The sequence below is a fragment of the Microcoleus sp. N9_A2 genome (assembly GCF_036701775.1).
GTDB lineage: Bacteria > Cyanobacteriota > Cyanobacteriia > Cyanobacteriales > Microcoleaceae > Microcoleus.
The window spans coordinates 1-57,671 of record NZ_JAUBRH010000034.1; the positions used below are offsets into that span (position 1 = coordinate 1).

Below are 57,671 nucleotides of genomic sequence, written 5' to 3' on the forward strand. Positions count from 1 at the left end.
GAAAAATCTTCTCTTCATCCCTTGGGTTTGTCTTGGCAATTAGAATAACTCCTTCCCCTACTTATTGAGCCGATACCTATTGCTGTTGTGTTAACCGAGCGCTCACTTTGACTTGGAAGACAGCTAACTGCACCCACTGTCCTCCATATCTTTCAGCACCTTTCAAAAAGAGCGTTGCATATTTGCGGGATGATTTTGAATTTTATCAAAGCTGAAAACCCTTATTTTTTCGGCGGGTTCTTCAGTCCACCCTACAAGATTCATCCCAAAATGATGCAATGCCTTTTTTTGAGGCTGTATCCTTTCCAGGTCTCTATCATCGCTCTCCTCCCCTGCCCCTGTCAGTCGGAAAAGTCGGATCGTAAAGTCGGAAAAGTCGGACGCCCTGGTTTTACTATCTATCTTTAGATGGAGCAGATCGACAGCATGACTGGTACTGTTCTCTGTCTTTTGGTGGATGCTATTAATAGTATGCTTGGAATATCGGCATAAAGCAAGTCGGAAAAGTCGGATCGTAAAGTCGGAAAAGTCGGATCTTTGCCTAATTGGCATATTTCTGAGTGAGGTTTTCATATCACGCGCTAAAATACATCAGTGATAATACTGAAAATTAATCGAATTGTCGGCGCTAATCGGCGGATGTTTTTACTTGACCATATAAAAACTAATCAAGGCTTGTCTTTTGGATCAAGACAAGCCTTGATACTGAGTTATACGGTTGTCCGCTAGGTAGCGAACTCAGATTTATGAAAAATGAACCAGTTTTTCAGATTTTTTAAGAGTTTTATATATGTCAAAGAGTCGATGTCGTAGGCGTCGAGGGGGTGACAAGCAACTTAAAAGCCTTGTAGTGACAAGGGTTTAAGCCGATCGCCCTCAAAAAGAATTAGGCTGCCGCGATCCCCTTTTTCGGGTTGCGACAAGGTAAAATGAGGATCGGGGGCGATCGTCCCGGAGCGTAATTGTCAATAAGTCTGTCATAATAGCTATTAGGAATTTCTCCACCAACTTAGTACGGTGTATAACTCAAAGCTAGGGTGCAAAACTGGCAAAACCTTACCCGATGAGATTGATTTGTATATGACTTTTGAAGAAGCCCTAGAATTTATCGAATCAGCCTTAGAGTCCAAGACAAGTAAACCCTTAAGTTTGCTTGAAAAAGAAATCTTAAAAGCTGCTTGGCAAAACGCAACTTATAGTGTAATTGCTGACAGCTTGTACCTGAGCATAGGACATATCAAAGATTTAGCAGCCATCCTGTGGCAGCGCCTTTCAGACGTAATGGGAGAAAAAGTTACTAAAAATAACTTCCGCTCTCTACTAGAGAAGCAAAACACCACAACTGCGAGATCCGATACAAAAGTCAAAGACGAACCTATGACGATGACTGCGGCCGGAGGAAGTGACATCGATCAATTAGAAAATTGCAAAGGCAACATTTTAATTGTGGATGATCTCCCAGAAAATCTGCGTTTTCTAACAGAAATTCTTACAAAAAATGGGTATAAAGTTCGCTGCGTTACCAATGGTACGATGGCTTTGAGGACAGTTCGCAATCATCTCCCCGATGCTATATTGCTGGATATTAAAATGCCAGACATGGACGGCTATCAAGTCTGCGAAGCCCTCAAAAATGATGAAAAAACCTCAGAAATTCCGATTATTTTCTTAAGCGCACTTGACCAAGTAATTGATAAAGTTAAAGCTTTTAAGGTAGGGGGAGTTGACTACATCTCTAAACCTTTTCAGTTGGAAGAAGTGCTAGTTCGCCTCGAAACTCAGGTCACTATCGGGCACCAAAAACGGCAGCTTAAAGAAGCAATCGAGCGACACCAGCAAACCGCTGAAATTGCCTACCAATCTCGCACCCTGCTGGCAAATTTGCTAAACTCATCTCTGGATGGAATAGCCGCAGTGGAGGCGGTGAGGGCAGATATGGCTGGAGAAATTGAAGATTTTCGCTGCTTGGTAGTTAACCCTGTCTTTGCCAGACTCCTAGGGAAAAAACGAACAGAACTCGCGGGCGCACCCGTTTTGAAAAAACTGCTTAATCAATTGAGTCCAGGATTGTTTGATTTATTAGTAGAGGTTGTTGAGACTGGAGAATCGCTTGAAGGAGAGGTTTATCTAGAAAGTGATTACCTTGGCCAAGGCTATTATTTCACTGCTGTGACATTGGGAGACGGTTGCTCAATTACCATCCGCGATATTACAGACTTAAAACAGTCGCCGTTAAAGTCAATGATGGAACTGAATCAACCGCGTGCTAGCATCAAATAGCAGAAACAGGACTTACGCAATCTGACCCATGAAACCGGGTTTATGAAGTGCAGTAGGGACACGGCACCATGCCCATTCGTGTCAACTTTCCACGTACAACCAATAGTCCGGCAGGGGTTGAAACCCCTGCCTCAAAGCGAAAGTCCTCTTAAGAGGACTAATGAGTTCTTCAGTCCTCACCATGCCCATTCGTGTCAACTTTCCACGTACAACCAATAGTCCGGCAGGGGTTGAAACCCCTGCCTCAAAGAGAAAGTCCTCTTAAGAGGACTAATGAGTTCTTCAGTCCTCTTAAGAGGACTTTCGCTATTAGACAGGGAATTCATTCCCTGGCGGACTTAGGCTCAGCCGTTTCCCTACGGCGATAGATCGCGCGGTATACTTCATAAACCTGCAATCTGCTGTATCATCATTCACCAACCAACGGTTCAGTTAAATCGAGAATCTTCTCAAACTGAAACTTATTCACCCAACCCCTGAGAGTTTGAAGTTCTAGAGCCTGGAATTCAGGAACTTCCTCAAGGAGTTGAAAAACCAATTCCGAATCCGCGTCAAGAGCAGCTTCATGCAATTTTACAATCCATTCTTTTGACATCGCTGCTAATAAATCAGTGAAATTTAACGGTTCTCCAGTCACATTAGAAGGGGGAGATGATAGCTCTTGTTCCTGATAAATATAAAGGACTCCCAAATGTTTAGCCATCATGTCAAAGATGACTTCTGTGTGGAACGGTTTTCGCACAAAATCATCACAACCAGCGGATAAAATCACTGCCTTGTCTTCTTCCCACACGCTGGCTGTCAAAGCAATAACAGCAGTAGCTTGACCTTTGATGGTGCCTTTAATGCGTTTCGTGGCTTCATAACCATCCATAACGGGCATTCTCATGTCCATCCAGATCAGATGGGGTGAGTATGAATCCCAAATTTCAAGCGCTTCAATACCGTTAGTCGCTTCTTGAACTTCAAAACCAACAGGTTTAAGGAGTTTAACTAACAGTTGCCGATTGTAATCTCGATCGTCCACTACTAGGATGCGATATGGGGGTTGGTTAGGCGCTAAGGCAACGACGCGACGATTGTAGGGTTGGTTGTGAATTGCGCTGGCATCAGCGATGCCCACAGGAATGTCAAATTTAAATGTTGTACCCGTCGTGTCTTCTAAAAATTCCTTGAGAGGCATTCCAGGGGTGAAAGCTTTACCGTGACTAATGACTGTTATTTCACCTCCCATCAAGCGGACAAATTGACGGCTAATCGTCAGTCCTAATCCGGTTCCTTGCTGCACTTTTTGACCGGATGCTGTTTGCACGAAGGGTTGGAATAGTTTCTCCAGTTCGTCTGCCGCAATGCCAACTCCCGTATCTTTGACTTCAAAGGTAATGGTTGTTTGTTGTTGGTGGTTTTTGGTTATTTGTGTTCCGGCTTCACTTTGGGTTTTTGCCTGTTTATTTTTCACTTCTACAGACACGCTTCCAGAAGAGGTAAACTTAACGGCATTACTTATCAAGTTGATCAGCACTTGCCGCAACTTAACTTCATCAGCGTAGATGTATTTAGGAATATCGGCAGCACCTTCCACTCGTAATTGTAAGCTTCGATCGTTTGCTTTCAACGCAAACATATCCTCTATATCAGCTAGAAATTGAGGGAGGTGGAAATTATTTTCAGATAGCGTCATGCGTCCGGCTTCGACTTTGGAAAGGTCAAGCACCTGATTAATTAGAGATAATAAATGCTCTCCACTGCGATGAATAATGTTGAGGTTTTCTTTTTGTTCGCTTAACAGGTTTGTATCCCGATCCATCAGTTGAGAAAAACCGAGAATGGCGTTCAGGGGAGTTCGCAATTCGTGGCTCATGTTGGCAAGGAAAGTGCTTTTGGCTTTGTTGGCGGCAACGGCTGCTTCTTTTGCTTGTTCGAGTTCTGCTTCTGTTTTTTTACGATCGCTAATTTCCTGTTCTAAGCGGATATTTTCGATTAGAGTTTTTTCGGCTTGTTTGCGATCGCTAATATCTTGAAAAGCTGCGATCGCATACTCTACATTACCCGTCTCATCGAAAATTGGCGTACTCGTTGATTCTACAAAAATGCTCCCGTCGCTGTGGTGCAGTTCCAAATCATCCGCCTGAGCTTTTTCACCGCCCAGCGATCGCACTAGGGGTAGCTGTTCCACTGGATATATCTCCCCAGTACCTGCCCGATAAACGCCGTAGGTTTGTGATAATTTCTCGGTTTCGGCTTTGGGTAAATCTTGAATATTCAGTAACTGCTGTGCAACTTGATTGGTGTAGATGATTTGTCCTTTGGCGTCGTGCACCGAGATGCCCAAGGGAATAGCATTGAGGAATTTATTCAGGCGATTTTGCGTCGATTGTACTTGGGTGTAGAGTCTGGCGTTAGTAAGTGCGATCGCCGCCTGAGTTGAAAGCAATTGAATCACTTCTAGGCGATCGGGTGTAAAAACGCCCTCTGCTAAATTATTTTCCAAGTAAACAATTCCAATTAATTGCCCCTGATTGAGCAGAGGGGCGCAAAGAATAGACTTGGGCTGGTGTGCTTTGATATAAGCATCTTGGGTAAACCTGCCTTCACGGGCCACATTGGTTTCAATCAGTCCTTCCTGAGTCCTTTCAACATAGTGAATAATCGACAAAGGCAGACAGGTTTCTATTGGAGTCGATTGCAACACCATCACCTGATTTGAGTTAGCCTCGCCTGACGCTTCGACTCTTAGTTGTCCTTGAGACTCTAAAATTAGATAGCCAGTTTGTGCGCCGCAGCTTTCCAGCAGGATTCTCATCAAAGTCGTGAGGAGTTTATCCAATTCAATTTCACTGGCGATCGCCTGAGATGCTTTCATCAATGCTGCCAAATCCAGGGTTTCACCTGAAGTGCTGCCAGAGGTATTAGACAGGCTGTTGCGCGAATCTATGGACGTATTGGCTGTCGTAAAACGCTTTAAAAGTTTTGGATACTGTCGTTTCAAATCTGTCATTTTAGCTGTGGCACCCCAACGTAAATAGCAGTAGTAAGCATTTGTCATATAGGCTTCGGCAACTTGCTCTTTTCCCCAAGCGATGTAAAACTTGGCAGCCAATTCATTAGCCAAAGCCTCTTCGTTGATGTATTCATGTTCTTTGGCTAAGGCAATGGCGCGATCGTAGTAGTCTATAGCTAGAGTGGTTTCCCCCAAAACTCGATATCGCTCTGCCTCCACTAAATAGAATTTATGGAGGTGAGTCATCGGAGCAAACTGCGCCCATTTCTCGATCTTTTTCTGGTTGGCTTTCACCTTCTGGAGGATGAGTTTTTGCTCGGATTTAGGTGCGTCAGAATAGATGGCAAGATAAACTAAAGAATTATAGAAATGGTAGAGAGGAATAGTACCTACAGCGCTATCGCTATATTTTTCGGCGGAGTTAGCATTTTCTATAGCTTGCTGATAGTCTTGAAAAATATAGCAGAGAACTAACTTAAAAAAATAGAGTGAGCGACAAAGATTTTGAGCATTCGCCTCTAGATGCAGGGGTAACATTTTTGTTTCGTCATAGCTTTCACCGATTAAACGGCACTTATCTTCAGCCTGTCCCATCAAATTCAATACAACCTGTCGAGTGAGTTGGTTATAGTAATATGATGTTTCTTGATTGAGTTGCCTGAGGGTATTACTGTACATTGCCATCTCTGCCTCGACTGTTGCCAATTCCTTCCCCAATACATAGGAATGATAGCAGTATACGCAAACTGAATAAGCTGCATATTCTAAGTCTCCAGTCTCTAGGGCGATCGAGTAAACATCCCGCAAAGGATTTAAGGTTTCTCTAAGATGCTCTTTCCAATGCTTGACAAAGTAATTAACAATAAATATTGTTCGAGCTTTGAGTTCTTTAGCATTCAACTTATCGAGTAACAAGAGAGCAAGTTGCCCAAATTGATAACCAGTCTCAATGTCTCCTACGGTTTCTCCAGACATAATGAGTCCGTAAGTAGCATAGGCACAAGAAGACACAGAAGTATTCCCATATTTAATTGATAAATTCACCTGTTTAAAGGCCATTAACGGTAGCAATTCAGGTTGGGATAAATGGGCCGCAGAAACTACACTTGATAGGATACGCATCGCTGCTAGCTTATAAGGATTAGTCATCACTGGCAGGTCGATTAAGTCCTCAACGCGCTTCCCGACTAAACTTAACTTTGTCTTCATCAGTTCAAGAAAAATATTTAATTTTGTTGGTTTTTTTGGCAAACGAATTCCCAACAGCTTTAATACTGAAAGTGCCGTATTGATCGCTTCTAACGGTTTGTTTTGTGCTGTATAGGCTTGAATTTTGACTTCATAGACTTTCACTTTGTCCAGCAATGAAGTAGCTTGTTGAAGCACAAGGTTAGCCAATTTTTCCATTTCCTCAACGTGGTTGCTCAAGATGGCAGCTTCTACTGTTTCCACGTACAGTGCCAAAGTTAGGTCATACTTACGAAGCCAACTATCTGCACTCAAGCAATTTATACCAATTCTTAAGTAGTTCCAGGCGGGTTTCCAAGCTGCTGATGCCTTCGCTTTTTTGCCAGCAATCAGATTTAATTGAGCAAGTTTATCTTTTTCTAACTGAACGTCAATTGCTTCAATACCGAAGTTGAGTTGATTGACAATATCAAAAATCTTTTGTTGGAGGTTCTGTGGCGGTGTATTTTGTAACAACAGTTGGCCGATTTTCCAGTGAACCGCTTGCTTGTCGTCTGGAGAAATTAGGGAATAGGCGGCTTGCTGGATGCGATCGTGAGCAAATTTATAAGTAATTTTTAGGTCATTCCCCTCTCGGTTTGTTTTCAGGAATTTGTAATCATCACCAACGGGTAATATCAATCCCGCTTGAATGGCATCCCACAATTCATTTGCGGCTGCTTTTTGAGAAGTTTCATTAATAATTGAAAGGGTGAGTAAATCAAATTGGTTGCCAATGCAAGCGGCTAATCGTAAAACTTTTTGTGCTGACTCTGATAAGGTTTGAATTTTATCTGCCATGAACTCAACAACGTTATCAGTAATATTCCTAGTGATAATTTGCTCTAAATCCCAATACCAAGCCCCAGCATTCGGATCGAAATTCAGCAATTGCTCTGTATAAAGTGACTTGAGAAACTCTTTAATAAAAAAGGGATTTCCTTGGGTTTTTTGCCAAACCAATTCGGCTAGTCTTTGCGTAGGGACGCACTCAGTTTTCAGCGTATCCGCAATGAATTGATTAACCTGGTTTAAATTTAAGGGTGAAAGGGAGAGATGATTAATTACTACTCCCTGTTTTTTCATCTCAGATAAAGTCAGCATAGTAGGATGAGTTGCACTGACTTCGTTATCTCGATAAGCTCCGATTACAAACAGATATTTAGTAGTAAAATCGGTCACGATCAACTGAATCAATTGCAGTGTGGCGCTGTCGGCCCACTGAAGGTCGTCTAGAAATAGGACGAGGGGATGTTCTTTTTGGCAAAAAACTTGAATAAAGTTTTGAAAAGCTAAATTAAACCGATTTCTGGCTTCTGTTGCAGGTAATTCGGGGACGGGATTCTGTTTGCCAATAATCAGTTCAACTTCGGGAATGACATCAATAATAATTTGTCCGTTGCTTCCTAATGCGCGCCGAATCTGCTCTTGCCACTGTTGTAATAGGGGTTCAGTTTCGGTGAGCAATTGCCGCACCAATTCTTGGAAGGCAGCGACTAAAGCTTGATAGGGAATATCGCGTTGCAACTGGTCAAATTTACCTGCAATAAAGTGGCCGCTTTTTTGAGTTATGAGTTTATACAATTCCTGAACTAAAGCTGATTTCCCAATACCAGAGTATCCCGAAATTAGCATGAGTTCAGTTTGTCTTTGTACGGGTACATTTTGTGACTCAGTTGTCGTTGGGTTGCTCGCCCCTACTGGTTGCTCTTCTGCGGAGGCTACGCGCTCAAATGCAGTCAATAAGGACTCGATCTGTGATTCTCTCCCGTACATTCTTTGAGGGAGTTGCAATTGAGTAGAAATGTCTTGGTCTCCCAAGGAAAAAACTTGAATTTTACCAGTTTTATATCCATCAAGACAAGTTTCTAAATCTGCCTTAATTCCCCAAGCACTCTGATATCTATCTTCCGCCACTTTTGCCATTAATTTCCTGACTATTTCTGAGACAGGTAAGGGAATTTCGAGATTGATTTCATGAGGTGGAGTCGGTTGTTTGGCAATATGGCAATGGACTAACTCAAGTGCATCTACGGATTCAAAAGGCAACTGGTTGGTTAGCAGTTCATAGAAAGTAACGCCCAGAGAATAAAAGTCCGTGCGGTAGTCGATCGCTCGATTCATCCGTCCTGTTTGTTCTGGAGACATATAAGCCAATGTCCCTTCTAGAAGATTAGGACTTGTGAGGCTGTGATTCTCTTGGGATAGGATGGTAGATAAACCAAAGTCAATAATTTTTAATTGTCCCGTTTGAGGATTCAAGACTATATTAGATGGATTGATATCTTTGTGAATGACATTGTTTTGATGAACTTTGTCTAGAGCCTGTGTAATCTGGATGGCGAGGTGGAGAAACTCTGTTACTGAAAATCTCTGGCGTTCCAAAATTATTTTTAACGACTCTCCGCCAAAATCCTCCAACAACATCAGTTGGGTATTCTGATATTTTCTCAACTTGTAGGCTTTAATCGTTTCCTCTAGGTTGAGACGGCGAGTGATTTCGTATTCCTGTTGATAGCGGTAGAGTTCGGCAGGTGTGGGATAATCCTCTTTGAGGAGTTTCAAAATCAAAGGTTGCTGATTTGATTTGAGGATGCCTCGGTATACGAGTGAATTCGCACTTTCGTAGATTTGGTTGACTATTGTGATATCTGGCAGTGAAATCATGTTGGGAATTATTGCTGCCTAAAAAAGTTAAGTATACAAATAAATATAACATGGCAAGGAGCGGGTGAGAGGAGCAGTAAACTCGCTGCGAATATAAATCATTGCCTTACCTGCCCCTACAATTCCAGATCTTTTATTATTGCTTTTTTGCTCTGGACTTACTTACGCTATATGTAGCGTACAAGTGTACTGGCACTTGAAGCCTCTAGCTACTGTGCGATCGCCAAAACTGAAAAAGTTCGGAACGGACAATAATTAATGATAAAATAGCTTAAGGATTCAGCTCCCCAATTGTGGTAATCTGACAACAATCCACTTTCATTCTCGATCGAGTGCGTGCAGCTATGCGAATCGGTAAAATTTACCAAAGTTTCTGCTTTTCACAATAGCGTTATTTTTCGCAGTATCGCTGTTAATTAAAGTTACTAAATTTCACAATTATTTCGGCATCAACCGTGCCGATACCGAAGTGAAAGTTGTTGCCCTCACCTACGACGACGGGCCCTATCCTCCCTATACAAATCAGCTTTTAGATATCTTAGACCGCTATCAAGTTAAAGCTACTTTTTTTGAAATCGGCCGCAATATTGAGAAACATCCAGAAATCGTGAAAATGATTGTCGCGAGGGGAGATGAGTTGGCAAACCATTCTTACTCTCACAAAGATATGATGTTTAAACCCCGGGAAGTTTTGCTGTCTGAGATTGAAAAAACGGACAAACTTTTGCAGGAAGTTGGGGTTAAGCAAGACAGTATCAGTTTTCGGCCACCTTGGGGTAGGCGATTTGTAGTTTTGTCTTATTTGCTATCCCAAATGCACAAAAAACTCATTATGTGGGATGTGGATTCCCAAGATTATGAAAAAACACTCACGGCGGAAGATATCGCAAATCGCGTGATGGAAAATGTGCGATCGGGTTCGATTTAGGTGATGCACGACGGCGGGGGCGATCGCTCGAAAACCGTAGCAGCAACCGAGATGATTGTCAAGGATTTGCAGGCGAAAGGTTACGAGTTTAAAACTGTTTCTGAGTTGTTGAAATAGCAGTAGGGTGCGTCATCCACAATTATTTTCGCGACAAATCAACAATCTCATACTGACGTACCAGGGAATAAATGTTGCGTTAGAATTACACTTTCCGTGCAGATTTAAAATTTCAAACTTGATGCACCCTACCACAATCAATAACCAAGATAGTTTGCCACGTAATTAGCAATTTTTCTGCTGCCGCCCGATCGCCCCATTCTCTCTAAACCATTTTGAATGCAACTTGCTAAATATTTATCACCTTGCAAAGTGCGATCAACTGCCAAAGCAGCTTCCTTGAGAATATCAGAATTCGCTGGTTGCGTACCAATAACCTGCACGGAATCACCTAAAAGCCGATTTTGAGCCTCCGCAAACTGATAGGTAAAGGCAGGGCCGTTTCCCGGTACTGCAATTACAGGCTTTCCCAAGCCCACAGCTTGTTCGACAGCAGTTCCAGTCATCCCAATTACTAAACTAGATTGCAGCAAAATATCGGCGAAAGCATCGGCTGAGCACATCACTTCGACTAATTTCTCTTCACAAAAAGACCGTTTGATTGCTGGAAAAATGAGCTTGCCCGATCGCACTTGCCATCCAGGGCGCGCCGCAATATCATCTAATTGAGGCATCAAAGCCGGAACTAAAGCTGCCCGAAACTGCACCGGTACAGTAGAGTTAGTAGCAATTTATTTAACCAGTTCCAGGAGCAAAACGAGGTTGTTAGTGGCTTCCCGGAGGCGAGAACCGGGGACAAGGGCGATCGTCCGAACTCCGGGTATTAACTGCAAATCTTTGCCCGTAGAATTGAGGTTGTCCATGACAGGATTGCCGACAAACTGAGCTTTCTTTAAACCCTGTCGGTTTAAGTCAGCAGCAGTCAAAGCATCTCTAGTAAAAACCGCCAGACATTTCTCTGAGCAAAGCAACTGCCACAAGATTAAACCAAAATCGACTCGCCCCTCGTAATAACTAGAATGAGCCGATAGAAAAATTATATAGGGGCGGTTGGTGGCATGGGCGATCGCCCCCGCGACTATATCTCCAGTGGCCACCACCAAATCGCAGCGGCGCGAATGGATCCAAACGGCTTGTAATTGCTGCCAAGTCAAGGTAATTAGCCCCGCCCCAACATCTTTGAGGAAAAACAGGGGATTCATGTAAAAAACTCCCCCAGACGGCATTTGACTGGTGGGCCCAATAATTGGCACGGTCGATCGCGCGTAAGCAGCCCCGTCACCTACAATCGGCATTGCCGAAACATCAACATCCGCGCCAGATGCTCTCAAAGCTTTGAGAATTTGACAGTTAATCGAGTCTTCCCCGTGGCCGTTGCTGAGGAAAAGTATCCCCTTCGATTTCATATAATCAGAATACAATCAGAATCAGTGCCGAGCTTTTTTGAAAGACAGCCGTGCAATAGCTAAACTCGGGCGGGCTAACTTTTTGTTAGTCTAATTTAAATACATTGTGGAAGTGAAACAGCGTGAATATTGAAATTGGGCGGGGCAAAAGCGCTCGCCGAGCTTACGGCATAGATGAAATCGCGCTCGTACCCGGACAGCGCACCCTCGATCCGAGTTTGGCAGATACCAAGTGGCAGATTGGCGGGATCGATCGAGAAATCCCGATCATCGCCAGCGCCATGGATGGAGTAGTCGATGTCCGCATGGCCATTTTGCTGTCGGAATTGGGAGCAATGGGCGTGCTCAACCTAGAAGGAATTCAAACCCGCTATGCCGACCCCCAGCCAATATTAGAGCGCATCGCCAGTGTCGGGAACCACGAATTTGTTTCCCTGATGCAGCAACTCTATGCCGAACCCATCAAGCCAGAATTAATCGACCTGAGAATTAAAGAAATTAAAGCTGGAGGAGGGATTGCCGCCGTCAGCGGTACACCAGCCGGCGCGAGCAAATACGGCCGGACGGTTGCTGAATCGGGAGCCGATATATTTTTTGTGCAAGCAACTGTAGTCTCGACAGCTTTCCTTTCCCCTGAATCAATCTCATCTTTAGATTTGACGCAATTCTGTCAAGAGATGCCGATACCAGTAATTTTGGGCAACTGCGTGACCTACGAAGTCGCCCTGAATTTAATGAAAACTGGCGCTGCAGGCATTCTCGTGGGCATTGGGCCGGGGGCTGCTTGCACATCTAGGGGCGTATTGGGTGTCGGCGTTCCCCAAGCAACAGCGGTAGCAGACTGCGCCGCCGCGCGGGACGACTACTATCGCGAAACTGGCAAATATGTGTCGGTGATTGCTGACGGCGGTTTAATTACCGGCGGCGATATCTGCAAGTGCATTGCTTGCGGTGCCGATGGAGTGATGATTGGTTCGCCCTTTGCCAGGGCCGCCGAAGCTCCAGGCCGGGGCTTCCACTGGGGGATGGCGACTCCCAGCCCCGTTTTGCCGCGGGGTACTCGGATTCGTGTCGGGACTACGGGTACTGTGGAGCAAATTTTGCGGGGGCCGGCCCTCCTAGATGACGGTACGCACAACTTGCTCGGAGCTCTGAAAACTAGCATGGGTACCTTGGGCGCTAAGGATATTAAGGAGATGCAGCAAGTGGAAGTGGTAATTGCTCCTTCTCTGCTGACTGAGGGTAAAGTCTATCAAAAAGCTCAGCAGTTGGGCATGGGTAAGTAGATTTACCGATCAAATACCAGCATATCTTGACAAAATTTGTTCAAGAGTCTCGAAATTTACAGAATATTGTGGAATTATCGAGAAGGAGATGTCACAATAGAAGAAGCGGAGACGAATGTTTCCGTTCACTCCTCACACCACACTCCGCCCGGACTACTGTTCGGGCGGTTCCTTTTTTGCCGGAAATCTTGGCTCTTGTTTACTAGATACAGAACTGAGGCTTGTAGCTCCGGAGAGGCCCAGAGTGGGAGAGTGGGAGAGTCTGGGAGTGGGAGAATTTTTTTTTCTACATAAGTGCATTCTGCCTTCGGAAACATAAGTGCCTTGTTCCTTCAGAAACCTTGTGCCTTCTTCCTTCTACCGTCTTCCCTCTTCCTTCTACCGTCTTCCTTCAGAAGCCTTCTCTTAAAATCGTTGACGCAAGTGGTTACACTTTTTGCTAGACTTGTTATCCGAGAAATAGTATTTACAAGGATGGCTAGGGATGTCAGCAGCCGCGCAAGTAACCGACTCTACCTTTAAGCAGGAAGTGCTCGATAGCGAAGTTCCAGTTCTAGTGGATTTTTGGGCTCCCTGGTGCGGGCCCTGTCGGATGGTGGCACCCGTCGTAGACGAAATTGCCCAGCAATATGAAGGGCAGGTCAAGGTAGTAAAAGTTAATACCGACGAGAATCCTAACGTGGCCAGCCAATACGGTATCCGCAGCATTCCGACGCTGATGATATTTAAGGGCGGTCAACGTGTGGATATGGTGGTTGGGGCAGTTCCTAAAACTACTCTGGCCAACACTCTGGAAAAGTACATTTAACCCAACTGCGAGCGATTTCGCGCTGTTCTTTGTGGGCCGCGAAAGCTCACTCGCTTCAAAACCGGGGCAAAGCTACTGGAAAAGTTATTAGTTGTCAGCAGGGCAATTTGCTGGTGGCTATTAATTTCTAAATTTGGCTTTTGCCCCTTAATTTTTTTTTAGCAATAAATTGTTACCATTTCGGAAAAGTTCATGGTTCCTTCAAGTCAAGGTTTTGAGTCCCTCCAAGCTGATGCGCTCGATTTGATCGATCGCCTGCCAATGTTAAAGCACTCTGAGTGGATCGAACGATCGCTCTCGACTATTGTGCAAATGGCCGGAGAGGAACTCGATCGCCTTGACTGGAAAATTATCTCGTCGTCTCTGCGAGATATGGAAAAGGCTTTTGAGATGTTTTATCCTTACCGCCACGTTCGCAAAATTGTGATTTTTGGTTCGGCGAGGGTGTCGCCGGAATCTGGGGAATATTTGATTGCCAGAGACTTTGCGCGGGTGATCGCCCAGCAAGGGTTTATGGTGATTACTGGCGGCGGTGGCGGGATTATGCAGGCAGGTAACGAGGGGGCGACTGCTGAACGTTCTTTTGGGCTGAACATTCAGTTGCCTTTCGAGCAGAATTCTAATCCTTTTATTGCTGGCGATCGCAAATTACTCAATTTTAAATATTTTTTCACTCGCAAGTTATTTTTTCTGCGGGAGAGCGATGCTTTGGCTCTGTTTCCGGGCGGTTTCGGTACTCTGGACGAGGCTTTTGAGTGTCTGACTTTGATTCAAACTGGCAAGTTCGGGCCGGCTCCTGTGGTATTGATCGATCGACCGGGAGGCGATTATTGGCACGATTGGAATACTTTTGTGCAAAAACAATTGCGGGGCCGGGGTTTGATTTCTGCTGACGATCGCAGTCTCTACACGATTACAGACGATGTAAATGTCGCTTGCGAGGCGATCGCGAGTTTTTATCTGGTTTATCACTCCTGCCGCTACGTGGATGAAAAACTGGTACTTCGATTAAAGTCTCAACTTTCTGACGATAATGTCGATCGGCTAAATACTGATTTTAGCGATATTGTTGTCACCGGAAAAATTGAAAAAAGTCAAGCTTTGCAGCCGGAAATAGGAGATCCAACTTTCGATCTGCCGCGCCTGACTTTGCATTTCAACCAGCGGGATTTGGGGCGGCTTTATCAGCTAATTGCTGCTATAAATCAAATGGGTGCAGCTTCGCCGGAAGCGGCGCATCCAGAACAAAAGTAGTCAGTTGACAGTTGACAGTAGTCAGTTGACAGTTGATAGTTGATAGTTGACAGTTGATAGTTGATAGTTGATAGTTGACAGTTGACAGTTGATAGTTGATAGTTGACAGTTGATAGTTGATAGTTGACAGTTGATAGTTGATAGTGAACGACGAACTTTGATATGGATGAGATTGGAAATAAGTTTGACAACTTGTCTCTTGACAAAAGCGATAGACTGAGATAAATATTTGTACAAAGTCAAGAAAAAAGCGTGCAATAGCAAAAGCAAATATTGTCAATATCTTGATGGCGTTGTTAGGGAAAAACCAGCAAAATGCTAGACCTGCTGCTAATCGGCACTTTGGGATTTCTCGGCAGTTTCGGTCACTGCGCGGGGATGTGCGGCCCGCTGACAGTGGCGTTTTCTCTTTCTAATTCCCGCAACGATAAATTAGCTACTTTCCGCTTTCATTTGCTGCTGAATTTGGGGAGAATTGCTGCTTATGCTTTGGTTGGTGCTGGAATTGGCGGACTGGGTTCGGCATTAATTGCTGGCGGACAAATGGCCGGTACTGGTAGCGGATTGCGGCGGGCGATCGCACTTCTGACAGGTACAATGCTGATTTGGTTCGGTGTGGTGCAAATTAAACCCGATTTTCTGCCGCGATTACCACTGTTGCACCCAATGTCGCACGATCGAGTCGGACAAGCAATGAACAAGCTTTCAGCACAAAAAAACTGGTGGGTACCGATGGCTTTGGGTTTGCTTTGGGGTTTGATTCCCTGCGGTTTCCTCTACGCGGCGCAGATTAAGGCGGCGGAAACGGGAAATCCAGTTTTCGGTGCGGCGACGATGTTTGCTTTCGGACTCGGCACGCTGCCAACTATGCTGGGAGTAGGTTTTTTTGCTGGCAGATTGAGCGCAGACAGGCGGAGTCAACTGTTTCGGATGGGCGGGTGGGTGACAATTTCGATCGGGATTCTCACCTTGCTGCGAACCGACGAAATGGTCGATTTTACAGGCCACGCAGCGCTGTTGTGTTTGATGCTAGCACTATTGGCGCGTCCGGTTAGCAAGTTTTTGCCGGCACTGCTGCGATACCGCCGCGCCTTGGGTGTGGGTGCGTTTGTCCTCGCAGTCGCCCACACGTTTCATATGCTGGATCATACGCTGCAATGGAATTTTGATGCTGTGTCTTTCATGTTGCCGCAGCATCAGTTGGGAATGGTGGCTGGGATGTTGTCGCTGCTGTTGATGCTACCGGCTGCTGTCACCAGTGTCGATCGCCTTCAACATTATTTAGGCAAACTGTGGCGGCGAATTCACCTGTTAACCGTCCCCGCTTTTTTGCTGTCCGCCATCCACGCAGCCCTCATCGGTTCCCACTATCTCGGCGGCTTTGAATGGAAGTTGCACAATCAACTGCTGACCGCCGTTTTAGCCGTAGTTGCAGTATTAGTTCTCGCAGTGCGATCGCGCTTATTTTGGTCAATTTTATCACTGGAGAATTTCTATGTTGCGCCTGTCAAACCAAAATAAAATTTTGGGGTTGTTAGTTTTTTTAGGATTGCTAATTGAAGCAGCAATTCCCAATGCGCCGCACTTAAACTCGATTTCAGTTTGGGCGCACGAAGTGGAAGTATCGGGAGATGTAGCCGCTACCTTTCACCTAGAACCCAACCACAACCCCCGCGCCGGAGAAACCGCCAGAGTTTGGTTTTCCCTGACTCGCAGGGGCGGTCAAATTATCCCACTAGAGCAGTGTAACTGCAAATTAGCAGTTTATCCCAAACAGCACAAAGAGGGGGATAAGCCCCTGATGCAGCCACCTTTAAAAGCAGTATCTGCAGAGAAATATCAAGGCATTCCGGGCGCTGACATCGTATTTCCCAAAGCTGGTATTTACGAACTTCAATTGAGCGGAACAGCCAAAAACAAAGCTAATTTTAAACCATTTAAATTTAATTATACTGTCACGGTTCGCTAAGATCATCTTTCCATCACCGAACATAAATCTTATAGAGGCGGGTTAACCGACAATAAATGCCTAAAACCCACAATCTCATAAACCCGCCCCCACCCAACCTTCGGTAATATCATATACGCTCTTCATCAGAATCATTCATCTCTCTCTTCTCTTTCTCTGCGTTCTCTGCGTTCTCTGCGGTTAAATCATTCCGATCAAATCTGTATAAAACCTTAAAAATTGCCAACTCTACAAAATCTCACAAATTTTTACATTACATTATAACCAGTGTCAATTCTGGAAATTGTTCAAACTAACCTCTCTTGAACTGACTAAAGGATATAACAATGGATATCTTATCAAACACCGTCGCGCTATCGCGGATGCAATTTGCGCTAACGGCAATATTCCATATGCTGTGGCCAGTTCTGACTACCGGAATGGGGATTTATCTAGTAATTGTTGAAGGAATGTGGCTGAAAACTCGCAATCCTGACTACTACCACCACGCTCGTTTCTGGTCTAAACTCTACGTCCTCAACTTCGGCATAGGCGTAGCTTCCGGGATTCCGATGGAATTTCAATTTGGCACGAATTGGGCACCATTTTCCGAAGCCGTCGGTGACTTTTTTGGCAGCATTTTAGGCTTTGAAGCTTCAATGGCATTTATGCTAGAAGCAGGCTTTTTAGGAATTATGCTATTTGGTTGGGAGCGCGTTCACCCGATCGTCCATTATTTCGCTACAATCATGGTAGCCTTCGGCGCTAACCTATCCACAGTGTGGATTTTAGTCGCCAACTCTTGGCTGCAAACTCCAGCGGGCGGAGAAATGGTCAACGGCAAATTTATTGTCAGCGATTACTTTCAAGCAATTATGAACCCCTTCGCATTAAACAGCATTTTGCATATGTTTTTTGCGACGTTAGAAACTTCACTGTTTGTAATTGGCGGCATTAGCGCTTGGTACATTCTTAACAAGCGCAACCAAGCCTTTTTTTCCAAATCATTAAAAATTGCCATAGCCACAGCCATCGCCGTTGCACCTTTGCAGATATTCATCGGACATTTGAGCGCCGAACAAGTTTATCGCTATCAACCCACTAAATTAGCTGCGATTGAAGCTAAGTGGGAAACCTCCCCAGCCGGAGAGTCAGCCGATTGGACTTTGCTGGCTTTACCTAACGAAAAAGCTCTAAAAAATGACTGGGAAATTAAGATTCCCAATGGCTTAGGATACGTTCTGGAATTCAAGCAAAAACTATCCGAACCAGTTCTCGGCTTAAAAGAATGGAAGCCCGAAGATAGACCCCGGATGGTGGGTTTAATCTACTATTCTTTCCGCATCATGTCCGGGATTGGATTCTTCTTTCTAGGATTGATGCTATTCAGTATAATTCAGTGGCTGCGAGGCAAACTTTCGCCCGAAAATATTAGCAATCAACCTTGGCTGATGCGCGCTTGGGTATTAGCTGCACCGCTGGGATATATTGCTGTAGAATCCGGTTGGATAGTGCGCTGTGTCGGCCGACAACCGTGGGTTTTATACGGGCAAATTCGCACTGCTGATGGTGTATCGAACATCCCCGCTAGCAATGTTTTAACTTCCCTCATCTGCTTTGCCGTTATCTACAGCTTTTTGTTTGTTTGTGCGATGTATTTCGGCAGCAGAATTATCCGCAAAGGGCCGAATTTAAATCTACCGATGCCGGGATTAGAGAATGAACCCGCCATCGAAACTCAACCTGCAGAACATATTCCGAATCAACGTCCAGCCGAAGCACAACAATAGGAGATTTTATGCAAGCTTTGGAGCATTTTCTCCCGCAAGTTTGGTTTGTAGTCTTGGCTCTATTTCTACTCCTTTACATCATGCTAGACGGTTTTGATTTGGGAGTTGGAATCTTGTCTTTGACTGCTGACGATGAGGAACGCAGGGGCATTTTAATGACCAGTCTGGGCAACGTTTGGGATGCTAACGAAACTTGGCTGGTTTTAATGGGAGGCGCTTTGTTTGGGGCGTTTCCCCTCGCTTACGGCACGATTTTAACTGCTTTGTACATACCGATTTGCATGATGCTTTTTGGTTTGATATTTCGGGCTGTCGCCTTTGAATTTCGGGAGCATTCTAACCGGAAAAAATTTTGGAATTATGCTTTTGGGGTCGGCAGTTTTTTGGCTGCTTTAGCTCAAGGATTTGCCCTCGGTGCGGTGCTTGAAGGCATTGCGGTGGATGAGGCTGGGCATTTTGTGGGGACAACTTGGGATTGGCTGGATTGGCGATCGATCTTGGTAGCTTTGACGCTGGTTCAAGGCTATGTTTTGATCGGTTCCACCTATCTAATTATGAAGACTGACGGAGAACTGCAAACAAATCACTATCGCACTGCTAAAATTGCGGCGGTGACGACTTTAATCGGAGCAGTTTTAATTACAATTGCCACTCCGATTTTTTACGAAAGTGCTAGATCCAGGTTGTTCGAGAAACCGCTAGTTTATGTATTTGTGGCGATTCCTTTGGTGGGATTGCTACTGGTAGGAATGCTGCTAAAAAGCCTAGCAAAAAAAGAAGAAAAAACGCCGTTTGTGTGGACAATATTAATTTTTCTGCTAAGTTTTATTGGCTTGGGATTGATTGTTTTTCCATACATTATTCCGACCAAAATTACGATTTACCAAGCCGCAGCTTCCCCCAGCGCCCTGGTGTTTATGATTGTGTTCATTGGCTTTTTGATCCCGATCATGATTTTTTACAACATCTACAATTACATTGTATTTCGGGGTAAGGTTACTGGCGGCTACGGCGAATAAAATAGGTTCGTAGTGAGGGCTAAAATCCTCCTAAAAATTTAAGGACTAAAGTCTTCACTACGAACGAATGGGTCGCTAAAAGCAGAATTTGTGATAAATTTTTCATCGGTTAAGCTGTGCAAAAAAGCCAACAAATCGCGCTGTTCTTGCACGTTGAGTTTGAAGCCAGAAACAAAGTTACTTTTGAGCGGATTTTCGCTGCCGATTCCCGCCAATTCTCCTTTTTTAATAGTTCTGCCGCCCGCTTTGTAGTGGCCGATAACTTCTGGCAAGGTTTTGATACTTCCGTCGTGCATATAAGGTGCTGTCAAAGCAATATTTCGCAGGGTTGGTGCTTTGAATTTGCCCATGTCAGAGGGTTCGCTGGTGATTTCGTATACTCCAGTATTGTTGGGCGGATAAGCGCCTTTCCCGTCAAGATTGTACAATCCTGTATTGTGAAAAGCTATTTCTTTGAAAGCTAGACGATCGTGCATAATAGAATCTGAGAAGTTTAGTCCGCCGTGGCAGTGAAAGCATTCTAAACGTTCGCTGTTAAATAATTCTTCGCCCCGCTTGGCTGAAGCTGAAATCGCACCGGAGTCGCCGTTGTAGCGGTATCTGTCGTAGGGAGAAGTCAGGGAAATTAAAGTGCGTTCAAAAGAGGCGATCGCCTTTGCTAAGTTGCTAAGATTAATAGGATTGGGTTGTTGAGTAAAAGCTGCTGCAAACATTTTTTGGTATTGCGAATCCGATCGCAATATTAGCAAAAGTTCCTCTTCTTTACCAACCATTCCCATTTCTACGGGATGTTCGCCAAACAAAGGTACTAATAGCTGAGATTCGAGTTTATTTTGTAGCGGGTTTGCCCAAGTCAGCACGGAATTGTAGCCAATGTTAGCTAAACTCATAGCATTGCGCGGGTGTTTTTCTCCGGTTGCGCCGACTCCTAGCGTTTTTCCGTCGGTAAAAGCTTTGGCTTGAATGTGACAGGAAGCGCAGGAAAATTCTCCTGTGATTGACAGGCGTTTTTCATAGAAAAGATGCCTGCCTAATTCGACTTTTTCTTGGCTGATTGGGTTGTCGGCTGGTACAATTGGTTTTGGTATTCCAGCGGGAATGTTCCAATTGTAAGTTGGAGGCGGTGCAGCGGCTAAACTGGAATTTGTGGAGGATAATACTGCACTCAAACTCATTGCTAGGAAGCATGATAAAATGCAGATAATAGTCAGATTTGATAATTTTTTCCACTTCATTTGATGTTTTGTAGGTAGTCGGCGGTTTGACAATTACATAGAGATTGAGGTGTGCCATAAACAGAGGCAGAGCCTCGCCTATCTGCATTACCAGGCAGAGCCTGGTAACGAGCAATGTCAAAAAACAATAAAACTCTTGTGGGGAGTAGGGGGTGGGCATCCTGCCCGCCCTGAATATGCAATTTCAATGCGCGACAGCTTATTACTTAACTTGAAAGAAAGTTTGTCCCGCAGCAGGTTGATCTCCAAATGGCAAACTTAAGTTTTTCATAATTCCGGCGCAGTCGCTGTCCTTCGGTTCCGACATACATCCGGGCGGAGTATTGGCTTGATTTGCTGTTAAATTAGTTTGAGAAACTAGGGAGTTCAAGTCAGCAATGACTGTATTTTTATTTAAATCGAAGTTGCTGAAAATTATTTTTGATTTGTTAGGATTCGTACAGCTAGTCGGCTTTTGATTGTTGCCTTCAGCTTGGCATCCCGTGCTACCTAAATGAATCATAAAACCGTGCAATCCGCCACTGTGACTGCTGCCGTGATTGCCTGCGTTGTGAGCAATTTGGCTGCTTTCTGTGCCTGATTTACCGTCGGGGTTTTTGTCAGCCATGTGATTTTTCATGTCAATCCTCAGAAATTTGTAGCCGCCGCGCCAGTTCCACCACAGGGATGTTAAATTGAGGGGAGAAGGTGCTAGACTTGCGTCTTCGTGATTGAGGGTAAAAGGTACGCCGAGGGTGAATTCCAGGCCTTTGTAGTTGCCTTTGGGTATTGTGCCGATTACTCGATCGCGAATTTCGACTGTTCCGTTAGCGCAATCACCGGATTTATTTTCAAAGTCTAGCAAAGCCACATTTTGATGCTGCCATTTGCCGTCTTGTTTGAGAGTCAGCGGTACAGCTTTGCCACTACCGTCAATTAAAGCAACTTCGGATACATAAAAGCGGAAATCTGTAGGTGTAACGGTAGCAGCCGAAGTGCCTAAATTGCTGTAGCTTTCGCCACATTTAAAGGATTTTTCGCCTACCGTTGCGCTAAATTTAATTTCGATTTCTTGAGTTTCTGCGGCTGTGGCTTGATGCCTGTCAATCGCCAAAAAGCTACCCAAAATAGCTGCGCCTGCCAAGGTTGAGGCCAAGATTAGTTGTTTTTTCATTTAGGGATACTTAAAATACTAACTCAGGTAATTCCGGCCTGATTTTTACACTTTTTGCTGCAACTGTCAAATGACGGCTTGTCAAACTTATAAATAGCAAAGTGATTAAGCCTTTCTAAAGAAACAGTCGATAAAAAGCCTTAATGATGTATTGTCGATCGATAATTAATTACATTATCCCTAAAATCTCAAACCTCAAATCTAAAATTACATGAATCCTCTGCCGAATTATCGCCCCAAGCAACTTTCTCTCGGCCCTTTGGAGGCTGAGATTTTAAATATAGTTTGGGAGCTAGAAATTGCTACAGTCAAAGACGTGCACGATCGCATTTTAGCCGATCCGGATCGCGAATTGGCCTACGCTTCAGTAACAACAGTGCTGCGCCGCTTGACCGAGAAGGGTTGGCTGGCCTGCGACAAAACAGAACGGACATTCGCTTGGCAACCTTTAGTTTCTTGCGAAGAAGCCCGATCGCTTTTTGCTTACGATCGCCTACAAAAGTTTTTAGCAGTTGGCAATCCCGATATTGTAGCAGCATTTGCTGACAGCCTCGACCAAGCAACAGTCGAACAATTACAAGAAATTTCCCTTCGCATTCAAGCTGTCCGCCAAGCCCGGGAGGAGCAAAAATAATGCACTTAATCCTGATTGTTACCGCGTTGATTGCAGCTTGTTTTTTGAGAATTAGATGGTCTGTTCCTCAAGGAAATTGGGCCCGTCGCTGGCAGCGATCGCTCTTATTTTTCTTGTTTCCTCCGCTGCTGTTGTTTGCGACAGCTATCGCAGTGATTTTTATGGGAACTCAGGGACAAATGGTAAGATTGTGGGACGGATGGTTTAGCTATTTGCTAGCTGTAACTTTTTTGAACGTAGCTACAATTTTGTGGGTCAAGTTAGCGACAGATGGCTATCTATTTTTAAAGCAAATTCGCACTTTTCCTCAGAAAAAAATAGCCGGAATTAATGTCAAAATTATCAACACGCCAGCTTTTTTTTCTGCTATAATTGGTTTTTGGAAAACCGAATTTGTAGTCAGTACGGGATTGTTAAAAACCCTCGACTCAGCTCACCTGCAAGCAGTAATTGCTCACGAACAAGCGCACTACTATTATCGCGATACGTTCTGGTTTTTTTGGTTGGGATGGCTGCGAAAAATTACTGTGTGGCTGCCGAATACACAAGCTTTGTGGGAAGAGTTATTAACGCTGCGGGAATTGCGGGCTGATGCCAAGGCGGCGGCGGGAGTGGATGGTTTATTGTTAGCAGAAGCTTTGCTGTTAGTGGCGAGTTATCCGCACCGAAATTTTGATGTAGATTGCGTAGTTGGTGCTGTCGGTTCGCAAAATAGATTGGGAGAGAGAATAGAGGCGCTGTTGGCAGAGCCTGAATTAGTTTTAAAGGTGAATAAGTGGTTTTTTGCTTGGCTAATTTTAACACTTTTGCCTTTGTTGACGGTGCCGTTTCACAGTTGATTGATACCAAACCTGGGTTTTGGATACCCCTCGATCGACCAGTCAATCTTCGGCTGACGAAAGTTTGACTTGCTGCTTGAAACCGTCCCCGTCATAACTCAATAAGCGATTGTTAAGCTGTTAATTCCCGGAGAGATCCCTCGCATCTGCATGATTGTCGGGGGATGAAAGAGCAACTTCTTGTCCGCACCTTGATTCGGGAGACTAGGGGGGATTTGTCTGGGAGCATCTCATATTTATAAAAACACTTCTTTTGACTCCTTCCTTCTTCCTCTTTCCTCCTGTCTCCTGTCTCCTGTCTCCTGTCTCCTGCTATCCGGGAGCATCTCATATTTATAAAAAGACTTCTTTTGACTCCTTCTTTCTTGCTCTTTCCTCCTGTCTACTGTCTCCTGCCTCAAAACTCCAATTTCTAGCTTAGCTGGTTTTATTGAGATGCTCCCTCAGACTATCTTGATAGATCGCCATCTTTCTCTTCAAAAGTAAAAAATCATAAAAGCGGTAGAGTCTGTCGCCTGGGGATTTCGCAGTTCTATTTTCCTCAGACTCGACCAATAAAAGTGTATACTTAGTTACAAGAGTCAATGTCTAAGATGGAATAATCCAGAGGAGTGCAGCAGTGGATTTGACGAACCGAATTTCTGGATATCATCTGGTTGAGCAATTATACTACGGTTCGAGAACCCTAGTTTATCGAGCCATCCGAGAAACAGATCGGCTTCCGGTTGTCATTAAACTATTAAATCGAAACTATCCCAGCTTCAGCGAACTGCTGCAATTCCGCAACCAGTACACCATCGCCAAAAATCTACGTCTGCCTGGAGTCGTTGAACCCTACAATTTGGAGTCCTATCGCCACAGCTATGCCCTAGTAATGGAGGATTTTGGCGGCATTTCTCTGCGAGACTACGCCCAAGAACGTAAGCTGACTCTAGCAGAAATATTGGAAATTGCCATTCAAATAACTGACATTCTTGACGGACTGTACCGAAACCGAGTTATTCATAAAGATATCAAGCCAGCTAACGTCCTCATACATCCCGACACTAAACAAATTAAACTCATAGACTTTAGCATCGCCTCCCTACTGCCGAGAGAAACTCAAGAAATTCAAAATCCCAACGTTTTAGAAGGAACCCTCGCCTATATTTCTCCCGAACAAACCGGACGAATGAACCGAGGTATTGACTACCGCACCGACTTTTATTCTCTAGGAGCCACATTTTACGAACTGCTAACAGGAAAACTGCCATTTGAATGTGACGATCCGATGGAGTTGCTTCACTGCCATATTGCCAAAAAACCTCCTTCAATTAACAGCCAAGAAATCCCACAGGTAGTGTCGGATATGGTGATGAAGTTGATGGCAAAAAATGCCGAAAAGCGCTATCAAAGTGCCTTGGGCTTGAAGAATGACTTAGAACGATGTTTGCAGCAGTGGCAAGCAACTGGGAACATTGAGACTTTTGAGTTAGGAACGCGGGATGTATGCGATCGCTTCCTGATTCCTGAAAAGCTTTATGGTCGAGAAACTGAAGTCCAAACCCTGTTGAGTGCTTTCGATCGCGTGGCGAAGGGCACATCAGAATTAATGCTGGTCGCTGGGTTCTCCGGGATTGGTAAAACGGCAGTCGTCAACGAGGTGCATAAACCCATTGTCCGGCAACGGGGCTATTTCATCAAAGGCAAATTCGACCAGTTCAACCGCAACATTCCATTCTCGGCATTTGTCCAGGCATTCCGGGATTTTATGGCACAGTTACTCAGTGAAAGTGATGCCAAAATCCAAGAATGGAAAACCAAAATTCTCGAAGCACTCAGTGACAACGGACAAGTCATTATTGAAGTTATTCCCGAACTAGAACGGATTATTGGACAACAACCTCCCGCCCCAGAATTATCGGGGATTGCGGCTCAAAATCTCTTTAATTTGCTCTTCCACAAATTCATTTCTGTCTTTACGACAAAAGAGCATCCCTTGGTGATGTTTTTGGATGACTTACAATGGGCGGATTCGGCATCGCTGAAGTTAATGCAATTGCTTGTTAATGAGTCGCAATTAGGTTATCTGTTGCTGCTGGGAGCCTATCGGGATAATGAAGTCTCACCAACCCATCCCCTGATGTTGACCCTAGATGAAGTTAGTAAGGCAGGAACAGCGCTCAACACCATTACATTAGCACCGCTCGACAAAATCAGTTTGAATCAATTGGTAGCGGATACGCTAGTTTGTTCTCCTAACTTGGCACAACCGCTGACCGAATTGGTATATCAAAAAACTCAAGGCAACCCATTTTTTTCGACGCAGTTTCTGAAAGCCTTGCATCAGGATGAATTGATTAGTTTTGATATCAAAGCGGGACATTGGCAGTGCGATATTAGCAAAGTTCGAGAGGCAGCACTGACCGATAATGTAGTGGAATTTATGGCGCAGCAGTTGCAGAAGTTGCCCAGAGAAACTCAGGATGTTTTAAAATTAGCCGCTTGCATTGGCAACCAGTTCGATCTGGCAACATTGGCAATTGTTTCAGAGAGTTCTGAGACTGAAACCGCAACGGCATTGTGGAAAGCTTTACAGGAAGAGCTGATTATTCCCCAAAGTGAAGTTTATAAATTTTATGTAGGCGCAGAACAGGCGATTTCTGAAGCAACTTCTCAAACCGTTGCCTATCGTTTCTTGCACGATCGCGTCCAACAAGCCGCCTATTCACTCATTCCCGATTCAGATAAAAAAGCAACTCATCTCAAAATCGGACAGTTACTCCAGCAAAATTTATCAGAAATAGAGCAAGAGGAAAAACTCTTTAATATTGTCAGGCATTTGAACCAAGGAGAAGAGTTAATTACCCAACATAGCGAACGAGAAGCATTAGCTCAACTAAACTTTAAAGCGGCACAGAAAGCCAGAAGTTCTACAGCTTATGCTGCCGCAAGAATCTATGTACAAACAGGGATTGAGTTACTGACAGCTAACTGCTGGCAAAGTCAGTATGAATTGACTCTAAACCTCTATGTTGCTGCTACCGAAGCTGCTTATTTGAATGCTGACTTTGACAATATGGAAAAAATGGCAGGACTGGTGTTGCAAAAAGCTCAGTCGATTTTAGACAAAGTTAAAATTTACCAAATTTCAATCACTGCACAGACAGCTCAGGGCAAAATATTAGAAGCGATCGCAGTGGGGAGAAACGCGCTAAGACAATTAGGAGTTGAACTCCCCACTGAACCTGACGAAGCCTCGATCGGTAAAGCACTACAAGGCTTGGGTACCCAACTCCAAGACAGACGGATTGAAGAACTAGCTAATTTGCCAGTAATGACCGATGCTAAGGCTAAGGCAGCAATGGAAGTGATGGCAATGTTGTTTTCACCTATTTTTATTGGAATACCAGGTTTGCTGCCCCTACTTAGCTCCGCTATGGTGAGTTTATCGCTCTCGTTTGGGAATACATCCGCATCGACGGTAGGGTATGTAATTCATGGGATGGTGCTGTGTGCCTTTTTCGGAGATGCAAAAACAGGCTATGGTTTTGGCAAATTGGCGATCTCATTATTTGACCAGTTCAATGTACAGGAATTTAAATCCGTAATTGCCAATTTATTTGGAAGCTTTGTTCAGCATCACCAAGAAGCCGTAAGGGCAACGATACCGGTGTTGAAAGCTGGATATACGGCGGGTATGGAAACTGGGGATTTTCTTAGCGCTGGCTTCAGTATATTGGATTATTTCTACGCCAACTTTTTCAGTGGGGTAGAACTCGACACTTGGGAACCGGAAATAGCAGGTTATAGCACTGCCTTGGCTCAGGCAAAACAATATACTCCTCTAGCTTATTTGGATATGAAGCAGCAGACGGTACTGAACTTGACTGAAGCCGTTAGTCAACCGGATTGCTTAATGGGCCCGGCCTACGATGAAACCGTGATGCTTCCTAAGCACTATCAGGATAATGAACTCAGTGCGATCGCTCTTGTCTACATTTATAAACTGCTGCTTGCCTACTCATGGGGCAATTATCCGGCTGCCTTAAACCATATTTGCCAAGCCAAGCCGTATTTAATGGCATTATCGGGATTGGTTCATATTCCCGTTTTCCATTTCTATGCAGCTCTGACGCACCTGGCGCTCTTCTCCACACAGCCCGAAACCGAGCAAGCTGAAGTTCTCGCCCTTGTGGAAACCCATCAAACTACTCTGCAACAGTGGGCGCAAAATGCTCCGATGAATCATTTGCATAAATGGTATTTAGTTGAGGCTGAGCGGCAACGGGTTTGGGGCAATAAAGCTGAGGCAATAGATTTGTACGATCGCGCCATCAAACTAGCTAAAGAAAATCAATTCCTCAACGAAGAAGCATTAGCCAACGAACTCGCCGCCAAGTTCTACTTGGACTGGGGCAAAGAAAAAGTTGCCGCAGGCTATATGCAGGAAGCGTATTACTGTTATGCCCGTTGGGGAGCTAAAGCCAAAGTTGAACACCTAGAACAACGCTATCCCCAATTACTTCAGCCTATCCTGAATCAGCCCAAACTTCGCTTTAATCCTCTAGAGACGCTGGCAACGATTAGCCACTCTTCGCACACTTCCAGTAATAGCAGCACCAGTATTTCCGATGCCCTTGATTTCGCCTCGATTGTGCAAGCCGCTCAAGCTTTATCCAGTAAAATTCAGCTTGATGAATTACTCGACACCCTCAATCAAATTATTTTGAAAACTTCTGGGGCCGAAACTTGTGCTTTGCTACTTCCCCATCAGGATGAATGGCAAATCCGGGCAATAACTCACATCAATCTAGATAACCAGCCACCCACAACCTTACTGCAAACCCAGCCTCTAGATGGCTCGGCAGTGATTCCGCTCAAGCTGGTTTATTATGTCAAACACACCCTGGAAACTGTGGTTATTGAAGGCGGCAAAACCGATATTCCCGGTTTGATGAATGACTGTGCGCTCCAGTATCACTATCAGAGTATGCTATGTACTCCGATTCTCGATCGCGGGAATTTAGTTGGCATACTTTATCTGGAACATCGATCGACAAAAGGAGTGTTTACTCGCGATCGCCTCCTCGTCCTCAACTTCCTCTGCACTCAGGCTGCCATTTCCCTAGAAAATGCGCGATTGTATCAGCAAGCCCAAGACTATGCCTACCAGGTGGAACAATCACAACTGCAATTAGTACAGAGCGAAAAAATGTCCGCCTTGGGCAATTTAGTAGCGGGGGTAGCCCATGAAATTAATAATCCAGTCGGATTTATTTCTGGTAATATTCATGAAGCGATCGCCGCCGTCAAAGATATTACAGAATACCTGCAACTCTACCAAGAAAAATTTTCCAGTCCGGGTGACGAAATCGAAGAAAAAGCAGAAGAGATGGACATTGAATATCTCTTAGAAGATTTACCCAAAATGTTGAATTCTATGCAAGTCGGGTGCGATCGCATCCAAGGTATCAGCACCAGTCTTCGTACCTTTTCCAGAGCCGACAAAGACTACAAAATTCCTTTCAATATTCATGACGGAATTAACAGTACGATCTTGATTCTCAAACACCGATTGAAAGCCAACGAACAGCGTCCAGCTATTCAAGTAGTGAAAGAGTACGGGAACTTGCCCTCAGTGGATTGCTTCCCCGGACAATTAAATCAGGTGTTTATGAATATATTGGCCAATGCCATTGATGCACTGGAAGAATCAAATCTGGAACGGAGTTTAAAGAAGATTAAAGCCCCAGCCAATTGCATCAAGATTCGCACCGAAATGAAGTCTCAGGAGTGGGTGACGATTCGCATTTCTGACAACGGGCTAGGGATATCAGATGAGATAAAAGGTCATATTTTTGACCACTTATTTACAACTAAAGGTGTTGGTAAAGGCACGGGATTGGGTTTGGCGATCGCACGGCAGATTGTAGTTGAGAAACACTCTGGTATGGTAGAAGTGAGTTCAACTTTAGGTCGAGGTACAGAATTTACGATTTCAATTCCATGTTGATTGTTACCTTGGTAATTTATAGCCCAATACGGTTCACTTAAGACAGATCTCCCTGGCACACCCCTTCAAAAGGGGGGGACAAGAATGCCCTCTTGCGTCCCCCTTGCTTTCGGGGGATTTAGGGGGATCTCCGGGGCATAAATATGTTAAGTGAACCGTATTGATTTATAGCCAATTTTTGGATTTTTCTTAAAAATTGAAATTTTTTTACACCCCACTTGATAATTTATAGTGAGCGATGACTTCTGCCAAATTTTTGATACTTCCCTCGGACTAATTCATAAAGGAATCTCGATCGCAAATTCCGTACCTTCTCCTACGGTGGAACGGCAGCTCAAGGCTCCGGCGTGTTTTTCCGCGACAATTCGGTAACTGATGGCTAACCCCAAACCAGTGCCTTTTCCCATCGGTTTGGTTGTGAAAAACGGGTCAAATAATCGGCTCCGCACGTCTTCTGTCATGCCGATCGCATTATCGGCAATGCGGATGCAAATACTATTTTCGTTTAGGGCTTCTGTGCGAATGCTAATAGTTGGTTTCCAATCGTCGCCGTCGGCTGCTGTTAGCGAATCCATCGGAGAGGATCGCCTTTTTTGGTTATAAGCATCTTCCAAGGCGTCAATACTGTTGCTAAGCAGGTTCATAAATACCTGATTTAGCTGACCTGCATAACATTGAATCAAAGGGATTTTACCATAGTTTTTGATTATTTTAATTTCGGGATAGTCGCCTCTGGCTCGCAGTTTGTTGTGCAATATTAAGAGCGTATTATCTATGCCTTCGTGAAGGTTAGTAGGTTTTTTTGCCGAGTCGTCTAAACGCGAGAAATTTCGTAAGCTCAGAACTATTTCGCGAATGCGATCTGCTCCCATTTTCATCGAAGATAATATTTTTAGTAAATCTTCTCTTAGAAATTCTAAATCGATATTTTCAATACATTCTTGAACTTCTACCACGGGCTGAGGATAGTGTTTTTGATAAAGTTCCACAAGCTGCAACAAGTCTCGGATATATTGGCTGGCGTAGGAAATATTGCCGTAGATAAAACTGACAGGGTTATTAATTTCGTGAGCTACTCCAGCTACCATTTGACCGAGACTTGACATTTTTTCGGTATGAATTAGGTGAGCTTGAGTTTCTCGAAGTTCTTTGAGAGCGATTTCTAGCTGCTGGGCTCTGTTGTTGGCGATCGCCTCGGAGAGCCGCAAAGCATCCTCCGCTGCTTTGCGCTCTGTCATATCAAAAATGGCGCCGTTGAGGGATAAAACTTCACCGTCTGCGTTGAAAAGGGCTTGACCTTTCTCTGCAACCCACCGCACATTTCCGTCGCAGTGCATCAGGCGATATTCGATGATGTAAGGTTGTTTTGTCTTAATAGCCCGATCGATAATTGTCTCGATCTGCTGGGCGTCATCGGGATGAACTATACTAGGAAAAGCCTGCACCGGTTGAACCATAAAATTAGCTGCGGGATAGCCGGAAATAGCTTCTATGCCGCTGCTGATAAAAGTTACCCTCGATCGCCCAGCAGCACTGCACCGGTAAACCGCACCGGGAATGCTAGAAACTAATGATCTAAATTCTTCTTCCCTTTCTCGCAAAGCTGCCTCAATCCGCTTGCGTTCGCTAATGTCACGAGCAAACGCGCACTGATATTCTTTGCCGTTAAATTCCAAATGGTTGATCGTAATTTCTACCGGAAAAATGCGACCGTACTTAGTGAGGTGGTGAACTTCAATATTAACCGAACCGCAGCGTTTTAAGACTTTCCAGTGCAAACTCCAAGCAGTTTGGGGAAAATCTGGATTGATGTCGTGCACGGTCATTGAGAGCAATTCTGCAGCAGCATATCCCAATGAAGTGCAAGCAGCGTCGTTGACGTACAAAAATTTACCGTCGGGCCCGATCCAGAATATCGCATCTGCCGATCGGTCGATCGCAAATTGAGTCAGTTGCAACTTTTCCTCAACTCGGTGGCGATCGGCAATTTCTTTTTCTAACTGTTCGTTAAGCGAATTGAGAGCTAAAGTGCGATCGACAATAGTATCCGAAGGATAAAAATTGAGCGCTTGTTTTGCCAATTCTCCTTTATCGATATCATGCTGGTGCTGATTTTGTTCTACCTGTTTTAACGACTGTTGTTGAAATTTTTCTTTTTGATTTAAACCAGACTCGGCAAGTGCTTTGGGCATCAGGGCGAGGGCGGTTGCGGCTAAAAGCCAAGAAATCAAAGCACTTGCAGCTTTGAGAGTTACCGACAGCCAATATATGGAATGCCAAAGCGTCCAAACTTCCGTCAATTTAGCCGCGCCCCAGGCAAAAAAAACAAGGGCAAACACCCGGAAAATCTTGCGGTGAGAACCTTGGCGGGTAAAATAAACTAAAGATAGGGCGATCGAGCAATAAGCCAGTGCTGTCAGCGAGTCAAAAACAGCGTACAATCGCAACTCCGGCACGACGTTGCAGGCGAGTGTAGAAGATACAGCAAGTGTGGAAAAAAAAATTGTTAATTGTTCTTGCATAAAGTTCAAGAAAAAAATTATCTGTACCAATGCAAATCCGCTCAAATCTAATTATTTGATTTCGGCTAGTGAAATATTTACATAATTATATACTTTTTTCATTTTTATGAAACAGCTATTTTTTCAGGAAATGTCAAAACTGTCGAGGTTGGGTGCTGGGAACGAAGCTTTTCCCAAGTATGAGCAATGGTGAGCCTCACGGCTAGCAACGCTTACGTTGCTCCCTGTGACGGAATACAGAGGTTAGCCTACCTATTGATTCAGAAACATTTAAATTGTTAATGATCACTATTAAATTTTCTTTTAGATTACTTAAGCAGTGAGCCAGGGGTTTTTAACCGCTGGCTCACTGATGGACTAGCAGACTTTTAAGGCAGAGAAAATCTCAATTTTTCCGCTGGAAATCCACAATTAAGCACCGCCCAGCACCCAATGCACCAAAGTCCGAACTCCAAAACCGGTAGCCCCAGGGCCATTGTAGCCATTTTCTTTGTCACTCCAAACCGTGCCGGCAATATCTAAATGCGCCCAAGCAGTATCCTTGACAAACTGCTTCAAAAATAGCGCCGCCGTAATCGAACCGCCGGGACGTGGGCCAGTATTTTTCATATCGGCGTGCAATGCTTTCAAGCCCTCAAAATATTTTTCTTCCATCGGCATCCGCCAAAATTTTTCGCCGGCCAATTCTGAGGCTGCGACTATTTCGGCGGCGACGCTATCTTGAGGACTCCACAAACCCGCGATGTCGTCGCCTAAAGCAATTACGCAGGCCCCGGTTAGAGTTGCTAAATCGACAATCGCGTCAACTCCCAATTTATCAGCAAATACCAAAGCATCAGCCAGGGTTAAACGCCCTTCAGCGTCAGTATTGTTGACTTCAATTGTTTTGCCGTTGGAAGCTGTAAGGATGTCTCCAGGGCGCATGGCGCGGCCGCTAATCATGTTTTCAGTGACGGCGCTGATAAAGTGAACTTCCACATCGGGTTTGATGTGCCCGATCGCCTTTGCCGCTCCCAAAGTAGCCGCAGCGCCGCCCATATCTACTTTCATCATTTCAATGCCACTGCCCGCACCTTTGATGTTCAAACCGCCAGAATCAAAGGTCAATCCTTTGCCCACGATTGCTATTTTGCGGCGCGGTGTGCCTTCGGGTTTGTAAGTTAAGTGGATAAATTTCGGTGGTAAATCAGATGCTAGGGCTACGCCGAGAAAGGCTCCCATCCCTAGTTTTTCACAGTCTTCCCGCTCCAATATTTCTAATTCTAAACCGCATTCGGCAGCCAGACTTTGAGCAGTTTCTGCCATGGTAATCGGGGTGACAAAATTTGCCGGCGCTGCGACTAATTCCCGTGCTAAAATGACTCCGGCAGTGATTTGGCGGGCGCGGGCGATCGCACTTTCGGTACCGGCAAAACCGAGCAAATGAATTTGTTCGACTTGCGGGCTTTTGTCTTCATGTTCCGATTTGAAACGGTTGTCTTGATTCAAGGAGAGTTCTACACCTTCGGCGATCGCGCTTGCTGTAGAATCCGGCGCGCTTTTCCATACAGGAAAGCTAATTCCGAGGGTTTTGCATTTCTCTTTTTTGGCTAACTTGGCGCAAACGCCTGCTGCTTGCCGCACGGTGTCTAATTTTAAGTCCTCTGTTTTGCCCAAACCGACGATCGCAATTTTGCGAATGGGATTATTGCCGCCGACGCGGGCGATCGCGCTCGTGCCCGCTTTGCCCTTAAAATCTACTTCCAGTAACAGCTCTTTCAATGTGCCTGCAAGCTTTTCATCTAATTGTGCCAAGTCGCCGGTGAGTTCCAGGGCGTCCTCAAACAGACCAATTGCCAGGGCGTCTCCCGTCCAAACAGAGCGGGGCGTATCGGTGACTAGAAATTCCATGTTTTGATTTAGAGTTGAGATTTTAGACTTTAGATTGTACTTTTTGACACCCCCCCGGCCCAAGCGCGAGGGATTCTAGCGGTTGTCTAAGACGAGGCTGAAGCCGTCGTCAAAGACGCATCACCAGTTAAGGGACTGTCATTGACCCCATCCTCTGAATCAACGATTTCCATTGCAGACACCGCTTTCTGAAGATTCAAAGGACACGCAAATCCTACCCACTGCCCAATATTTTGCGAAGCGTTCCAGTCCGCGTTACAGCGATACCCATCAAATCCTTTGAATTGGTGCTTGACTCGTTTGCCGATAACACCATTTCGATGATCCGATTTACTGGTATAGGGTGCCGGCACCGACTCAACGGGAACACCTGCACGAATCGCTTTATAGCGGGTGAAGATTTCAAGCTGATAGAACGCCCAAGCATCTCGGTTCTGAGCTGCATCCGATTTGGTTTTCTTGCGTTGCTTTGAGGTACTTCTGATTTCAGAAAGATCCTCAAACCGCAATCCCATTCCGAAGTATGAAGCAAACTGAACCAACTGCCTAGAAATCTCGTGATTGATCTGCGTCATGATGCGACGCTCACGCGATTCTAGCTGCTTAACCTTTTTCAGCTTTTTCGCTTCTTGGAGAACCTTACGGGTTTTCTGAAACCGTCGTCGGGCGGCTTTAACTTTGCGACCATTCCAGAACTTGCCGAAGGAGTTGGGCAGTGCTGCGACTGCAATATTGTTTTGTCCTCGATCGACTCCAATCCAACCTTTAACATCACCTGCATCGGGAACTTCCATCGATACAGAAATGAGTGCATACCAAACACCTTTTTTGGACTTGCATAGCTTCAGACTGCCTAATTTGGCAGAACCTTCGATCGCTTTATCCAAAACTTCGGTATGCGAGGCGGCATGAACATCAAGAGGAATTCTTCCTTTCCGCCCTCGATAGAGACTGAAAGAGACAGTGAATAAATTGCCAGACTTGACAACCTCATAACCTTGGTTGTTCACTTCAAGCCACATTTGCTTAAAGTGCTTCACCTTAGTTTTTGCATGGGTGTTCCGAATGGTTTGATTGATCCACATCGATCCAATCTCAATATGTCTAAACGCGGCACTCGTCAGCTTTTTACGATCCTTGTTGTCAACTGCCAGCAAATCATTTGCAACAGCCGTATTGACGGCGGTGAGCCGCTCAAATTCAAGTGCTTTGCAGGCATTCAACCTGTGAAACGGAAGCTTTAACGTTAGTGTTAGTTGAGCCATATTAAGAACGACCTTAACTTGACCTGTTAATTGTATCCTGCAAATAGTCGTAGGATATGAAGAATGGTTAAAGATCCGACCCATACTGCGGGAAGACAGCCTGTTGTTAGCTTTCCTCCGTCGGCCCCAGCACGGAGGCTCTAAGCATAAGTTTTGGTAGTTAGTGGTTTGTCGTTTTTTCGCAGGTGCGGGCAAATAGATCGATCGCACAAATTCCCCGCTCCGCATCTAAATAAATTCTGCTACTATATCAGCCAAGTCCGCCTGCTTTTCGGATCTCGCACCAATCTCAATAATCTGTTTGAGGGCCGGCCCACTCGTGCCCGCCCCACTGTTAACATTTATTTCTCGTGGAACAGGCATCCTGCCTGTTATGGCGTGGAACAGGCATCCTGCCTGTTATGGCGTGGAACAGGCATCCTGCCTGTTATGGCGTGGAACAGGCATCTTGCCTGTTATGGCGTGGAACAGGCATCCTGCCTGTTATGGCTCTTGACAAACGATCGATTATCTATTCTTATTCTCTTAAATTTTCCCATGCTAAAACGACGCCGGGCCCGATTTTCTGTTTTAATCAGCGTTTCAGTTTGCGTTATTGCGATCGGCTCTTTGGTTGCTGCGATGAAATGGATGGGTTTGGGCTCATTCCAGAAGGCCGAGCAGCCCCTAGAGGCAGCGAATTCCGAATCGCAAGTCAAGATGCTGGTGTCGCTGTCACCGAGCGAGCGATCGGCGAAATTAGTTCAACTCGCAGCTACTCAGTCTGCAAGTACAAACCCGCAGCAGCAAATCTCCCCTCAAAGCCGCGCCCGCTACCTGCTTGCCAGCGATTTAATCCAGCAAGGAAATGCCGCCAAAGCATTAAACTTATTGGACAAATTAGAGCAAGAATATCCGGTTTTAGCTGCTCACATTGCCTTAAAAAGAGCGGAAGCCTACCAATTGAGCGGCGACAAAGGCAAAGCCCAAAAAGCTTGGGAGGAACTGCTCAAAAACTATCCGAGCGACCCCGTAGCAGCGGAAGCTTTATATGTTTTAGGCAAGTCAAAACCGGAATATTGGCAACAGGCAATTACTGAATTTCCCGCTCATCCCCGCAGCGTAGAAATTGCCATGAGCAAGTTAAAAGAAAATCCCAATCAGCCGGATTTGATGCTGCTAGTAGCTAAATACGGTCATTATGTCAAAGACTACGGGACAATTTTGGAACAACTGGTGCAGCGAAACAGCACCGCTTTGAAACCGGAAGATTGGGAAGAAATTGCCTTTGGCTATTGGGAAAAACAAGATTACGGCAAAGGAGCTATTGCTTACGGGAAAGCTCCCCGCAACGCCAAAAATATTTACCGAAAAGCTCGCGGTTTGTGGCTCGAAGGAAAAATCCCGGAATCGAGAATTGCCTATCAAGAATTAGTGCGGGAGTTTCCCGATGCCGAAGATACTGGTTTGGGTTTAATTCGGCTATCGCGCTTGAGCGAACCGAAAGAAGCAATCGTTTTGCTCGATCGAGTTATTAGCAAATTTCCCAATTATGCCCCCGAAGCTTTGTTAGATAAATCCCAACTTCTCGACAAAGCACGCAGTGGTCAATCCGCCTCAGATACCCGCAAGTTGCTCTTGACAAAATACAATAATTCTGATAAAGCAGGCGAATTGCGGTGGACGATCGCCCAGCAGTTTGCCAAAGGCGGAGATTTAAAATCAGCTTGGCAGTGGGCGAGAGAATTAACCACCCACAATCCAGACAGCGAACAAGCTCCAGAAGCAGCATTTTGGGTCGGAAAATGGGCACAGCAACTCGGCCGCGAACAAGACGCCAAGACCGCATTTGACTACACTATTTTACGCTATCCAGAATCATATTTTGCGTGGCGATCTGCTGTATTTCTCGGCTGGCCCGTAGGCGACTTTACCACAGTCCGAGACTTGTCTCCCAATGTAGTGCGACCCCCTCAGCGCCCCGAACCAACCGCCGGTTCTCCTGCATTGAAAGAACTCTATCAATTAGGTCAAGATAGAGATGCTTGGACGCTATGGCAAGTAGAATTTATCGACCGCGTAGAACCAAGTATTGCCGAACAGTTTACCGACGGTTTAATGCGAGTTGCAGTCGGAGACAATTTAGACGGTTTGTGGATGGTTGGTAGTTTGCGGCAGCGCGATAAACCAGATGATAGAACCCAATACCTAGAACTCAGACAGCAACCGATTTATTGGCAAGCACTTTATCCTTTTCCTTACTTAGAAACTATTGTCAAATGGTCGCAAGAACGCAAAATAAATCCAGTATTAGTAACAGCATTAATCCGGCAAGAATCGCGGTTTATGCCCGCAATCAAATCATCAGTTGGCGCCACTGGTTTAATGCAAGTAATGCCGGAAACAGCAGCTTGGGTTGCTGCACAAATCAGCCTTAAAAAGTATTCATTGGAGAATGTGGACGACAACGTTAAACTCGGTACGTGGTATTTGGATCACACTCACGACGAGTACAAGAATAACTCGATGTTAGCTGTGGCGAGTTACAATGCCGGGCCGAATGCAGTAGCAGATTGGTTGAAGAGGTTTAGTTTTAGTGATCCGGATGCTTTTGCGGAAAAGATTCCGTTTCCTGAAACGAAAGGATACGTAAAATCGGTGTTTGAGAATTACTGGAATTATCTGCGGATTTACAATCCTGAAGTTAATCAGTTAATGACTGAGCATTATGCGGCTTCTCAGAAAAAAGCCAAGCCTTAGTTAAGTTGTAGGGTGCGTCAGCAGTGCGTTATTCGATGGATAACTGATGGTTCAAAGCTGACGCACCCTACTAACTAATCGAGTTCATCGGGATCGATATTTAACTCGCGGAGTTTTGCTGCTAGTTTTTGAGCTCGCTGTTCAGATTCGGCCGCTCGCTGTTCAGCTTCAGCCACTCGCTGTTCAGCTTCAGCCGTTTGTTGTTCAGATTCAGCCGTTTGTTGTTCAGCTTCCTCTTGCGGAGTCAGAATTAACTCCCCTTCGAGTGTAAACCAGCGCAACCAAGTGCGATCGATCTTTTCATAACTTCCCTGCCACAAACCCAAACTCAATCCTAACTGAGGAATTGGCAAACCTCCGCCGATAAGTTCTGCCTGTTCGTAAACACCAGCCACCAAGCGAAATCCTAGAATTTCATTTGTTGTGCCACTAAAAACAACGTAGTAAGGAACGCGCAGAATCTGCTCATAAACATACCATTTTGTCGGTGGTCTTCCGGTTTGGCTAACTGTGCGACCTAAATCTTCATCTGCCGTACTGGGAGATAGCAATTCAACTGTAACAAACGGGCTAACTTGTTCTTGCCACATCACGTAACTGAGACGTAGATTTTCGCCTTCGTAGAGTCTCGGTACGCCCAAAACAGCAAACCAATCAGGACGTTTGTACCAATTGGAATGTCGCAAATCGTAATAAAGGTTGAGGTCAATACCAACAAAAACCTCATCTAAATCAACATTAACAGGCCTAAAGGTGTGCCGCAATAAAGGCGACTGGTAGCAATGATATTCGTCAGGCAAACCAGCTTCCTCCGGGTCTTCGCTTGGTAAATCATACATTGTCGGCAGAGTTTGCCGGGGCGAAAGTGGCGGGTCAGTCGGAGGGAGAAAACGAGTCTTTTCAATCATATTTGCACTCATAATTTGAGGACTCTATGGCATGGGGCGTTGCTTCTAGCCCGGAACAGGCCGGAAAGCCTGTTCCACAAAATGAGATTATCAAATAAATTAGCGGCATCCCAAGGAATCGCGAGTAGAAATTCCTGTTTGGGAATTAATACCGCTGGCTTTTGTGCACAATTCTTTAACTTGTGCGCCGTCCATAATTGCGTCCGTAAAGTCAGCGCCGGTGATATCAGCGCCGTCAAAAGTAGAACGCAGCAAAATTGTTTCAGTTAAAATTGCATCGCTTAAATCGGCCTTAGTAAATTTGACTTGATCTATCATTGCATTAGTTAAATTGGCTCCGTGCAAATTCGCCTCAGTCATCACCGAAGCGCTCATAATTGCTCCCCGCAAATCGGCATTAGAAAAATTAGTTAAGTCCATATTAGCGTTAGAAAATTCAGCGGTTCGCAGCATTTGACCCGAAAAATCGCGTCTTGTCAGTTCGGCGTTGCTAAAGGAGAGGGGAGGAGGGTAATATTTAGATTGAGCCTGGGCTGACCGCGGCAGGATGAAGATAGTTAGCGCCAAGAGGAATGCTGCTAGTTGCCGGAGTTTCATAAGTCTGATATTCTTGCAAGGTGGGTATTTCGTAGTGTATCCCGAACTTTGGTCGATCGACTAAACAGTTACACTCTTAATTAATAGTGATGGAGATGAAAAAAAACATATGCTAAGTTTTTTCTTAACTTGGATAGTAGCAGCGGTATCGCTAGTCATTACCGCTAACATTGTACCAGGTATCGCAGTGGTTAGCTTTCCGGCGGCGATGGTGGCTGCTGTGGTTATCGGATTGGTGAACGCGGTTGTCCGGCCGATCCTTACACTGCTGACTCTGCCTTTGACTATTATTACTTTAGGTTTGTTTTTGTTTGTTGTGAATGCAATCTCGCTTTCTCTAGCTTCCTGGTTGGCGGGTGTGTTCAGTATCGGCTTTGCGGTTAACGGTTTTTGGCCGGCTTTGTTTGGTTCGATTGTTTTGTCATTCGTTTCTGGGTTGATCGGTCGATTTGTGAATGCCGATACTTTGGCTCAGTAATACATTATCCCAGATAGTCGATCGCACAAACTGCAACCGCCACTGTTACCGCAGAACCGACTTTAACCCCTCCTTGTAAAAGGGGGGGATTTTTGCGGCGAAATATTTGTTTAGGGACTAAAAGCCTTTTCTGGGCGGGCAGAATGCCCACCCCACAAGCAGATTCACTCTTTGTGGAACAGGCATCTTGCCTGTTCTTGAGAATTGTGGAAGATATCAGTTCGATCGCACAAAGTGCAGCAGCTTCTGCTACGCTGGGCGTCCCGACTTTTTTTGCTGCCACATTTGAAGGATTGGGGACTTCTACGGAGCTTAAAATGTCAGCAGCAAAGGTTTTTAACGGCCAGTTTCGCCTTTGACAAAGTTCCAGCAAGCCGACTTCACCTGCTTTAGTGTCTATTGTAGCAATACCTGCGATCGCACTTTCGGCTAAATGATAACCGCGACAGACATTTTGAATCGCAGTTTCGATTAATTCTCGCGCTGTTCCCCGTTCGCAACCTATCCCTATCCACAAAACTCTCGGATGCCACTGAACCTTTGGCATTGAAGATGTTGGTGAGAATCTTCTTTGCGTGAAACTAATCCAAATTCGGGCTTTGATAGTTGATAAAATTTCCCCCTCCCAATACAAAGAATGTTTTTCTGGCAGACTGTTTTGCCACAAAGTAGAACCAACTTCTTGAATTACTTCGACAGTTTCCCCTCTAGCAAGAGCCGCCGCCACTCCTGTCCAGTCACCTTCGCCCCGCCTCCAACCGCTGGGAATCTCTAGCATATCTAACGTAAATTCATCGCTCATTATTCAGTTATCTATTCTGTAGTTTCACTGTAACCGCAATCTCAAAAAAAACTTAACACTCTGTTGACTGAAAATTTTGGTATAATTGTAGCGCAAACTACAACAAATCCAACATTTAAGATGGTAGAACTAAATCAGTTACTGTTAGAGCTTGAAAGCAACCTCAAATGGGAAGGACTTATAGAAGAATGGACAGAACGCCGGGAAAGTTGGGTTAGCGATGCGGCAGCATCAGTTAACCTGACATATCTAGCAGAATTGCTAGTTGAATTGGAATCTAACTTGCAGTGGGAATCGGTGGATATTCAGTGGCAAGAGCGCCGGGAAAGTTGGGTAGAAGAATGTCTGGGAGCATCGATTGTTCAAGAAGTATCAAGTTTATTGCTGGAACTTGAAACCAATATAAATTCGGAAGCTATGGCTGATGAATGGCAGCAGAATCGCGATAATTGGGTACAGCAAATGCACAATTTTAACCAGTAGTTTCGAGGAGTCAGAGCCTGTAGATATTGCGTTTTCAGGCTCTAAAATTTCCTAATGACTAATGATGCATCTTTCTGCCAAACCGCATTCAGAAAAATATCAGCGAGTCCTTCAGCCATTATAGCAATCCTAAATGAATCGTAAAAAGATGTAGGGGTAGTGCCCCCGTGCCTACCCTGCCCCCGTGCCTACCCTGCCCCCGTGCCTACCCTGCCCCCGTGCCTACCCTGCCCCCGTGCCTACCCTGCCTCATGGGGCAACCACGGTGGGTTTGCCCCTACAAGAATTACACAAATGATTTAGGATTGCTATACCTGCATTTGCTGCCAAGAAACATTCGGCTCCATAATCGTATTTTGACTGAATGGCGCGACTGCAAACATTCCCAAAAATACCTGAGCGACAATCTTCGGATTCATCTTTGGATAAACTTGTTTTTCCATCACCGTTTCCAAATAAAGCCTCAGCCACATAGCTCATTATAAAAAACCACCAGTCTAAATCAATAAAATTTGTACAAATATAGCACAAACTGCAAACAAGACAAAATTTAATATGGTAGAACTAAACCAATTACTGTTAGAGTTTCAAGCCCACCTAAACTGGGACGCAGTGACGGAAGAATGGAAAGAACGTCGCAACTGTTGGATGAGCGAGGTGTCAGCCACAATGAACGAAAAACACCTAGCCCAATTGCTAGTTGAATTAGAATCAAATTTTCAGCGAGAAGCGGTACAAAGTCTCTGGAAAATGATCCGGGAAAGTTGGATAAAAGAAGGTCATATAGCATCGACGCTGGAAGAAGTATCAAGTCTATTGCTGGAACTTGAAAGCAATACAACTTGGGAAGTAATGACGGATGAATGGCAGGAAAATCGAGAGAATTGGGTACAGCAAATGTATAAATTTATAGAGTAATAATTCACTTAGTCAAAATCAAGTTTCATGGTGAATGATGTCCCTCCTGTGCGGTTGATTGTCTCGCTTCCCTCAATTACTTTAAATCCCGATCGCTCGTACAAACTCAGGGCTCGATTCGAGCTTCTGACACTCAGGGATAGCGATCGATAAGAGACTTGTGCTGCTGACAACAAACGAGCCAGCAACTGCGTTCCTACACCCTGATTTCTATATTCTGGAAGAACGGCGATCGCCAATTCCGGGATAGTATCGTCAACCCAGCCAAACCCCTTGTCATCCTCTGGAAACAAACGCACCCAGGCGGCTCCTACAGGCTGGCTGTCGTTCAATTCGATCGCTGCGAAGCCCAGATCGTTTGCGCGTCCCCAGTTTTTGACATATTTCGCAATTAAAGGATGATTGACAACCGCTTGCACCGTTGATTCGCCTTCTGCTGCCACGTGCGCCGCTTCATACAGCATTTGCCAGAGAAAAGGCTCGTCTTCCTGCGTTAGCGGGCGAATAGAATAGTGCAAAATTTGGCCCATAACAACTTTTCCCTGTGACCCTAATTATTCATCCTTGACTAAAACCCCATTCAGAAAAATATCTGCGAGTCCTTCGGCCATTTCCTGCATTTCCTGTGGAGAAGCATTGGGTTCCATAATCGTATTTTGACTGAAACCAGCGACTGCAAACATTCCCAAAAATACCTGAGCGACAATCTTCGGATTCATCTTCCGATAAACTCCTTTTTCCATCGCCGTTTCAAAGAAAGCCTCAGCCACATCGCTCATTTTTCCGATGACTTCCAACTGAATTCGATCGCGCAAATCCGGGTGAAATTGCGCCTCCAAAAAACACACCCGCATCATGTCGCTATTCTCGCGGATATTCAGCATCCGCCGCCGCATCACCTGAGCCACTGCTTTGTAACTGCCCATCTCGCTCAATTCTGTCAGCAAATCCGTCAGCAACTCCACCCATCCTTCCGTCGCCACCTCAATCAAAATAGCTTTTTTATTATCAAAATGCCGAAATAGTGTACCCTCCGCCACCCCTGCCGCCGCTGCTAAATCGCGAGTTGTCGTGCCATCGTATCCGCTGCGGGCAAACAACCGCTGAGCTGCTTGTAAAATCCGCTTCTTAGTTTCTGTTTCAGAAGGAGGAGACTGATTAAAAATTCGCATGGCTTTGCAATCGGTAATTGGCGACTTGGAACTACGGGTTCGGGACTGAAGGGCGAAATAATGTTAAGTTTTAAGTTGTGCGTGACTTTAATCTTAAACTGGAAGTAGCGCAACAGATCGCTTATGCCCCAAACATCTTTATGCTTAAAAAGCATCTCTTGTTATTCGGCATAAACTTCTTGCCCTTTGACAATCCAAAATCTAAAATCTAAAATCTAAAATCCAATGACCCTTTTGGAGATTTGCTGTATCAGCCTAACATCTGCGGCACAATAGATCGCTTATGCCTCCAAAAATCTTTATCCTTAAAAAAGAATCCCTGGCCACCGAGCACAAACATTTTTTTGTTTGACACTCCACAATCCAAAATCTAAAATCTAAAATCGAATGACCCCGCAGTTCCAAAAACTCCGTAAAGCGAAGCTATCCCGTAGGGAATCGCCCGATCGCCAAACTCGATTCATCGCCTCCCTGCTGGCCGCTGTACTGCTGTGGTGGGGCATTTCTCCCGAAATCGCCCTCGCCCGCCCCAACCCCGCTAGCGGCTCCCAAACAGTCTCTGTTCAACCATCGCTCGATCGAGTAATCAGCCAAGTCAGCGAATTTAAGCTCGACAACGGCATGAAATTCATCGTACTCGAAAGGCCCAGAGCGCCCGTAGCATCGTTTCTGATTCACGCCGATGTCGGCGGCGCAAACGAACCCGACGGTCAAACAGGTGTCGCGCACTATCTCGAACATTTAGCCTTTAAAGGCACGCCAAAAATCGGCACTACCGACTACCAAGCCGAAAAGCCGCTCTTAGAAAAACAAGACCAACTCTTCGAGCAAATGCAAGCAGCCAAGGCCAGCGGCAAAACTCAAGAAGTCGCCACATTAAAAGCAGAATTTGACAAAGTTGAAGCCGAAGCTTCGCAATTTGTCAAGCGCAATGAACTCGGCAAAATAGTGGAACAAGCAGGCGGAGTCGGACTAAATGCCGCTACTTCCACCGACGCCACAATGTATTTTTACAGCCTCCCAGCTAACAAGTTAGAAATGTGGATGTCGCTGGAATCCGAGCGATTTCTAGAACCAGTATTTCGGGAATTTTACAAAGAAAAACAGGTAATTTTAGAAGAGCGCAGGCTGCGAACCGAGAATTCTCCGATCGGACAAATGGTTGAAGTTTTTGCCAACAAAGCTTTCTCTGCTCATCCCTACCGCCGTCCCGTAATTGGCTACAGTGAAGACATTAAAAACCTCAGCCGCAGCGACGTGCAGAAGTTTTTCGAGACTCACTACGTCCCCAGCAAGCTGACTGTGGCGGTGGTAGGAGACGTGAAAGCTGCGGAGGTGAAGCGACTCGCTCAAATTTATTTCGGCCGTTACAAGGCGAAACCAGCGCCTCCAGAATTGCAGATTGTCGAACCTCCCCAAACGCAAACTAAGGAAGTGACGCTGCAATTAAAAACTCAACCTTGGTATTTGGAAGGATACCACCGGCCGGCGATGAATCATCCCGACAATGCGATTTATGAAATGATTGGTTCTTTGCTCAGCGATGGCCGCACTTCTCGGCTTTACAAATCTTTGGTTGAACAGCAGCAATTGGCGCTGGCTGCTCAAGGTTTCAGCGGTTATCCGGGGGAAAAGTATCCGAATTTGATGTTATTTTACGCTCAAACTGCTCCGGGCCGCACGGTTGATGAGGTGGCGGCAGCTTTGAGCAAGGAAATCGATCGCCTGAAAACTGAGCCGGTTTCTGCTTTGGAATTGGATCGCGTGAAAACTCAGGCGAGAGCCGATTTATTGCGATCGCTCAATTCTAATATGGGCATGGCATTTGCGCTGGTGGACTATCAAGTAAAAACTGGTTCGTGGCGAAATTTGTTTAAGGAATTGGATGCGATCGCGGCTGTTACTCCGGCTGACATTCAGCGTGTCTCTCAGGCAACTTTTCGCCCTGAAAATCGCACGATTGGTAAACTTTTGCCACTGTAAGAAGAAGGCACGACACGGATTTTGACACGAATACACGGATGAATTGTCGAGCGTGAGGCATTCATCAGAAAGAAGAAAGAAAAACTCGTTCTCAGGCCTGCCCATTCCTGATAACTTAAGACTAAAACCCATAATAAATGTCGCTTTTAGTCGAGTCTATATCCCCCTAAATCCCCCTTATTAAGGGGAGTAGGGGTTGACTTTGAGAACACTCTTGTCCCCCCCTTCTTAAGGGGGGTTAGGGGGGATCTAGACTTCGCTACAAACAAGAGAGACGATCGGTTTAACGTTAAGTTGTCACCAATGGGCAGAGCCGGGGAACGCAGATCCAGAGGCCCTGCCTCGCTATGTCACAATATAAAACTTAGGAGAAAGAATGAAAAGGACTAAATTGAGACTGAAAAAAGTAAAGTTATTTCTGCTATCGCTTTGCTTTTTTACTGTTTCACTTGGCACGTTTAATTTGTTACCTTCCTTTGCGGCGGCACCCAAACACTACGACGAATTAACATTCCCGCAGGTGCCAGAAATTAAACTGCCTAAATACACTCGCTTCGAGCTAAAAAATGGCATCCGGGTGTATCTGATGGAAGACCGGGAACTCCCGCTAATTGGGGGAACGGCGCTATTTCGCACGGGCGAGCGTTTTGAACCTGCCGATAAAATTGGATTGGGAGGATTGACGGGAGAAGTGATGCGAACTGGCGGTACTAGCCGGCATACGGCTGATGAACTAAATCAATTGCTAGAACAGCGAGCAGCTTCGGTAGAAACGGGGATTGATGTTGCTTCTGGTACTGCTAATTTTAGTGCTTTAGCTGAAGATGTGGAACCAGTGTTTGACTTATTTGCGGAAGTGATTCGGGAGCCAATCTTTGAAGCAGAAAAGTTGGATTTAGCGAAGAACCAAACTCAAGGTGCGATCGCCCGCCGCAATGACGATCCTGACGGTATTACCGGCCGCGAGTTTCAAAAATTAATTTACGGCGATCGCAGTCCTTACGCGCGCACGGTAGAATACAAAACCCTCGCGAATATTTCCCGCGACGATTTGGTGAGTTTCTACCAGAAATATTTCCATCCCAAGAATATGATTTTGGGTATTTCTGGCGATTTTGATACAGCTAAAATGCGATCGCTCGTCGAGGAAAAATTCGGCAACTGGCAACCGAGTCAGAGTGCAGAAGTGCCTGCGCTACCAACGGTATCGCCAGCAAAAGGCGGTGGCGTATTTTTGGTAAATCAGTCGCAATTAAGTCAAAGTTACGTGCAGATGGGACATTTGGGCGGAATGCTCAGCAGTCCAGATTACGGTGCTTTGGACGTAATGAACGGGGTTCTGAACGGTTTCGGTGGCCGTTTGTTCAATAACGTGCGATCGCGCCAAGGCTTAGCTTATTCAGTATACGCGGCTTGGAGTCCGAGATATGACTATCCGGGGGTGTTTGTCGCTGGAGGCCAAACGCGATCGGACGCGACAGTACCGTTTATCCAGGCAATTCGGGCAGAGATCGATCGTATCCGCACCGAACCAATTACCCCGGAAGAATTAGCTTTTGCTAAAGATTCCACCCTAAATTCTTTCATCTTCAAATTTGAAAATCCGAGTCAAACTTTGTCGCGATTAATGCGCTACGAATACTACGGTTATCCCGAAGATTTCATTTTTAGCTACCGTCGCAGTATCGAAGCAGCAACAATTGCTGACGTGCAGCGCGTAGCCAAGACTTACTTGAAACCGGAGAATCTGGTGACATTAGTAGTGGGAAATAGTGCGGCAATTCAACCGCCGCTATCGAGTTTGGGAACTGCGGTCAAAGTGCAATCTGTTGATATCACAATTCCCTCGGCGACTTAAATTTATTTGTGATTATGAGTCACCGATCCGGGTAGGGACACGGCGTTGCCGTGTACCTACGTTTTGCCGCACAATCGTCAACTAAAAATCAATAGTCAAAGGAGCTCTCGGAAACGGAATCACATCGCGAATATTCCCCATTCCCGTCATAAACTGCACCAACCGTTCAAATCCCAAACCAAAGCCAGCGTGAGGCACAGTACCGTAGCGGCGCAAATCCAAATACCACCACAACTCCTCCTTATTCATGCCCTGCGCTTCCATGCGCCGCTCCAACACATCCAGCCGTTCTTCCCGCTGGGAACCGCCGATAATTTCCCCAATATTCGGAGCCAAAACATCCATTGCTCGCACGGTTTTCTCGTCTTCGTTTAAACGCATATAAAATGCTTTAATCCCGACTGGATAATCGCTAACAATTGTCGGCTTCTTAAACAAATCTTCAGCCAAATAGCGCTCGTGTTCCGACTGTAAATCTAAGCCCCAACTTACCGGGAAATCAAACTTTTTGTCGGCTTTTTCCAAAAGTGCGATCGCCTCCGTGTAAGTAATCCGCTCAAACTGATTGTTAATAATATTTTCAGCCGTAGCCAAAACCGTCTTATCAATCCGCTCATTGAAAAACTCCATATCCTCCGGGCAGTGATCCAAAACGTACTTAAAGATGTACTTTAAAAACGCCTCAGCCAAATCCATATCACCCTGCAAATCGCAGAAAGCCATCTCCGGTTCAATCATCCAAAACTCAGCCAAATGTCGCGAAGTATTGGAATTTTCCGCTCGAAAAGTCGGGCCAAAAGTGTAAACATTGCCAAAAGCCATTGCCATAACTTCCGCTTCCAACTGGCCGCTAACTGTTAAATAAGCGCGCTTTCCAAAAAAGTCTTTCGCATAATCAACCTCTTGCGAATCTGTGCGCGGCACGTTCTTTAAATCAAAGTTGGTAACGGCGAACATTTCCCCCGCACCTTCGCAGTCACTAGCAGCAAGAATCGGAGTGTGAACCCACAAAAAGCCGCGTTCTTGAAAAAATTGGTGTACCGCCGCCGAACAAGCATTGCGGACTCGAAACACAGCGCCGTGCGTGTTTGTGCGCGGCCGCAAATGGGCGATTGTCCGCAAAAATTCCAATGAATGGCGCTTTTTTTGCAGCGGATAAGTTTGCGGGTCTGCTTCGCCGTAAACTTGTACTTGTGAAGCTTTTAATTCAATTCGCTGTCCTTTCGCCGGTGACGCTACCAGCACGCCAGACACTTCTAAAGATGCACCTGTATTTAGTTGTTTGAGTACATTTTCAAAGTCTGGCAAATCCGCATTGATGACTACTTGCAAATTAGCCATCGCCGAACCGTCGTTGACTTCCACAAAGGCAAATTCTTTTAATTCGCGTTTGGTACGCACCCAACCTTGAATAGTTACAGTGTCGTCGGGTTCGCCACCGCGCAAAATTGCTGCAATTCGTTGATTTGTCATATCCACTCCCGTTTATTTAATATTATTTTGCACCATATTTCTCTCTTTTCTCTTCCTCTGCGCCCTCTGCGCCCTCTGCGGTAAAAAAATCCAAAACTATCCCGCATAGGATTTCAAAATCCAACCCAGCAAAATGCCCAGTCCCCCAAAGCGAACTGCTTGCCAAAAAGGTTGTTTTATGCTTCCCCAAGAAAACAGACTGCTTTCTAAATTTAACTCGATCGTTTCCAATTCTTGCTCAATTTCCCGCAATTCTTTTTTGAGTTCCGGCAATGGATTTCGGCGTCCCGACTGGCGGATTTCTTCGCGCCGATGGCCTAGTTCGACTTGGCGCTGTCGATCGACCTGAATTTGAGTGTAACGCTCTTTAACTGCCGCGAGCGATCGCTCCACTGCTGCGATCGCTTGAACAAACTCACTTTCTTGCTCTTGGGGATTTAACTCTGACGGCTGTTGAGGCATTTCGATCCGTAAACCTGACAATAATAATAAAAAAAACCGATTTCCAATTAAGTTGTTATTATATGCAGTATATTTTTTAAATTCAGAAACGGCAGCCAAATCCCTATAATTGCCAATTATGCTTGAAACTACACAAACAACCCAAACTGTCAACCTCAACGAGCTGAGCACGGTAGAACTAGCCCAAGCTCTAGCCGCGCGCCTCGCCATCCACGAAAAAGATTGGCACCGCCTGAAAGCCAACCGTTCCGCGCGGGCCTGCGAGCAAGCTGCGGCCGCTTTGGTCTTTTTGCTCAAAAAACAGCCCGAAGAAGCTCTCCCGCGCTTAAACCAAGCAGCAGGATGGCTGGATCGATCGATATCTGCTCCTCCCTGTCCCACCCACGGCAAATAATTTTGAGTTTTGAGTCTTGAGTTTTGACTTTTGAATTGATTAGTCGCTCAAAACTTAGACAATCGCGCCGCTCGATCGAGCAGCGCGATTGTGAGTTCAAAAGATTTATACTTTTTTGACTCAAAACTCACATTTTGCATTATTATCAGCTATCAATAGCCACATCCTCCAAATTCTCACTGCAAACTTCAGCCCGGAAACCAAAAAAATTCCAGGACTAGCTGAGGTGAAAACTGCTGCCAACTGGCGGTGCTAGCGCAAGCGAGGCAGTCGGTAGCGACTGGGAAGTTCTTTGCACAGCCGTAACTCTGTACCTTGAGAATTCCACTCTACCCGATCGAATATTTGGTAAAGAATAAACAACCCCCTACCACATTCCTGTTCCACATGGGGGAGTGCCGATTCATCTGCAACATCCTCTGCTAGGAGAGTGTCGAAATTATCGGTATCAAGATCGCAACCGCAAGGAGCCTTAAAGCCAGCACCTTCATCCGATATCACCCACCAATATTGGTTTTGGACGATCGAAAAACGGACTCCAACAGTTTTACCGGGGTCTAACTTGTTACCATGCTTAGCAGCATTTACCAAAGCTTCTTGAAGCCCCAACCGCAATTCCGCTTGCCAGTGATCCGGAAGCTCTGCTAGGAGCAGATCCAAAATAGGACAAAGGTATAGAGTAGAAGCGAAGCTAATCGTAATCCAATTGCGTCCGACGGGACGAGGTGAAATAGCAATCACTCAGAAAACTCCCTAACTTTCAGGTGGATAAAGTTCACACCCTGCATAGTTGGCTCCCTAGTATTCAAAATGCTAATTAATTGAGCGGCGCAGCTCTACTTCTATCTTAGAGTATCAAAGCAATTAAGAACAGCAAACAACGTCACAAAATATTCTGCGATTCTGAGAAACTTCTGCAGAGAACCATCAGTAATTTTACTTATAACTTCTTCCAGCCCCGAAATTTTTGATTTCAGCTTTTGCCAACTCGCAACCAAACGGTTAGCTGCATCCCCCAAGCCGTCAACACCTCTTGAACAAACGATCCCCACCTGGAAAAGCCCGCAAATAACTATAAAAAAGTCGATCCCTTGACCCTCGCCCATCAGGTTCGACCCTCGCAGCCGCTGGGCAAGCTGCATCGCCCAGAACTTGGTCTTGCCACCAAACAGCAAAATCATCATACCTAGGTATGTTGCAGCCAAAACCCGATTTATTTTCCAAAATGCGATCGGGCAAAATATCTCGGATTGCTGCGATCCTCACAAAATCAATATTCGTTACAAAACTTATTAATACTGAGTACGGGCGATCGCCAGAACCCAACTCGCCAAACTTGACGAATCCTTTGCTGGCCTAAGCCCAGCGCGTTTGCAAAATTTTATAAATCTGAGCGTCGCGATACAATAGTTAAAGTAAATAATTATTTCTTTACATCATGCAAACAACCCCAGCCATCACCACAGCCCCCATCGCCGGCACTTACTGGCAGTGGCGGGGGCATTCAGTATACTACGTTCGATCCTCTTCGAGGGCTTCGCTAACGAGCGATCGGCATCCCGAACGCCCTCCCCTGCTGTTAATTCACGGTTTTGGCGCGTCCACAGACCATTGGCGCAAAAATATCAGCGGCCTGAGCAAAGACTTTGAAGTCTGGGCGATCGACCTGATCGGATTCGGGCGATCGGCAAAACCCGAAATGCAGTACAGCGGCGACCTCTGGCGCGACCAACTCCACGACTTTATCACCAACATCATCGGCCGGCCCGCCGTACTAGCCGGCAACTCCCTCGGAGGCTACGCCGCCTTGTGTGTCGCCGCCCAGCGCCCCGAATCAGCCGCCGGACTCATATTAATCAACAGCGCCGGCCCCTTCAGCGAACCGCAGCCCGCACCCGAAGCCCCGCCCTTGCAAAAAGCCATATCTACGGTAGCTAAAACCTTATTTCAGCAAGATTGGGCAAGTTTTCTGCTGTTCCAGTACGTGCGCCAGCGATCGACAATTCGGAAAACCCTAGAAAAAGTTTATCTCGACCAAAGCGCCGTCACAGACCAATTAGTAGAAGAAATTTACCAACCATCCTGCGATCCTGGTGCCCCCAAAGTATTCGCTTCCGTATTCAGAACACCCCAAGGCGAAAAAATCGACGTATTGCTGAGTCAATTAAACTGCCCGCTGCTAATGCTGTGGGGAGAAGGCGATCCGTGGATGAATTCTACAGAAAGAAGCGCCAAGTTTCGCAAACACTATCCGCAGTTGACAGAACACTTTATCAAAGCTGGTCACTGTCCCCACGACGAAGTACCAGAACAGATAAACGAACTGATTCGCGCATGGATAATTGACAAGGGCATTGTTCACTGTTGACTGTTGACTGTTGACTGTTGACTGTTGACTGTTGACGGTTGACCAATGACTACTGACTAATGACTTAATTTAACTTTCTGGTTAATCTCAACTCAAACATTCTGAGGAGACCGAAACCATGACCAGCAAAAAGACTCGCCGCAATTTTATATTGAGCAGTATAGCTGTTGCCAGCGGCATTGCAGGCGCTAAGGCGATCGAACAGCAGGATCGGGAAATCGCAGCCGCACCCAATAACCAGGCGGCCACCACAGTAAAAATGCCAGAACGACTGTTAGGCAAAACCGGCGTGACAGTGCCGATTTTTGGTTTGGGATGGGCCGGACAAACACCCCTATCGCAGCAGGGAAGAGAAGCAGAAGCGGTGGCGCAAATTGAACGCGCGATCGAATTAGGCATTCGCTATTTTGACACGGCGGCCGAGTACGGGCCCAGCGAAGAAAACTTAGGCAAAGTTTTGCCAAAATATCGATCGCGCCTATTCCTAGCCACAAAAACCGCCGCCAGAGACAGAGACGGCGCGTGGAGAGACTTAGAACGATCGCTCAAAAGACTGAAAACCGATCGGCTAGACTTGTGGCAACTCCACCACGTCTCATTCCAAACAGAATTAGACCAAATTTTCAGTGCCAAAGGAGCAATAAAGGCGATCGAAGAAGCCAAACAGCAAAAAATAATTCGTTTTTCCGGCATCACCGGACACCACGAACCAGCCATCATTGCCGCAGGCTTGCAGCGCTATCCTTTTGACACAACATTAATCTCCCTCAACGCCGCCGAAAAACACCATCCGCGCTCCTTTGTTACCAGCGCTTTACCAGTTGCCAAAGCCAAAAATATCGGCGTCATAGCCATGAAAATACCAGCTTACGGCAAATTATTTCAGAACGGTGTTTTAGATGGAATGCACCAAGCAATGGGCTACACGCTTTCACTTCCCGGCGTGCACTGCTGCGTCATCGCCGCCGACTCAGTAAAGCAACTGGAAGAAAACTTGAAAGCCGCCCAAGCATTCAAACCTTTGAACAAAACAGAAATGGCAGCAATTGAAAAACGCACCGCCGCTGCTTGGCAAGAAAATACATTTTTCTGACAATGGACTTAGTTGCCAATTTCCAAAGGTCGATCGGCGTTGCGAAGCTGTCAAAACTCCTCAAATCAAAAAACCAGGCGACACGATTGGGTCGCCTGGTTTTTTATCATAAAAGATGCAATTTGTCAACAGCAACGAGCTACTATTTTTTCCGTTTAGCCTTATCTAACCGCCTGCGATCGCGCCACTCAACCGCAGTCAAATAAGCGACCCCGCCAGTCACGGTCAGCAGCAGTACAAAAGCCACTAAAACTAGAATATTAGCAATCGAAAATTCCACAACCCCTCTTCCTCTGATTTTACATTTTCTACTTTCGATTTTAGATGAAAAATGTTAACAATTAACAGTTGAATATTGACGGCTAACTGTTAATTGCTCACACTCCATTCAAACTGCTGGCAAATCTTCCAAAATTGTAAACCTCACATGATTGATTGCCAGAGTCCCTACGGAAACATCCTCCTTGTTCAAAGGAAGACCCCCGCTTGTGAGACTTTGAAACCGAATTCCCTTGCCAATTTCTACGTGATACCAAGCCAAACCCATAAAAAATCGCAAAGGATAAGGGCCTCTGTCTTGAATATCATCAGGATTAGATTCCATCGGCACCCAGCCAAAACCCGGAATGTAAAACTCCAGCCAAACGTGATTGAAATCCGGCTCCAGCGGCACGCCTTTTCTGTCAGCAAAAGCCGGACACTTGTAGCGCCCGATCGTGCGGCAAGCAATCCCGTTTAACCTAGCCAAAGCCAACAACACCCCTACGTACTCGCCGCAAGAACCGATGCCGCGGCGCAGTACAATATCGGGAGTGTCAATGTGAGGCCTGATCCCGTAAGAAAGTTGGTCATAAACAAAATTGCGAATGCTCAGTAATTGCCTCAGAATGTTAGTTTCTGTGCCAATTGAGGCCACGGCAGCCGATCGCACAATCTCCGTATCCATCGCCAAATTGTCATTATCAACCAAATACTTAGCTGCAAACTCCGGCGACAGCTTCGGAGCCTTTTCGACATCCCGAGGCGACAACTGATACTTAATCGATCGAACTTCTAACAAAGCCTTCCAGCCAAAAATTCGGCGTTCCCCGGGGTGCAGCCGATCGAACTTAAACACCGCCACCCGTTCCCCTTCCTGAATTTCCTCAGTAAAAGGCATTCCAATTGGCGTAATTTTCCTGACCTTTTGTCGGTGAGTTTCCGAAGGCAAAGCAATCCGCCACTCCAAATTTTCGATTTCTACCTCATCGAGAGGAGACAGTTCCTCCACATAAGACATTTCCATCAAAAAACCATTTGACAGAGCGTAGCGCTCGGCTTCATTGTAGTAAAAATACAAAGGCTGAATAAAAGTGCGATCGCGCTTCGTCAACTGAAAAGGATCTTCCGAATTCGGGTCGTCCCGGATGTAAAGTTCATCCCCGGCATAAGCCACGTACAAAACCTCTTCCCCGGTTTCGGAATCCTTGTGAAAAGCCAAACCCGAAGGCGACTCAAAGGGAGTCAAAACGCTAAATTTAATCTCCCCAGTTCCCCGTTCCAAACAGTAAACAGTTTGCTCAGTCTTGTCGCAAACCCAAATTTCCTCATCCCGGACTGTGATATTTTCCACCCCTATACCGGGAGCGTAAAACCGAGTAATTTCCCGACCAGTTTTCATGTCAAAAACCAGAATATAGCCCAATCTCTGGCAAGTCACATAAAGCGTAGATTTCCAAACAGCAATCCCGTCAGCAGGATAAGAAAGTGAAACAAAATGTTCCGGTTTGAGTTCAGCGATCGCCCCGTCCCGAACTGCGCCCCGACAGCAACAAATATCCTCATCCCGCGCAAACCAGAGAGTATCTTCCGAAATAGCCAGCCCGGTTGCGCCCGCAAACTTAGCCGTTTGATAAGGATTCAAAACAGTAGTGTTGTCACTTTCTCGATCGATCTCCAATAGCAGCCCTTCGGCGCGATCGACAGCGAACAACCTATTTCCTAAAAAAGCAATGCCGTGCAGTGCCAAGACTCCGATGGGTCTTACCATCCGCAGCCCCGAAGGCTGTTTGTCCGAGAGAACAGGTGAATCGAGATTCATGCTAAATTTCTTGCCGGTATTGTACAGAAAACCTGATATGTAACTTGTAGCCGATCGCTTGAGGTTCACCAGCAAAATTGCCTAGTTTCCTGATATCCAGGACTGACGCATCAACCGGGTGTTTTTACGAAAAGACGCGTTGTACCCTCTTACTAGAGTTAAAAGAGCCCGAATATTAGTCTTTGTCAAAGTTGGGTTTAACAAGCTCAACCCAACCTGCTGCCGTGAATGGAAGTAAGTATAACTACTAAGCTACCACTGACAAACGCGACAGAGAATTCTATGTTGATCAGAGCGACCCAAATAATCGTATCTGCCTGAAGATATAAATTAAGTACAACAGATTACTATATCCGTCAAAACCTTGGATAGAATAAAACCGTGCGATAAAGTTCCTAGGTTCATCAAAAGGCAGGTTCGTCATGGCTTTGAAGTCTGCTCTAAATATCGGTACTCTTTCCTTAATTCTGTCTTTAGAGGCAGTTGCCGCCGGTAGTTTTTTAATACCAGCAGAGGCTCTCAACAGCCCCGCAAACATTGTCCAGCGCGCCTCACCACCGCAGCTACCCCTCAACTTGCAAACAGTTCAACCCCCTGAACCCAGCGGAAGCAGACCGAACATTCAGCCAACGGGCTCCACGTGGAATAGCTTTCAACCGCCGGAGGACGGAGTACCCGGAAGGCGTGAAGGGGGAGGAACCCGCGGCTTAGAATGCCCCACGGCCACAACTGCCTTAACTGCCTTGATTCCCCAATCAACTATGGGGCAAACCATATCAGCAAAGCCAACATTTTTCTACTACCTTCCCGTAGCCCTCGACAAAACAGTTCAGTTTGAGTTAGCAGACCAAAGAGACAAAACACTATACAAAAAAAGTTTTCGCATGGTAACTAGCCGTGCAGGTATCGTTAGCGTCAGCCTCGGCTCCGACGACAACTCGCCAGCCCTGGAAGTTGGCAAAAACTATCAATGGTACTTTACTATCAAATGCAACCCAAAAAATACAAGAGATGATGTTCTCGTTTCCGGGTGGATCAACCGCACCGCACTCGCCCCAACCGTGAAAACAGAGTTGGATCGATCGTCCGATCTCACCAAGCTCAGCATCTTCGCCCAACAAAGTCTCTGGTACGAGTACCTGGCCACTCTAGCTCAATTGCGTATCGAGTCTCCCAGCGATGCCAGTTTAGCGATCAAGTGGTTAGCAGTGTTGAACTCAGTCGAACTCGGCAAAATAGCCCAAGAACCCTTAGTCGCAAGTGAGTTAACACCTATCACAAGAAAATAATTCAACACCAGTTTCAAAAAAGAATGCAACGGTAGGCAAGCCCCAAACGGTGACGGAGCATCTCACTTTTGTCGCCAAGCTAGAAATTGGAGCCAGCAGCCAGGAGCCAGCAGCCAGGAGGAAAGAGCCAGGAGGAAAGAGCCAGGGGAAAGAGTCAGAAGAAGTGTTTTTACAAATATGAGATGCTCCCAACGGTGATAGCCATCAGTCATTGCCAAATCTCAAATCTCAAACCTAAAATAGTATGACTGGTGCAGCAAGTAGGAAAAATTCGGTTTAGAGCGCGGTATTTGGCAGCGCCACAGATGATTTTTGGCTGTTGCGGGTTGTTTGGTCGATCGTCCTAAATAAATTAAAATTTGTGTACTGATCAGCAGTTCGGACTTCTGGCATCTTGAAAGGCGGACTGTGGAGATTTTGATGGTAAAATTTCGCCTAATACTAAATGATAAACTAGCATAGTCAAGCAGCCGACAAACTTATTTTAGAGAAATTATTAATTATGCGCCCGAATGCAAATATTGCACTATTTCGGTTGGGGATTTCACTTCTAACTGCGCTCCCGATGGTTTGCTTTTACGCCAATAAAGCTATATCCCAAACAAACGATATTTCTCAGTTGCCCGTCGCCGCTGACAACTCAGCAGATACGGGCAATCAAGTATTAGCACTGCAAAAACTGGAAATCAACCAGGATGAAACAGCGACCAACTTAAATCAGCTTCCCGATTCCATCGAGACCAACCCTGAACCAGAAGCACAATCGACCCCCGCCGAGAACAGCCAAGCTGCCTGTTCCACAATCGATGAAACTGCTTGTGGTGCGGGCATCTTGCCCGAACAAACAAATCTGGTTGACAATGATCCCCAATGTCAGAACCAGCTACATTGCAATCATGTTTTAGCCCAGAACCAACCCTCGCCGCCTCCCAACCTCCCACCGCCACCGACTCAGCCAGATCCAAATCGCGATCGATTTCTGCAACCTGCCCCGCAGCCTTCCCCAGAACCTCCCCAAGTACCGCCCACAGTAGCGCCGGAGTCTCCGTCTCCGTCGCCAGTTCCCCCAACGCTGCCGAATACACCAATTGAGGTGCAGAAAATTCAAGTAGTTGGCAGCACAATTTTAAGCCAAGACGAAATTAATGCCTTAGTCAACCCCTTAGAAGGCCGTTCTACCACCCTAGAACAGCTCAAACAAATCGCCGACAAAATTACCGAAATTTACCTCAATCGTGGCTACATCACTTCGAGAGCAGTCTTGCCGCCCCAAACTATCACCGCAGGGGTAGTCCAAATTCAAGTGATTGAAGGCAAGCTAGCCCGAATTGAGGTAGAAGGAACTAAAAGATTGAATCCAAGTTACATCC

General features: G+C 45.6%; 44 protein-coding genes (1 of these 44 running past the window's edge). 24 read left to right on the forward strand and 20 right to left on the reverse strand.

What is annotated here, in order from left to right; all coding sequences use genetic code 11:
• Nucleotides 1–1,080: 1,080 nt before the first annotated feature.
• The gene (locus QUA44_RS18930) at nt 1,081–2,280 is read left to right on the forward strand and encodes a response regulator (RefSeq protein ID WP_333253237.1); all 1,200 of its coding nucleotides are present in this window, start codon (nt 1,081–1,083) and stop codon (nt 2,278–2,280) included.
• 409 nt (nt 2,281–2,689) lie between these two features.
• Here QUA44_RS18930 and QUA44_RS18935 read toward each other — a convergent pair whose 3' ends face one another.
• Entirely contained in the window at nt 2,690–9,175 is a 6,486-nt protein-coding gene (locus tag QUA44_RS18935; protein WP_333253238.1) for an AAA family ATPase, read from the reverse strand.
• Nucleotides 9,176–9,644: 469 nt separating this feature from the next.
• Between QUA44_RS18935 and QUA44_RS18940 the strand changes: the two genes are divergently transcribed.
• Nucleotides 9,645–10,103 (forward strand): polysaccharide deacetylase family protein, encoded by a 459-nt coding sequence (locus tag QUA44_RS18940; RefSeq protein ID WP_333253240.1) that lies wholly within the window; start codon nt 9,645–9,647, stop codon nt 10,101–10,103.
• A 254-nt stretch (nt 10,104–10,357) separates the two neighbouring features.
• Here the strand turns inward: QUA44_RS18940 and QUA44_RS18945 are convergent, their stop codons facing one another.
• Nucleotides 10,358–10,867 carry a hypothetical protein gene (locus QUA44_RS18945; RefSeq protein WP_333253242.1) on the reverse strand — a complete coding sequence of 170 codons (510 nt, stop codon included), beginning with the start codon at nt 10,865–10,867 and terminating at the stop codon, nt 10,358–10,360.
• A 24-nt stretch (nt 10,868–10,891) separates the two neighbouring features.
• Entirely contained in the window at nt 10,892–11,566 is a 675-nt protein-coding gene (locus QUA44_RS18950; RefSeq protein WP_333253244.1) for a lipid-A-disaccharide synthase-related protein, read from the reverse strand.
• A gap of 122 nt (nt 11,567–11,688) precedes the next feature.
• Between QUA44_RS18950 and QUA44_RS18955 the strand changes: the two genes are divergently transcribed.
• The 7 genes from QUA44_RS18955 (at nt 11,689) to cydB (ending at nt 19,671) form a co-directional block, all read left to right on the forward strand.
• A complete protein-coding gene (locus QUA44_RS18955) occupies nt 11,689–12,852 on the forward strand; it encodes a GuaB3 family IMP dehydrogenase-related protein (protein WP_333253246.1) in 1,164 nt (387 codons plus the stop codon).
• Between the two features lie 484 nt (nt 12,853–13,336).
• Complete coding sequence (gene trxA, locus QUA44_RS18960; protein ID WP_006631199.1) at nt 13,337–13,660, forward strand: thioredoxin; 324 nt, start codon at nt 13,337–13,339, stop codon at nt 13,658–13,660.
• A gap of 192 nt (nt 13,661–13,852) precedes the next feature.
• Nucleotides 13,853–14,914 carry an LOG family protein gene (locus QUA44_RS18965; RefSeq protein WP_333253248.1) on the forward strand — a complete coding sequence of 354 codons (1,062 nt, stop codon included), beginning with the start codon at nt 13,853–13,855 and terminating at the stop codon, nt 14,912–14,914.
• Between the two features lie 315 nt (nt 14,915–15,229).
• On the forward strand, nt 15,230–16,435 hold the full coding sequence (locus tag QUA44_RS18970) for an urease accessory protein UreH domain-containing protein (RefSeq protein WP_333253250.1): 1,206 nt from the start codon (nt 15,230–15,232) through the stop codon (nt 16,433–16,435).
• Entirely contained in the window at nt 16,410–16,883 is a 474-nt protein-coding gene (locus QUA44_RS18975; RefSeq protein ID WP_333276662.1) for a hypothetical protein, read from the forward strand. Before QUA44_RS18970 ends, QUA44_RS18975 begins: the two co-directional genes overlap by 26 nt.
• A 326-nt stretch (nt 16,884–17,209) precedes the next feature.
• Nucleotides 17,210–18,652: a cytochrome ubiquinol oxidase subunit I gene (locus tag QUA44_RS18980; protein ID WP_333253253.1), complete on the forward strand. Its 1,443-nt coding sequence runs from the start codon at nt 17,210–17,212 to the stop codon at nt 18,650–18,652.
• An 8-nt stretch (nt 18,653–18,660) separates the two neighbouring features.
• Nucleotides 18,661–19,671, forward strand: coding sequence for a cytochrome d ubiquinol oxidase subunit II (gene cydB / locus QUA44_RS18985; protein WP_333090185.1), 1,011 nt, complete (start codon nt 18,661–18,663; stop codon nt 19,669–19,671).
• A gap of 38 nt (nt 19,672–19,709) precedes the next feature.
• Here cydB and QUA44_RS18990 read toward each other — a convergent pair whose 3' ends face one another.
• Together QUA44_RS18990 and QUA44_RS18995 are read right to left on the reverse strand one after the other, a co-directional pair.
• Nucleotides 19,710–20,906 (reverse strand): MbnH family di-heme enzyme, encoded by a 1,197-nt coding sequence (locus tag QUA44_RS18990; protein ID WP_333253255.1) that lies wholly within the window; start codon nt 20,904–20,906, stop codon nt 19,710–19,712.
• A gap of 202 nt (nt 20,907–21,108) precedes the next feature.
• On the reverse strand, nt 21,109–22,059 hold the full coding sequence (locus QUA44_RS18995; RefSeq protein WP_333253257.1) for an MbnP family copper-binding protein: 951 nt from the start codon (nt 22,057–22,059) through the stop codon (nt 21,109–21,111).
• Between the two features lie 211 nt (nt 22,060–22,270).
• Here QUA44_RS18995 and QUA44_RS19000 point away from each other — a divergent pair, with 211 nt between their 5' ends.
• From QUA44_RS19000 to QUA44_RS19010, 3 genes are all read left to right on the forward strand, one after another.
• A complete protein-coding gene (locus QUA44_RS19000) occupies nt 22,271–22,693 on the forward strand; it encodes a BlaI/MecI/CopY family transcriptional regulator (RefSeq protein WP_333090177.1) in 423 nt (140 codons plus the stop codon).
• Entirely contained in the window at nt 22,693–23,532 is an 840-nt protein-coding gene (locus QUA44_RS19005; RefSeq protein ID WP_333253259.1) for a M56 family metallopeptidase, read from the forward strand. Before QUA44_RS19000 ends, QUA44_RS19005 begins: the two co-directional genes overlap by 1 nt.
• Before the next feature lie 619 nt (nt 23,533–24,151).
• Nucleotides 24,152–29,527: an AAA family ATPase gene (locus QUA44_RS19010; protein WP_333253261.1), complete on the forward strand. Its 5,376-nt coding sequence runs from the start codon at nt 24,152–24,154 to the stop codon at nt 29,525–29,527.
• A 278-nt stretch (nt 29,528–29,805) separates the two neighbouring features.
• Here the strand turns inward: QUA44_RS19010 and QUA44_RS19015 are convergent, their stop codons facing one another.
• The 3 genes from QUA44_RS19015 to QUA44_RS19025 all read right to left on the reverse strand — a co-directional run bounded on the left by QUA44_RS19015 (nt 29,806) and on the right by QUA44_RS19025 (nt 35,204).
• The gene (locus QUA44_RS19015) at nt 29,806–32,049 is read right to left on the reverse strand and encodes a PAS domain S-box protein (protein ID WP_333253263.1); all 2,244 of its coding nucleotides are present in this window, start codon (nt 32,047–32,049) and stop codon (nt 29,806–29,808) included.
• A 411-nt stretch (nt 32,050–32,460) separates the two neighbouring features.
• Nucleotides 32,461–33,939 carry a leucyl aminopeptidase gene (locus QUA44_RS19020; protein ID WP_333253265.1) on the reverse strand — a complete coding sequence of 493 codons (1,479 nt, stop codon included), beginning with the start codon at nt 33,937–33,939 and terminating at the stop codon, nt 32,461–32,463.
• An 86-nt stretch (nt 33,940–34,025) separates the two neighbouring features.
• Nucleotides 34,026–35,204, reverse strand: coding sequence for a transposase (locus QUA44_RS19025; RefSeq protein WP_333253267.1), 1,179 nt, complete (start codon nt 35,202–35,204; stop codon nt 34,026–34,028).
• 537 nt (nt 35,205–35,741) lie between these two features.
• Here QUA44_RS19025 and QUA44_RS19030 point away from each other — a divergent pair.
• Nucleotides 35,742–37,943: a transglycosylase SLT domain-containing protein gene (locus QUA44_RS19030; protein ID WP_333253269.1), complete on the forward strand. Its 2,202-nt coding sequence runs from the start codon at nt 35,742–35,744 to the stop codon at nt 37,941–37,943.
• Nucleotides 37,944–38,017: 74 nt separating this feature from the next.
• Here the strand turns inward: QUA44_RS19030 and QUA44_RS19035 are convergent, their stop codons facing one another.
• Nucleotides 38,018–38,851, reverse strand: coding sequence for a Uma2 family endonuclease (locus QUA44_RS19035; RefSeq protein ID WP_333309854.1), 834 nt, complete (start codon nt 38,849–38,851; stop codon nt 38,018–38,020).
• A gap of 99 nt (nt 38,852–38,950) precedes the next feature.
• Nucleotides 38,951–39,448, reverse strand: a complete 498-nt coding sequence (locus QUA44_RS19040; protein ID WP_333253273.1) for a pentapeptide repeat-containing protein — start codon at nt 39,446–39,448, stop codon at nt 38,951–38,953.
• Between the two features lie 109 nt (nt 39,449–39,557).
• Between QUA44_RS19040 and QUA44_RS19045 the strand changes: the two genes are divergently transcribed.
• Nucleotides 39,558–39,926: a phage holin family protein gene (locus QUA44_RS19045; RefSeq protein ID WP_333253274.1), complete on the forward strand. Its 369-nt coding sequence runs from the start codon at nt 39,558–39,560 to the stop codon at nt 39,924–39,926.
• Nucleotides 39,927–39,930: 4 nt separating this feature from the next.
• Here the strand turns inward: QUA44_RS19045 and QUA44_RS19050 are convergent, their stop codons facing one another.
• Nucleotides 39,931–40,728 carry a cobalamin biosynthesis protein gene (locus QUA44_RS19050; protein WP_333253276.1) on the reverse strand — a complete coding sequence of 266 codons (798 nt, stop codon included), beginning with the start codon at nt 40,726–40,728 and terminating at the stop codon, nt 39,931–39,933.
• 120 nt (nt 40,729–40,848) lie between these two features.
• Here QUA44_RS19050 and QUA44_RS19055 point away from each other — a divergent pair, with 120 nt between their 5' ends.
• Nucleotides 40,849–41,211: a hypothetical protein gene (locus tag QUA44_RS19055; protein WP_333253278.1), complete on the forward strand. Its 363-nt coding sequence runs from the start codon at nt 40,849–40,851 to the stop codon at nt 41,209–41,211.
• A 308-nt stretch (nt 41,212–41,519) separates the two neighbouring features.
• Here QUA44_RS19055 and QUA44_RS19060 read toward each other — a convergent pair whose 3' ends face one another.
• Nucleotides 41,520–41,654 carry a hypothetical protein gene (locus QUA44_RS19060; RefSeq protein WP_333309856.1) on the reverse strand — a complete coding sequence of 45 codons (135 nt, stop codon included), beginning with the start codon at nt 41,652–41,654 and terminating at the stop codon, nt 41,520–41,522.
• Nucleotides 41,655–41,766: 112 nt separating this feature from the next.
• Between QUA44_RS19060 and QUA44_RS19065 the strand changes: the two genes are divergently transcribed.
• Complete coding sequence (locus QUA44_RS19065; RefSeq protein WP_333253281.1) at nt 41,767–42,129, forward strand: hypothetical protein; 363 nt, start codon at nt 41,767–41,769, stop codon at nt 42,127–42,129.
• Nucleotides 42,130–42,137: 8 nt separating this feature from the next.
• On the opposite strand, the gene QUA44_RS19070 is transcribed toward QUA44_RS19065, so the two are convergent.
• Nucleotides 42,138–42,659, reverse strand: coding sequence for a GNAT family N-acetyltransferase (locus QUA44_RS19070; RefSeq protein ID WP_333253283.1), 522 nt, complete (start codon nt 42,657–42,659; stop codon nt 42,138–42,140).
• A 24-nt stretch (nt 42,660–42,683) separates the two neighbouring features.
• Nucleotides 42,684–43,301 (reverse strand): helix-turn-helix domain-containing protein, encoded by a 618-nt coding sequence (locus QUA44_RS19075; protein ID WP_333225407.1) that lies wholly within the window; start codon nt 43,299–43,301, stop codon nt 42,684–42,686.
• A 387-nt stretch (nt 43,302–43,688) separates the two neighbouring features.
• Between QUA44_RS19075 and QUA44_RS19080 the strand changes: the two genes are divergently transcribed.
• Both QUA44_RS19080 and QUA44_RS19085 read left to right on the forward strand, forming a co-directional pair.
• The gene (locus QUA44_RS19080) at nt 43,689–45,284 is read left to right on the forward strand and encodes a pitrilysin family protein (RefSeq protein WP_333253285.1); all 1,596 of its coding nucleotides are present in this window, start codon (nt 43,689–43,691) and stop codon (nt 45,282–45,284) included.
• A 376-nt stretch (nt 45,285–45,660) separates the two neighbouring features.
• A complete protein-coding gene (locus QUA44_RS19085; RefSeq protein ID WP_333253287.1) occupies nt 45,661–47,142 on the forward strand; it encodes a pitrilysin family protein in 1,482 nt (493 codons plus the stop codon).
• An 81-nt stretch (nt 47,143–47,223) separates the two neighbouring features.
• Here the strand turns inward: QUA44_RS19085 and asnS are convergent, their stop codons facing one another.
• Together asnS and QUA44_RS19095 are read right to left on the reverse strand one after the other, a co-directional pair.
• On the reverse strand, nt 47,224–48,615 hold the full coding sequence (asnS, locus tag QUA44_RS19090; protein ID WP_333253289.1) for an asparagine--tRNA ligase: 1,392 nt from the start codon (nt 48,613–48,615) through the stop codon (nt 47,224–47,226).
• A gap of 96 nt (nt 48,616–48,711) precedes the next feature.
• Nucleotides 48,712–49,077: a DUF2203 domain-containing protein gene (locus QUA44_RS19095; protein ID WP_333253291.1), complete on the reverse strand. Its 366-nt coding sequence runs from the start codon at nt 49,075–49,077 to the stop codon at nt 48,712–48,714.
• 118 nt (nt 49,078–49,195) lie between these two features.
• Between QUA44_RS19095 and QUA44_RS19100 the strand changes: the two genes are divergently transcribed.
• Nucleotides 49,196–49,471, forward strand: coding sequence for a DUF6439 family protein (locus tag QUA44_RS19100; protein ID WP_006631172.1), 276 nt, complete (start codon nt 49,196–49,198; stop codon nt 49,469–49,471).
• Between the two features lie 252 nt (nt 49,472–49,723).
• On the opposite strand, the gene QUA44_RS19105 is transcribed toward QUA44_RS19100, so the two are convergent.
• Together QUA44_RS19105 and QUA44_RS19110 are read right to left on the reverse strand one after the other, a co-directional pair.
• On the reverse strand, nt 49,724–50,212 hold the full coding sequence (locus QUA44_RS19105) for an anti-sigma regulatory factor (RefSeq protein WP_333253294.1): 489 nt from the start codon (nt 50,210–50,212) through the stop codon (nt 49,724–49,726).
• 101 nt (nt 50,213–50,313) lie between these two features.
• Nucleotides 50,314–50,655 (reverse strand): hypothetical protein, encoded by a 342-nt coding sequence (locus QUA44_RS19110; protein ID WP_333253296.1) that lies wholly within the window; start codon nt 50,653–50,655, stop codon nt 50,314–50,316.
• A gap of 8 nt (nt 50,656–50,663) precedes the next feature.
• Here QUA44_RS19110 and QUA44_RS19115 point away from each other — a divergent pair, with 8 nt between their 5' ends.
• The 3 genes from QUA44_RS19115 to QUA44_RS19125 all read left to right on the forward strand — a co-directional run bounded on the left by QUA44_RS19115 (nt 50,664) and on the right by QUA44_RS19125 (nt 52,932).
• Nucleotides 50,664–50,831, forward strand: a complete 168-nt coding sequence (locus QUA44_RS19115; RefSeq protein WP_333253298.1) for a hypothetical protein — start codon at nt 50,664–50,666, stop codon at nt 50,829–50,831.
• A gap of 78 nt (nt 50,832–50,909) precedes the next feature.
• Nucleotides 50,910–51,839, forward strand: coding sequence for an alpha/beta fold hydrolase (locus QUA44_RS19120; protein WP_333253300.1), 930 nt, complete (start codon nt 50,910–50,912; stop codon nt 51,837–51,839).
• A 118-nt stretch (nt 51,840–51,957) separates the two neighbouring features.
• Nucleotides 51,958–52,932, forward strand: coding sequence for an aldo/keto reductase (locus QUA44_RS19125; protein WP_333253302.1), 975 nt, complete (start codon nt 51,958–51,960; stop codon nt 52,930–52,932).
• Between the two features lie 142 nt (nt 52,933–53,074).
• On the opposite strand, the gene QUA44_RS19130 is transcribed toward QUA44_RS19125, so the two are convergent.
• Nucleotides 53,075–53,212, reverse strand: a complete 138-nt coding sequence (locus QUA44_RS19130; RefSeq protein WP_333253304.1) for a hypothetical protein — start codon at nt 53,210–53,212, stop codon at nt 53,075–53,077.
• Between the two features lie 108 nt (nt 53,213–53,320).
• On the reverse strand, nt 53,321–55,012 hold the full coding sequence (locus QUA44_RS19135) for a transglutaminase domain-containing protein (protein ID WP_333253324.1): 1,692 nt from the start codon (nt 55,010–55,012) through the stop codon (nt 53,321–53,323).
• A 422-nt stretch (nt 55,013–55,434) separates the two neighbouring features.
• Here QUA44_RS19135 and QUA44_RS19140 point away from each other — a divergent pair, with 422 nt between their 5' ends.
• Complete coding sequence (locus QUA44_RS19140) at nt 55,435–56,301, forward strand: DUF928 domain-containing protein (protein ID WP_333253307.1); 867 nt, start codon at nt 55,435–55,437, stop codon at nt 56,299–56,301.
• 502 nt (nt 56,302–56,803) lie between these two features.
• Nucleotides 56,804–57,671, forward strand: partial view of a ShlB/FhaC/HecB family hemolysin secretion/activation protein gene (locus tag QUA44_RS19145; protein ID WP_333253308.1) — the 5' portion only. The gene runs 1,202 nt beyond the window's last position; only the first 868 of its 2,070 coding nucleotides appear in the window; the start codon lies at nt 56,804–56,806; its stop codon lies beyond the right edge, outside the window.

Bases quoted from the DNA above. Each gene is read 5' to 3' on its own strand.
- QUA44_RS18930 (WP_333253237.1), top strand. From the start codon at position 1,081: ATGACTTTTGAAGAAGCCCTAGAATTTATCGAATCAGCCTTAGAGTCC.
- QUA44_RS18935 (WP_333253238.1), bottom strand. From the start codon at position 9,175: ATGATTTCACTGCCAGATATCACAATAGTCAACCAAATCTACGAAAGT.
- QUA44_RS18950 (WP_333253244.1), bottom strand. From the start codon at position 11,566: ATGAAATCGAAGGGGATACTTTTCCTCAGCAACGGCCACGGGGAAGAC.
- trxA (WP_006631199.1), top strand. From the start codon at position 13,337: ATGTCAGCAGCCGCGCAAGTAACCGACTCTACCTTTAAGCAGGAAGTG.
- QUA44_RS18965 (WP_333253248.1), top strand. From the start codon at position 13,853: ATGGTTCCTTCAAGTCAAGGTTTTGAGTCCCTCCAAGCTGATGCGCTC.
- QUA44_RS18970 (WP_333253250.1), top strand. From the start codon at position 15,230: ATGCTAGACCTGCTGCTAATCGGCACTTTGGGATTTCTCGGCAGTTTC.
- QUA44_RS18975 (WP_333276662.1), top strand. From the start codon at position 16,410: ATGTTGCGCCTGTCAAACCAAAATAAAATTTTGGGGTTGTTAGTTTTT.
- QUA44_RS18980 (WP_333253253.1), top strand. From the start codon at position 17,210: ATGGATATCTTATCAAACACCGTCGCGCTATCGCGGATGCAATTTGCG.
- cydB (WP_333090185.1), top strand. From the start codon at position 18,661: ATGCAAGCTTTGGAGCATTTTCTCCCGCAAGTTTGGTTTGTAGTCTTG.
- QUA44_RS18990 (WP_333253255.1), bottom strand. From the start codon at position 20,906: ATGAAGTGGAAAAAATTATCAAATCTGACTATTATCTGCATTTTATCA.
- QUA44_RS18995 (WP_333253257.1), bottom strand. From the start codon at position 22,059: ATGAAAAAACAACTAATCTTGGCCTCAACCTTGGCAGGCGCAGCTATT.
- QUA44_RS19000 (WP_333090177.1), top strand. From the start codon at position 22,271: ATGAATCCTCTGCCGAATTATCGCCCCAAGCAACTTTCTCTCGGCCCT.
- QUA44_RS19005 (WP_333253259.1), top strand. From the start codon at position 22,693: ATGCACTTAATCCTGATTGTTACCGCGTTGATTGCAGCTTGTTTTTTG.
- QUA44_RS19015 (WP_333253263.1), bottom strand. From the start codon at position 32,049: ATGCAAGAACAATTAACAATTTTTTTTTCCACACTTGCTGTATCTTCT.
- QUA44_RS19020 (WP_333253265.1), bottom strand. From the start codon at position 33,939: ATGGAATTTCTAGTCACCGATACGCCCCGCTCTGTTTGGACGGGAGAC.
- QUA44_RS19025 (WP_333253267.1), bottom strand. From the start codon at position 35,204: ATGGCTCAACTAACACTAACGTTAAAGCTTCCGTTTCACAGGTTGAAT.
- QUA44_RS19030 (WP_333253269.1), top strand. From the start codon at position 35,742: ATGCTAAAACGACGCCGGGCCCGATTTTCTGTTTTAATCAGCGTTTCA.
- QUA44_RS19035 (WP_333309854.1), bottom strand. From the start codon at position 38,851: ATGATTGAAAAGACTCGTTTTCTCCCTCCGACTGACCCGCCACTTTCG.
- QUA44_RS19040 (WP_333253273.1), bottom strand. From the start codon at position 39,448: ATGAAACTCCGGCAACTAGCAGCATTCCTCTTGGCGCTAACTATCTTC.
- QUA44_RS19045 (WP_333253274.1), top strand. From the start codon at position 39,558: ATGCTAAGTTTTTTCTTAACTTGGATAGTAGCAGCGGTATCGCTAGTC.
- QUA44_RS19050 (WP_333253276.1), bottom strand. From the start codon at position 40,728: ATGAGCGATGAATTTACGTTAGATATGCTAGAGATTCCCAGCGGTTGG.
- QUA44_RS19055 (WP_333253278.1), top strand. From the start codon at position 40,849: ATGGTAGAACTAAATCAGTTACTGTTAGAGCTTGAAAGCAACCTCAAA.
- QUA44_RS19060 (WP_333309856.1), bottom strand. From the start codon at position 41,654: ATGGAAAAACAAGTTTATCCAAAGATGAATCCGAAGATTGTCGCTCAG.
- QUA44_RS19065 (WP_333253281.1), top strand. From the start codon at position 41,767: ATGGTAGAACTAAACCAATTACTGTTAGAGTTTCAAGCCCACCTAAAC.
- QUA44_RS19070 (WP_333253283.1), bottom strand. From the start codon at position 42,659: ATGGGCCAAATTTTGCACTATTCTATTCGCCCGCTAACGCAGGAAGAC.
- QUA44_RS19075 (WP_333225407.1), bottom strand. From the start codon at position 43,301: ATGCGAATTTTTAATCAGTCTCCTCCTTCTGAAACAGAAACTAAGAAG.
- QUA44_RS19080 (WP_333253285.1), top strand. From the start codon at position 43,689: ATGACCCCGCAGTTCCAAAAACTCCGTAAAGCGAAGCTATCCCGTAGG.
- QUA44_RS19085 (WP_333253287.1), top strand. From the start codon at position 45,661: ATGAAAAGGACTAAATTGAGACTGAAAAAAGTAAAGTTATTTCTGCTA.
- asnS (WP_333253289.1), bottom strand. From the start codon at position 48,615: ATGACAAATCAACGAATTGCAGCAATTTTGCGCGGTGGCGAACCCGAC.
- QUA44_RS19095 (WP_333253291.1), bottom strand. From the start codon at position 49,077: ATGCCTCAACAGCCGTCAGAGTTAAATCCCCAAGAGCAAGAAAGTGAG.
- QUA44_RS19100 (WP_006631172.1), top strand. From the start codon at position 49,196: ATGCTTGAAACTACACAAACAACCCAAACTGTCAACCTCAACGAGCTG.
- QUA44_RS19110 (WP_333253296.1), bottom strand. From the start codon at position 50,655: ATGATGATTTTGCTGTTTGGTGGCAAGACCAAGTTCTGGGCGATGCAG.
- QUA44_RS19115 (WP_333253298.1), top strand. From the start codon at position 50,664: ATGTTGCAGCCAAAACCCGATTTATTTTCCAAAATGCGATCGGGCAAA.
- QUA44_RS19120 (WP_333253300.1), top strand. From the start codon at position 50,910: ATGCAAACAACCCCAGCCATCACCACAGCCCCCATCGCCGGCACTTAC.
- QUA44_RS19125 (WP_333253302.1), top strand. From the start codon at position 51,958: ATGACCAGCAAAAAGACTCGCCGCAATTTTATATTGAGCAGTATAGCT.
- QUA44_RS19135 (WP_333253324.1), bottom strand. From the start codon at position 55,012: ATGAATCTCGATTCACCTGTTCTCTCGGACAAACAGCCTTCGGGGCTG.
- QUA44_RS19140 (WP_333253307.1), top strand. From the start codon at position 55,435: ATGGCTTTGAAGTCTGCTCTAAATATCGGTACTCTTTCCTTAATTCTG.